This window comes from Bifidobacterium aquikefiri (genome assembly GCF_002259795.1).
In the GTDB taxonomy this organism is placed as follows: domain Bacteria; phylum Actinomycetota; class Actinomycetes; order Actinomycetales; family Bifidobacteriaceae; genus Bombiscardovia; species Bombiscardovia aquikefiri.
On sequence record NZ_MWXA01000008.1, the window covers coordinates 173,015 to 230,685 of the forward strand.

Below are 57,671 nucleotides of genomic sequence, written 5' to 3' on the forward strand. Positions count from 1 at the left end.
TCGCCGAATGTTCCTCGAATCCGACATGGAGCTTCCCATCTCGGGTGAATACATGGGTCGTCTGGCATTCGACATGGCAGAGAAATATGGCAAGGATACCTTCATATTCTTGAATTTCCTCAGCCCCAAGGTTCAGACCTTCATGTTCACCTTCAAGACATGGGTGAATGGCATATTCGCCAAGCTTCCCGGCTTCGGTCCGACCTTTGCCGACACCGTGTCGCAGGCGTTTTTCAGCATATTCCCCAACCAGTTGCCCAAGCGGATGATGCAATACCGTAACCGCTTCGAGCATCATCTGCTGCTGACGGTGAGTGCCGGGCAGAAGGAGCAGAGCGAGCAGATGCTCAAGGACTTCTTCGCCAAGCCCGAGCACGGTGGTGACTTCTTCATATGTAGCCCCGAGGAGGCAAAGAGCGCCAACCTCAATCGTTTTGGTGCAGCAAGCGCCGCAACTCGCTTCGCAGAACTGAAACGCCGTCACATTGCCGGCCTTATCCCCATCGATGTTGCGCTGCGGCGGGATGACTGGGACTGGCTTGAAGTGTTGCCAAAGGAGATTGAAGGCCAGCTCGTGGCAAAGGCGTATTACGGTCACTTCTTCTGCCACGTCATGCATCAGGATTACGTCGCCAAGCAAGGAGTCGACGCCAAGAAGCTTCACGATCAGATTCAACAGCTGCTCGAGGAACGAGGTGCGAAGCTTCCCGCCGAACATAACTACGGCCGCCTCTACCATCTGCCACCCGAAATGGAACAGCATTTCAAGGAGCTCGATCCAACCAACACCTTCAACGCAGGCTTAGGCGGCACCTCCACCAGCAAGGACTGGGCATAACTGAAGTGAACAGGTTGTGCTTTGCAAGTCGTTTTTTCAGAGTTTTAGGTCATAAAGCGACTCGCAAAGCGCAACGTACGCTCATCCTCCTGAATCTTCAATTCGAATGCGCCAAGGAACCCACCGACGCGAATATTCACTCACCGAGATAGGCGCGGTGCAACGTGGCGATGTCCAGCTTGCTCATCTTCATGAATGTCTCCATCACGCGTTTGGTGGCATCACTGTGTGGATCGTCAATCCAAAGAGGCAGCTCAGTGGGTGCAATCTGCCAGGAAAGGCCATATTTGTCTTTGAGCCATCCGCACACCTGCGCTGACTTGTCTCCGCCTTCGCTGAGTCGATCCCAATAGTAATCAATATCCTCTTGGCTGTCGCAGTTGACCACGATTGAGATCGCTTCGCTGAACTTGAACTCTGGGCCGCCATTCAAGGCGATAAAGTTCATCCCGTTGAGACTGAACTCGACCGTCATGACGGAATAAGGCGGCTTGCCATGAATCTCCTGACCAGCGGTTGTGTAGTACTGAGTTCTTGTGACTTCAGAATCCTTGAAAATCGAAGTGTAATATTGCACCGCTTCTTCGGCTTGACCATCAAACCACAGACATGTTTGCATCTTTGCAATCTTGCCAGTCATAGGTACCCCTTATGAATCGCTTGCGCTATGCAAGCACCACATGGATTTATCAATTACATACTCGCTGTGAACTCGACATCGTTCACTCCCCCATAGCAGATACTCAGCGATCACCATCGCGTATCAACCATGATATCGGAACGTGGTTCACTTTTACATCCTGCGGCAGAATATGCCCTATACAATCCGTCTGTCTGCCGCCCAACGGGCAAGCTCGTTGCGATTGGAAAGCTGCAATTTTCGCAGCACCTTGGACACATGAGTTTCCACGGTTTTCACGGAAATGAACAATTCCGCAGCCGTTTCCTTATAGGTATATCCTCGCGCGATGAGCCGCATGACTTCCTGCTCCCTGGCAGAGAGCGAGTCGAGCTCGTTATCGTCGTCAATCTTCTTCGAGCTGCCTTGCATGGTCTGAAATGTCGAGAGCACGAAACCAGCGAGTTTTGGCGAAAACACTGCATATCCCTCATGGACCTGTCGGATGGCCGAAACCAGCTCTTTCCCTGATACTGTTTTTGTCACATAGCCTTGGGCACCGGCGCGAATCACCGATCCAACATCCTGAGGCGAATCTGAAACCGATAGTGCGAGAAACACGGAATCGTGAGAAAGCGGTTGGGAGTTCGTAAGAATTTCCGCCCCACCACCGCCCGCTCCACCGGGCACATGGACGTCAAGCAACACCACATCTGGCTTGCTTTCAGCAATCATTGCCACGGCACCTTCCACATCCGCTGCCTGTGCAACGATATCGAAGAAGGGCCGCAACGTCGATATGACACCAATTCTGAACATCTCGTGATCGTCCACCACCGCTACTCGGATGCGTCGTGCTTCCTTGCCGCCAATTGTGGAGACAACGTGTTCCACGAGGTCTTCGGCAGGACCTGCGTCGATTTCGTCCTCGTTCAATCCTTGGCCTCCCCATCTGATTTGAGCGGCATGTTCATCCGCACCTCGCTACCCCAATGAGGCTTCGATACTATGGTCGCGCTGCCGCCCTTGCGCTGCAACCTGCCGACGATCGACTCACGTATGCCCAGCCTATCGAGAGGAATCGCATCCACATCGAATCCGTCGCCATGATCGCGGACAAACACCTCGATCGCATCGTCATGAACCTCGCAATAGACGGAAATCGGTTCGCCACCATGCGTCGCAGCATTGAGCAGGGCCTGACGCGTCGCATCGAGCAAGGCTTCGCTACGCTCGCAAGGGTGGGCATCTGCAACGGTCACCACCTCGATGGCCTTGCCCTGCTCCACTTCGATCTTGGCCGCTATGTCACGAATGCCCGAACTAACCGAACGTTCGGCAGGAATCCTGGTCTGATACAGCCAATCTCTCAGCGAGCGCTCCTGCGAGCGCGCCAAGGTCGCGACAGCGCTCGGCTCGTCCGCATGCAGCTGAATCAAGGCGAGCGTCTGCAGCACGCCATCGTGCAGATGGGCAGTCATGTCGGCACGTTCTTCCTCACGTTCCTTCAACGCATGTTCGGCACCAAGCTTGTCCATCATCGAATTCGCCCACGGAACCAAGGCAACCGCGACTCCGGTAAGCAGCAGCAGAGCGATGAACACGACTTGAGCAGCCTGCATGAGCGCATAGGTACTGCATGCATATACCACCAATGCCAGGAATAGTAATGCTATTGCGATAAACAATCTGGTCATCATGCCGCTGCCGCGCGCGGCAGCGGCATGATGAGCGCCGGATACGCCGACATCGTCGCGATCGATCTGCAGCCAGGATAACGCCATGGCGCTGGCCGTGAGCAAGACCGGAACGATCACGTTCACAGGCAGCCCCCGTGCCGCGAGCAGCCATCCGAAGCTAAGCATCACGATCGCTCCTGCACCAATGATGAGCGGCATTGACGTTCGAGCCGTCACATGCGGTGATTTCTCATCTGGCCTCACACCAGGCTGAGCTTCTTGCAAGGCATCGGCAACATTGCCTTTGGCAAGCGGCGAGACGTGCAAGGCTGCGCCATCGGCTTGCGAGACGGTGGGATCGCCAGCGCGCACGCTTATGGTGAGGAGCACATAGGCGACGATCCCAGCGCCAAAGCAGGGAATCATGGCGAGGGCGATCAGTCGTACCACCCATGTGCGCATGCCGAGATGCAGTGCCACACCTCGGCAGACGCCGCTGATGAGTCTTCCCCTTCGTGGTCTGAGCAGCGGATATCGAGCCGGAAGGAGCGCAGGATTGCCGGAAGGTCCGGCGGCGCGATGCGAACCGGCGGCGCCACGGTGCTCAACCGTGTCAGCCGGCGACTGCCAGTCCGTATTCTCTGTCCCCGTTGCGAAGTGCATGATGCCATTATTGCCTATCTGAGCGCTGCTTCGCATTCGTTCAGCAGGCTTACGGCGAAGAATCAGGGATAAATCAGGGTGTTCCCCCACACCTGGAACGCGGGAAGACTGATGTAATGGTTACATGAACAACACGCACAGGGATGATTCACCAATGAACGAATCACAGATGAACGAACCACCCATGAACGAATCGAAGCCGCATGAGTCGGCATCATCTGAATCGACACCGCCAGGTCCGCAGTCTCGGTTTTTCGCCTGGATTCGACACTGTGGCGTCGAACGCAGCGACGAGCGCTGGATCAGCGGGGTTGCCGGCGGCTTGGCGGCACGACTGGGCTGGGACGTTGTGCTGGTGCGCGTGCTGCTGGTAACGTCGGTGCTCTGCTTCGGATTGGGAGCAGCGTTCTATGGCCTGCTCTGGTTCGTGCTACCCGACCGTCGCAGCAATGTGCTGCTTCTCGAAGAACTGATCGAGGGGCGATGGGATTGGAGCTGCGTCGGAGTCTTCCTGTGCATCATCGTCGCCTTGGTCTTCCCCGGCGCGGGACTGGTCGTTCTCGCCCTATCGGCCCTCGCAGGGTTCATGCTGATGCTGTGGAGCAAGAACACAATAGCGAGTAACTCGATGTCGGGAGATGCAGCGCAGGGGCAATCAGCGCCGGGAACATGGCAGTGGCAAGACAGCCCAACGCAACCCACCGGCCCTGATTGGGCTAGATCTCAGCAGCCAAATCAACAGCCAAGCCCGCAGTCAAACCCGCAGTCAAACCCACGGCCGCATGCGCCCTCCCCGCAATACACCTATGCCGCGCAACCGTATCGATACCAGCCGAGAACGATTGCTGTTCGACGCCGCTCGGCCGGACCCGTTGTGGTGAGCGCCGTGATTGGAGCAATCTTCATGGCTGCGGCGGTCTTGCTCGCCATTGCCTCATTCAACGGCTTCTCGACGTCACAGACCTTGAGAGTCGCCACATGGTGGTCGTGTGGAAGCATCATCGCCATGGGTGTGACGCTGGTGATTCTGGGATGCCTCGGTCGACGTTCAGGGGGATTCATACCTTTCGCGCTGCTTGGCCTGGTGCTGACCTTCACTCTGGTCACGCTCAGCGTGGGCACCGGTTACGCGGTGCTCACCTCCACCCGTGACACGAGCGGATTCACACGCATTGCGGTTGCTACTCACACCTCCATGGGTTCAACTCCTGCAGAAATGCGAACGTATGAGCGGGGCATTCTCTTCGATGGCAGCGATCGCAGGCAAGCCAGTATGAGCACCGCAGTCATCGACCTGAGCAATTACGCGCTCAATAACCCGAAGCGCACGGCCAAGCCTGACCATGACACCGAGCAGAAGCAATCCGCCTGTCCGAGCGGAACCGTGCGTCTGGGCATCCTCGAAACCAAGACGACAATCATCATGCCAACATCGTGCGCATACAGCGTGAACGGATCGCAGGCTCGCACCCAGACACGCAGCAGTGTCGGCGGCACCTTCGTGATGCTGGGCAACAACGACATGCTTTCGTTGCATAGCTGGACCAACATAGACGATCAGGGTTCCGACTCTTCGAACGACGCTGCTTCCCATGATATCTTGCACATATCAACGCCAGCGATGATCGACGCAGAACTCACCGTGACCTATGCCCGCTGATCGAGCCCTGCACCGCACGCGCAACAGCCAGCTCAACACCGCAATACCACGAAGCGAACTCTCATAAGGACCACTCATGATGAACAATGCAGCAGACGATCGCAACCATCTTCAAGCGAACGATCCCGAATCCACGCAGTCGCTCGATCTGCACGATGAGCAGAATGAGCAGAATGACGCGAATACCGTCACGCAGCGGCTCAGCCTGCCTCAGGGCGATGAGATAGAGCATAACGAGGACGAGAGCAACACAACAGACAGCGCGCAGACCGAGAGCCTGACAACTCGAATCGCCATGATTGCCGATGAAGACACAGTTTCCAACGAACACGCCGTTCACCACGAAGACGCAGCTGCCGGCGATACAACACGCGCCGGCCATCACGCCCCCGATTCGGCACGACCCACACATCCGACCGACATCCCGCTCTATACCCGATCGAGCGCCTCAACACCCACAGGCACAGCAATGAACACTCACAGGAACGGCGATGGAAATCGGCCAGAACGGGATGCGCAGGGGAATATCATCGTTCGCAAGCAGGGTGCCAGCATGGCAACCATAGTTTTCGGCAGCATGCTCATAGTCTGCGGACTGCTTGGGTCGCTCATGTTGTGGTATGGCGATTCTCGAAATTCCCTGTCATTCATGAGTGTGGATTGGAGGCTGGCACTCGCTCTCGCATGCTTCGCCGTTGGTGCCGTGTTGCTGCTTTCTGCAATATTCTGGGCCGTAAGCACGGGAATTCGCCGTCTGCGGCGCTGAATCACAGTCTTGCTGCGCGCAATGTCTCAACACGCTCAACCCTTGTGCCCAACAACGCATGAAATTGCCCAAAAAATAATGATAACGATGGAGATTCATTATTTTGTTGCCTACTCTCCGCAATGACTGCTTAAAATCGTTGAAACGACGGTACTCAATTCGGCAAAAACATCGGATTATCCAAAACCAGGCAACAAAATAATTATGTCGCTCGATGTGATCGTTACCAACACAAGAAGCTGTGGCATATTCCGCACAATGGAGTATGCCACAGCTTGAATTTAGTGAATCTTGACGACTGAGCTTACCTCTGCCACAATCCGCGCCTACGGATGGTGAAGATGATGGTGCTCAGACCTGCTGCCACAAGCGTAAGCCACATGAGGCGGCCGATGCTTGAACCGGTCGCAGCCAAGGGAACGACTGCGACATTGCTCTCGGTCTTTTCTTGCTTTGTCGTAGATGCAAGGGTAACCGACACCCAGCCCACAATCCTGCCGTCAGCATCGTAGACGGCAATCTTGTGCTCGCCGGAATAATCCGCAGGGAGCTTCACGTCAATGAACAGGGTTCCATCGGAAGCCTGCTGCACGATGTGAGACTTTCTACCATTCGTATCCGTGAGCAGCACCGGATCGGAATAGATGTAGGCAAACACCAACTCACCTACGTGCACACTCGATTCCTTCCCCAGAGAGATGCGATAGATCGAACCCGCCGCAGCGACCGGACTGCCAGAAGCAGTGCCCCGGTTGCTGTCGTTGAGCGCCTCAGTCGGAAGCAGCGCAGCAGGATCGAGAGCAGCTGGTTGGTCGTCTCCCGACTCGTCGTCCTTGGAATCGACGTCCGGTGGATTGTCTGCCGGTTCTTCCACAGGATCTTCATCGTCACCACCTGGTGGCAAGACAGAGTTGGACCAGTGCGCGAAGAAGGTCGTGTCAGCAGAAATCACCGTGTCCGCATTGATCTTTGTGCCAGCAGATGCGGCCGTATACCAACCATCGAAAGTGAACGCGGCAAGAGTTGGCTCGGGAAGTGAACCGACTTTCGAGCCGTCAGCAACCGTACGCGTGGCATCCGCCAGACCCAAGCTGCCACCGTTCGGATTGAAAGTGACCGTAAACTGCTTGGACGTAACAGTGATTTCGGACTGTGCAGTCTTCGCTCCATCCTGTGTGGTTACAGTAATCACAGCCTTGCCGGCCTTGTTCGCGGTGACTTTGCCGGTTGCATCGACAGCGGCGACTCCGCCATCAGAGGACGCGAATATTACATCCTTTACCGTCGCATTGCTTGGAGAAACGGTAGCCGTAAGCTGAGCAGTCTCACCTGCTACAAGTTCAGCAGACGCAGGCGTCAACGCAACGGAAGTTACCGAAACGTCAACCTTCGTCCAATGCGCATAGAAGGTAGTGTTGTCAGAAACCACGGTCGTTGCGCTGATCTGTTCGCCGTCTGATTGCGCGGTGAACCAGCCGTCGAAGACATAACCGTCACGCTGTGGCACAGGCAGGGATCCGATGGCATCGGTGCCGAGTATGTCACGGCTCGCCTGTTCAGCTTCCAGCTCACCACCGTTCGCATCGAAGCTGACCTTATATGAGGCAGCTTCCTCCATCACATAATATGAGAAGTGATCGGTGTAGAAGACATAATACAGCTTGCCATCAATCTCATCCACATAGCCACTGACCTTCTCACGCTTGTTGATCTTGGCATCGTAATGATAGACCTTCACCTTGGCAGGATCGAAACCGTCGGGAATCGGCATGTACACGGCAACCTGTCCATTCGGCTGAACGTTCTTATCCTCCTCCTCATTGACCAGATTGATGTCAAAGAGCTCGAACTTGCCGTTGGTCAAGGCATTCACCTTGTCATACACGGCCTTGTTCTGCTCGGCGGTTTCCTCCGCATCCAGTTTGGCAACGCTCAGCACCGCGCCCTTGGGAAGCACATTGTTGCTTTCGGCTGCAACTGTGATGCCCGTTGCTTCCTCGACGACCTTGTTGGGTATGTCAGCAATGGAAGTGGTCTTGCTTTTCACAATTACCGTGAACTTGGCGCTCTTACCGTTTGCCGTTGTCACGGTGACAGTCGTCGAACCCGGTTTGTATCCATATACATAGATGCCATTAGAATACGCATACACTGACGCAACGTCAGTATTGTCACTCTCTGCATCTATGTAATTCACAGTTGGGTTCTCAGGCGTGATACTCAAGAAATCATCAAGGTCCAAATACTGAGAGTTCTTTGCATCTACCACTACTTCTGACTTGGCAAGAGAGATATCCGTAGCAACTATCTCATCAGCACCCTTGCCTGTAATGGTCAGATTGACATCGACTCCAGCGCGATAGAGCAGCTGATAGGCGTTCTCGCCCAATTGTTTTGCCACAGGCCCATAGTTTGCAGAATATTCTCCGATGTAGAGATCGCCAGGCCGTTCAACATCTCCCGAAGAACCATAAATATGGTACTTATCCTTGAAAATCTTGAACGTTATCGACCTATCGCCGATGCTTGCAGAGAATTCCTTGCCGGCTGTTCCTTGATAGGGAATCAAGTCATGCTCCGTTGCCAAAACGTCAACCGACTTGCGAGGCAATGTATCTGGATCTACATAGGCGGTGTCGATATCGAGGCTCACAGGATATTTCGCATACTCGCCGGTCTGAGTGTCGTAGGCGTATGCGATATCTTGTGTGGTTCCGCCCTCATAGGTGCCGGTAAGCACGCCATCGCTGTAATAATGGTCGAACCACTTGTATAGATACGGCGCATCAATCAGAACACCGGTGTTGGCGGACGTGATGGAGGCCCTATAGTTTTCGTACATCGAAGAATAACTCGTATCTGCATATTCACTACGCTCGAAATATCCGAATGATGTCATCACACCATCACTATTGGTGGCTGTCTTTTCCTCCATGTAGTCCCAATTATCACGTTGAGACAATGCGATGGAAAATTCGGGCTTCTCGACATATTTGCGCGACTCTAACGAATAATCAATGGTATATACCTTGGTGATCACACGGTTCTTAACCTGATAGACAGTAAACGTCTTGGTAATTGGTGCAGCACCATCACCGTCATCAGCAACCGAATGCTCGAAATCGTACGTACGATATGCGTACACACCGTCATAATCGTAGCCATAGCTAAGGTAGTAAGCCGTGTTGAGATAGCTAGCGCCTGAACTGGCATGATTGCCCGAGAACGAAATCATCTCGTCTGATGAGGTGATTGTTTGCTCGGCGAAATCAGTCAAGCCAAGCTCTAGGTGCAACGTCTCTTCAGGCTTGTTGGGCAAGCCGGTAACGCGGTAATACTGGTAGTTGGCTTCATACGAAGAAGAGTTCGAATGCTCATAGACATGAGATGAAATCTCATCCAGTGTTTCGTCAACGGAGCAGTGCTGAGAATTCTCATAATAATCCGTATAGCAATACAAGGCTATGAAACGATTTTTGGTGCTGACTTCCTCATAGATATCGTCTTCATTATATTCCCAAGTCTTGTAATCACCATTGGCATCGAAAGTGATGTATTTGGTTACCGTCCGATGCTCGTTATACGCAAGATCAACGGCCTTGACCTTCCCATCAATGTCCGCGAAGGCTACGTCTTGAGTGAATTCCTTATCCTTTACCGTCTCGGGGACGGTGTCATCGATCACAATGTTGAGCCTTACCAGATGTTCATCTCCGTCTTCATCTTCCCAAGTCTGATACTCGACAAAAGACAGCTTATGAGTGAGTTCCGAGGTGATCGAGTGATAGAAAGTACCTGAATCCTGGTAGCTATCAGCAGTCTGTAATGACCACGCGAACTCGTATCTCCCGTATGTATACCCAGAAACGACTTGGAAATTGGGATTCTTTGTTCCTTGTGTATAGACTTCCGTCCCGGCAGGCCACCGGTTGTTTCGGTTGACCGAAATATCAAGCACATCTTCGGGAACTTCGCTAACCACGTTGGTGAGATTCAAGCGGTAGATCTTGACCTGCTCTGTCTTGGAGTTGTACAGGTAATACTGATATCGAAGGTGTTCCTGTTCAAGATAGACGGTTTGATTCTCCAAGGAACGCGTCCCGTTGGTATATGAATCCTCGAACAGCAGCCAGTCAGAATTCAAGCTCGCGACATCGAAGTTGCGATGTTCGTAATCCGGCGTATAGGCAACGAGCCCATCCTTGGTCTGTGTCTGTTTGCCAGATTCGCTCTCGGAAAACTCGACATCCAATGTTTCGGACGGTGTCTGCGAAGTCCCCTGGTAATTCAAGGTGAGCTGATATTCAATGAGCTCATCGCCGTCTCTGAGATACGCGGTACGCTTCTCCGAACGATCAGTGCTCAGATCGTACAGCCAGAAGTAATTCTCTTCGAAATCAATCACTTCACCAGATGCATCAGTATTGCTCTTGATGAGACTCAAGCGCACACTATAATCGCTAATTTGGCCCTGAACAGTCGTATTCTGGTTCTCAGAGGTCCGATACACCGACCGTCTGAGATTGAAAGCAGCACGGCCATCCTTGCTTTCGATGGTCTTGTATGTATATGACCAATATTCGTCTTCTACGTCTTCATCCCACCCGACAAACAGGTCGGCGAAGGTGAAATCGATCGTGTCTTCAACAACTTCGGTGACTTCTTCCTCACCGATGATCCAGCCGCTTCCCGAGGCATCCTCGGATTCATTGCTGTCAGCGCTAGTGCCGTTGTTGGTGTCGCCGCTTCCGGTCTCGTCGTCCGCAGACTCATCATTCGTGGCCTCATTCGCATCAGCATCCTGATTGGTCTGAGATGGCTTCGACGCGTCCTCATTGCTGGGATTGAGGACAGTTCCTCCATTAAGCTCCACAGCACTGTCTGGTAATTCACTTGTGGGTTCAGCCGCATCCGTCGTATTTCCAGGCAGAGCAGATGGTGGCCCGGAATCAGCCTGATTCTGAGCTGTGCCGCCGGTAGGCTGCGCTGCTGGCTCAGTTTGGGTTGAGCTCGTCTGGGCTGAATCGTTCTCCTCAACGGCGAATGCTGCGGGAGATACGAGCGCACCAAAGGTCAGACCGAGAAATGTCACACCGGTCACGAGAAGGCGGAATATGCCCCCCCCCCCCGACGTTTCTTGTTTATGGACACCATGCTTCATATATTGCTCCTTAAGATTTACTGAAAACTGGCAAGGCAAATCATTGACGACTTTATCATTGAAACAATACATAGTGTTAATTTTTATACAAAGACATAACACCAAATCTGGAAGCCCATCACCAGCAATATAGATCTACTAGCTTCCCCTGCGCATGCTCTACATACCAACGAATGGGAGCTCATGAACTGAGAGGGAGCAATCATTGAACATGGAACGTGACACGACCCATACCGTCAAACGCGGCAAGTTCAATGTATTCATCAATACAGCTTGGTGGGAGCCATTCCAATGATCTGAGCCTTTCAATCAGATTCGCACGCCTTCCTTCGACTCTATTGATGCTGCTGCACACATTGACACTTTCTGTGCGTGCGCCGCAAGTTCCCTGACCGCAATCGTAAACGGGTACGCAGCTTCGTCGCTGCCACGAAGTGGGGATGTGCCCTGGTTCGTGAGAATCCAGCATAAGGCGTTGCATCCTTGCAGCCAACAATCGGTGCAGCCAACAACGAGTGCGTCACCAACCCCGATCCGAGGCAGCCATGCCATCGCCAATGATGCTCTCAGACATTGGGTGAGGGCTTACGAATGTCGAGATTTCGAGTTTTGTGGCAATTTCTAGGTACAGTGGCTCGAAATCTCGCTCCTCAACGCTGTTTTTTTGAGTTCGCAAACGGATGAAATGGCTCACCCGCGAGTAGCGGCCTTTATGAACATACGACGGTGCGGAGTATTTTCGATGGAGAACACGTCTCCAAAAGCTGCGAAACCCTTCTTCTCATAAAATCCGATGACTGGCACCTGGGCGTTGATGACAATGTCGATGCCCGGCCAGCTTGCTGCACAGACTGCAAGTACCGTATCAATAAGTTGAGCACCATAGCCCTGCCCGCGAACAGAAAGCGCCGTTGCGACTCTTCCAAAGGTAATGTGACCATCTTCAGGAAATACTCGCGCATAGGCCAATGCTTTCTGATGCGTGCCATCCATGAGAAAAATGTGATGGGCATGAAGATCATGCTCGTCAAGGTCATGATATTCATGACCTTGTTCAACGACAAAGGTATCTATGCGCAGCTTCTCGAACGAATAGAGTTCCATAGCGCTCAACTCAGCAAACGTTCTATCGTGCCATTCCATGCAATCTCCCCCAGTAAGAATTCCAATACCCATAATGTAGCCTCAAGAATATATGAAGCATCGCCCCTATCCCTTATGTTTTACATAAGGGGCAAGATGACGACGAACAACCGTTCGATTCAGCAGACGACGCAAGAGAATACCAAGGCAGATCAGCAAAGCCGCAAGACTGATGATAACGGCACTGGCAACCCAGTCATGAACCCACGCTGAATCATCCCCAGTGGAAGCCAATGTCGTGCGCTTCGCAATGATCAGTAATCGCTGTGTATTCACGCCATAGGGGGTGCAAGTCATCAATGTCAGCAGATCCTGCTGCTTTCTGACTGTTACCCACGGCTTGACCTGGTCGGGATTGACAACAACGACTCTGCTGACCTGATATGCCAACTTCCTGTCAAGGACCTGAACATAGATCGTATCGCCTTTGCCCAATTCATCGAGTCTCGTGAACAGCAGCGCATTGGGCAAGCCACGATGCCCCGTAAGCACTGTATTCGTAGACGTTCCGCCAACTGGCAGCGAAGTCCCGTAGAGATGCCCGGCACCTTGGGCAAGCACCGCGTTTGACGTACCATGATAGATCGGAAGTTTCAACGATATCTTTGGTATGCTCACCGTGCCCATAACACCTTCAGCAACGTTGAGCAGGGATTGATACTGCCTATCCGTTTCAGAGCGACTGTCACCATTCTTGGCGAATGGATCATAGACCTCGCCCATCACGGACTGACCGCTGGTAGCCAGTTTCGCATTGTATTTATGGGCTGCCGCAAGCTCCTTCCGTCTCTGAGCTGCAGACAAGGATGCTGCTTCCTTGTCAGTCGCGCGGGCGATCTGTGCCTGGCTGTACTGAGCACTCAATTGAACCCCAACGGGCACAAGGATTGCCAATACAGCACTTACGATCAGTACGGATGCGATTATGTATAATCGTGCGGTTTTTTGCTGCTGAACACTCTTGTTCCGTGCATCGTTGAAAACCGCAGCCCAGGATGGTGCATCATGCTGTTCAGTCAATCAGACGCTCCCCCAGGTTCAGATAATGTGAGACATCGCATGGGCAATGTCGGCAGTGCCCCGAACATTCCGTCATGGCCCAAATAATCCATATGGTACAGCGAAGACCGCAAGGACTTCACAACATCATAGTCTTTGCGGTCTTCATGATTGTCAATCTTGGCATCGCTCCAAACAAGCCAGTTGCCGACACAATCAAGCAACAGGCAATCAAGCAATCAGCGGTGCTCAGATTTTCTGAGATGATCTCTTAGCGCGAAACAATACAATGCCTGCAGCGCTTCCAAGAATCACAGCAATCACTGCGAACATGATCAGACCTGCGCCACCTGTCAGAGGCAGCTGAGTCAACGATGTCACGTTATCGACAGTGAATACATTGTTGCTGAAACTCACAAGTCCTGCAACACTTTGGTCGCCAAGTGAAAGATAGTTCTGGTTCGAGTTGTCTTCCGTACCGGTAATGGTAACCGTGAAACTTGGCAGTGCCATGTGCACATAGCCATCCAGTGGCTTCGTTTCTGTAACCTGGTAATCGCCGGGTGCCAGGCCACCGATGTTGAGCTTTCCATTCACATCGGTGCTGAGCACCTGAGTGGCTGACTGTCCATTGGGATCCTGAATGTAGTTGCCGTCGACCTCCGTGAACTTGATGGGCGTATCAGAACCGCTCTTTGAAACCGTGAATTGCACGCCCTCCAGCTTGGACTTGGTGATTCTATCTTCCTTCACCAGGGAGAATCCGAAAGTATACACATGCATTGCAATCGGAACGGTGGTGGTGATGTCCGTTGCATCGCTTGGTGAAGACGAATAAGCGAGCGATGCCGAGTTGTTCAAGTCGTCGCGGAGCACGTTCACCGTTCCATTGACCTCAGAATCATAGGTAACATTTACTGATGCACCGTTAGCCTGCTCAAGGATTGACCGCGAAAGATCGATGACCAGCGTCGTCGTTCCGTCGGCATTCACCGTTGCCGTAACCGTATAGTCATCGTTCAGTGTGAGAGTCTTCGCCGAGTCCCCGGAGCCAATCACTACCTTGACGGAATCTGGAACATACGTCAGATCCTTGGACATCGTCTCGGTGAATGCATAGGTGAAGGCAGTATAACCTGTGGTGTTGGGAACGGCACTGGTCAGTTTCCATTCGACATTCTCACCACCACTGACATAGGGATTCTGCGCGTCCACATTGACCATGGTCTTGGTCATGGCAAGTGCCTGATTCTTGATGTTGATGACGCCCAATGTCTGACTACTCAGATCCTTGCCGCCGATTTTAGTTTCGACGAACATCGGAATTGATGCGGTATACCCGGCACGCTGTGTGGCGGAAGAGGTATCGACAACCACGTATACGCCTTCTGCAAGGTTTGAAAACTCTGCAGTTCCATTGCTTCCTGTTGCAGTTTGCTTGTTGCTTGTCGCAGCAGGCACCGCGGTATTCACAAAATAGTCGCTGGCGACAAGAGCCGTCAGGAAGTTTCTCATTTGGCCGCCGTATGGGTACGTTGCACTGTCCTGGAATTGCTTCGCCACCCATGCAATGGTATTGTCCTCAGGCACCGATGCGACGATATCGGATTTCTTCACTGCGGCAAGGATTGCGGAATTCAATGCAGAATCCTGCAATTCAGTGACGTTCACACCGCTGTAATTGCCATTGGCATCCGTTGAAATTCCAGTCATGTCATACGCGCCGAGTCGCACGGCAGCGAAGGTATGCCCGTTGACATCGTCGCCCTTGCCGTCTGCAGAGTTTATGGTAATTGATGCGTCGTCAGCACCCGTATCTGCAGCATTCGCCGTAGATGCCCCAACAACGCTTACGGCAAGCATTGAAGCTGCTACCGCAACAATTGCCATGCCCCTTTGAAGAATGTGTTTCATGAGTGTGTTCCCTTTCTTAAAAAATAGTTGAGATATAAAAAGTTGTTGTTGATGCATATGCTCAGAATCCCGCTAGGTTCCCGGTCTGGAGCGTTGAGCCTGAATCAGCATGCCCACTGCAAGCAATGCAGCGAACCCCGAGATGATGAACAGCGGCCACCAGCTTGCGATTCCAGCACCACCGGTATTTGGAAGCACAACCAGTGCCGGAACCAATTCATTGGTCACGGTTACATGCGAAGTCTGACCAGCAGCAATGGTGATGCTTGGTATCGAATCCAACTTCCATGCCGCACCCGTCACATTCGCAGGCATTGCCTCGGAGAACGAAATTACGGTCCCCGCAGGAATTGTGGACGGGCCCGCTACTGTTTGCCCTGCCTTCACGGTGAGCGTCCCCTGAATCGAACCGTTGTACGAATATGTGATCGTGTAGTTCGGCGAAACCGTGGATGGCAAAAGGCCGTTGCTGTCGATAAGCTTTTTCGTGAGATCGAAACCTCCGACCTTGGGAACCGTGGTATTGGCGAAGGTCGGCGATGTGACCGTCTGCGTCATATTCTCGTCCGTATACCACTGAGTCACTGCGCTTAAGGTACTGGATCCTGACACCACCACCGTGACATAGAACACCTGTGAATTCGGGTTGTAGTCTGAACCGGGACTTTCCTCGCTGACTTTATATACATAGGTGCCCGCTGTCGTATATGTCTCGACATTTCCAAAATCAATGCTTCCCTTTGTATTCGTAACGCTCTGTTGCGCGAAGTCTGCAGCCCCGTCTGGAGCGGAAACGCGAGTGATGTCGAAGACGAATTGCCCCGAAGAGGTCGGTACCGCACCATCCACCGTCGTATCAAGACTGATGTTTGCCGTTGTCGAAGGGCAGGCGGTCGGCAGCACCCCATCGAAAAGATTGGTATGAATCTCGTAGCCCTGGTTGAGATTGGTGAAGTTCTTTGCAATCAACTGGCCTTCAAATGCCATGTTGGAAGAAGGCAAGGTCACACTGGCATTGGGCGCATAGATTGAACCGCGTAGAGGATTTCCCGACTGTGCAGCTTTGATACTGACGCTTCCGGAGATATCCGAGAGGTCAAAGAGCAGGTAACGAGATCCCGAACCATATTGTGCATTGTTCGCATCATACATATAGGAAGGCAGACTCACCGTTCCATCAACGATGTCGCTCTGCTGGACCTTGATGATGAGCGGACTCTTCTGCGAATAGCCTGGAATTGAAATCTTGGTCGGAAGTACCGAAGTTCCGAATTTCGACTTAATCGCGTTCAACGTGATCTGGTTTGGGCCAGAAGTGTTCAAAGTGATGGCCATTTCATTGGCGTTGCCCGATAACGTTGGCATATTCCATATACCGGTCTGGTTAAGCAGCGCTGTACCCTTGTCTGCTGGGAACATCGATGTGAAGCTTTCACCTGATGCAGTGGTGAAGTTTTCTTTGACTCCCGAAGCGTCGCCATTCCAAGTATTGACATCAGATTTGATATAGCCCTGACCGTTTTTGCCGTATTGCGTTCCAGTGTTGTTGTACTGTGCAAATAACCCCGATACGGAATTGACCAGCTTGCCGTATCCTGAAGCTCCGCTCGCACCCGTCCATCCTTGACTTTTCACATAAGGTGTACGCGTTGAGGCAAGGTTGTAGTTGTTGAAGAGTGCACGCGTCGGCTGTCCGTCGATCACAGGCGCGGCATATGTGGAACTGGGAGTGGAACCAGGCATAATTGGATAGTCGTACGTACCGGATTGGAATGTAGCTGTTCCACCTACTGCGATCGAGCCTTCCATCTCACTGTTTTCCAGATCAACATCACCGAATGTGAAAATGGTGAAGCCTGTGGATGAGCCGTTGGGCGTTGATGCAGCCATAGGATTGGCAACACATGTCTGCGCCGAGGAAGTCAGCGTCGCAGCGTGAGCAATGCGCGGAATTCCAAGCATTACAGCGCTTGCACACAGAAATAGGGACAACAGTATTCGCGCATACCTGCGGTTCACGCATGTGCTCATAATTGTCCCCAATCAATGTCAATGGCATGGCAGTGCCAATTGGCATAACTTTTTCACTGAAATTGCGTTCCCACACGCACGCCCATCCAGGGCTAATCTGTGATTTGCAAATGAAACCATGCTGCTGAAATTTCAGCGGCCCAACATCCCCAAAAAATTACATTCACATCATTCAGTTCATTACCTACGCTTTGTACTGAAAAGCTAATTTAGTTAACTATTAATGAAAAATAAGCCATTTTGGATGATATCACCAACTAATTCACCCTTTTTATCACCCGAAATCAGCACTGCTTCCAAATGAACTTAAAGATAAGCAACACACCGTTTTGAGATGTATGTCACATTACAGCATAGGTAGCTACAGGGCTTTTGAATCATTTTCTCCCGATTGAGAGAACCTGAATTCCTTAATCTTTTCTAGGGCATCCGACCGGTTCGACACTCCTAGTTTCTTATAAATCGAACGGACTTGCGTCTTGATGGTATTTGTCGAAACGAACAAAGTATCTGCCATCTTTTTTATCGTGAACCCTTGAATCAAATAATCCGCAACAACCTTTTCACGCTTGGTGAAACTCACTACCTGAATGCTCGGCTGAGTTTCAACCGTGCCAGTTCCCCTGTTCGGCAGAAATCCGGAAACTCGTTCAATAAACTCCGGTTCCTGCTTGGAAAGACGTGTACGAATTTCAGAAAGGATCTTATTTGGAATTCCAATCGAAGGAGAGATGAAACCAACGTCGACAGAGAGATGAAGGCTTCGTGAAAGAGCGATGCACGCCTGACTATGCATGCCCAGCATTTCGAACGCGATTGAACGGCGCTCATATATCAGAATCAGGGTGGCCACGGATGGATTCTGTGGGTGTTCCAGAAACTCCTTCGCAGCGGTAAGCACCTTGTCTGCATTTCCAAGAGCGATGTATGCAGAGTATTTCAGTGGTTCAAAGCTCAGAGTTCTCCCCTTGCGATCCTTTACGTTGAGAACCGTGCTGAGGGCAGCAGCGGGAGCATTCAACTGAAGGAGTGCAAATGAACCGAGATATATTGCCATTTCGTAGAACACCGGATAACACGAAAATGAGCATGTTCCGCCTATGGCACTGTCCATGACGCTGGTAAGTTCCTGAAAGCGATATTGGCGGAGGAGCCTGATAGCCCGAACAAGTCGGCGAGCGGAAAGCACGATTTTCGAATCGTGAAAGAGGTCTTCGGGGATTTCTGACTGCTGCGGAAACGATATTGACATCTTCGTTGCCTGAATGCGCTGCATATGTGTCGAGACTCGCTGCAGAGCAATGCTCAACGGCCAGGATTGTGGTGAAAAACCCGCCACGTTGCTTGTTTCGAGAGCAGGAATGATTGCGGCAGATGCCTCATTCAGCTCCCCCGCGAAGGCCTTGGAACATGCGTACAGACTCTGTGCCCAGAAATAGATCTCTGCACTGTAGCGATGAATGATGCCAGAGCGCGAATCCTCCGATTGCTCTATCTCTGTGCGGAGCTCACGCGTATATTGCACGGCGGTTGATGCATAATCAGTCGAATGCCTGGTATCACCCATTAAGAGATATGCCTGAGCGATATTGCAGTTTATGACGGCAATATCCGATCTATGCATATGAATTGAATCCGTCAGCAAGGTTCTGACAAGCATTCTCTCTACAAACTCAACTGCTTCTTCTGGCTTGCCAGCATGAATCAACGACTGAAGAACCGCTACACGAAATCGCAATGATGTGAGCAAATCCTCATGCGTTCTCAATCCAAGAATCAGATTCACATCCGACATGCGCAGCGGTGACGCTTCAGGAATGTCGGCATAAAACATTCGCTCTATGCTTCCATCGATATCCTTATTCACGTGGATTTCGCCTCATTGATTGAATGGAGAAACTTTAACGGCCTTTGCCGAATGCGCTGAGACGAACGCCATTCCAATCGTGCGAGACAGTGAGAGGCATTGCCGCATTCATGCCTGCGGTCTTCGCAGCGTTCTCGACTGTGCTTGCGCTTGGGGCGCCTGGTCTGCCAGGTTTAGGACAAAGAATCCACAAGGGGCCATCATCACCCAACACTGTGTATGCATCGACGATGGTGTCTGCCAAATCATCCTCGGCATCACCATCCCGCCACCAAATTACAACGCCATCTACGGCCGAATCATAGTCCTCATCAACAAGGTCTTCGCCTGTAACGTTTTCAATTTGTGAGCGGATGCCGTCGTCGACATCATCATCCCACATCCACTGCTGAACAATGTTTCCAGGGTGGAATCCGAATTCTTCTGCTTTCTTGGTTGTCGCTTGAGCCACGCCCTAAGCATAACAAGATAGGCGAACAGAATGTAAACCATGAGCGTCGCAATTGAGAAAATAGTCAACATATGAACAGTGCATGCTTCAGAATGTGGGCATGCCACATCTCTCAACACTGGCAATTTTTCAGGGCCGGCAATGTTCTTGGCAACCCTGTTGACCTCTTTTACTCTCCCTGTTCACTTTTGTGAAGCCGTGCACTGCGGCAGCGTGTCACCCTTGCCTTGACCGATGGTCACGAGGGACGAATACGCATTCGAAATCGTCGATACCTTCACCACATGCAACCCGGATGGAATATGGCCGACCACTTCATCACAGTTTGATGCAGGAGCAAGGAACCAGGTTGCACCATCGCGCAGCGCACCCAGCATCTTGAGCCGAATGCCGCCTATTGCGCCAACCTTGCCGGTCGCATCCATGGTTCCGGTACCAGCTATGGTTTTTCCGCCGGATTCATTCTGTGGCGTGAATAGGTCAATGGCACCCAGGGTATACATCATCCCTGCAGAAGGCCCCCCGATATTATCCACATGCATCTTGATTGAATAGCCTGACGTGTCGATGCCCTTCGCCTTCAGAAAGGCGAGCGCCTGCGATTCGGCGGCACTCTGGGAGCCGCTCATCTCCGCCTTGTTTTCCTTCTGATATTGGTCAAGTGTCTGCCCCGTCGGCACAACGGCCTCACGGGGAATCACATCCGCATGTCTGCTGAACCACGAAGCAATCACCTGCAGATTAGTCACTGGATATCCGGGAATTCCCTGGGCGTTCACTGTCACCAGCAGCAGCGAACCCTTGTCTTTGTATGTCTTGCCACCAGAAACGCTGATCACCGATGTCGTGCCGGATTTTGCAAGCACATTCTGTGTTGGTCCTGGAGTCTCGATCACATATAGTGAAGGCATCAACAGGATGATCACAGCAAGGATGAATCCTACGGTTCCCAAAAGATATGAGGGCGATCGCCGTGCAAAGAAGTCCCCACTACGCCTACGAACCGCTTTCAATGCGCCTTTGGCTGACATTGAAGCTTTCCACTGCTTAACGCTCATAATGCTAATACTATTGACAACACAGACAGGAACAAAGCGATGTGCGCATCTGGCATTCCCCCTGTTGAACACAGCAATGAGGGCGCTCCAGCAATGTCAAGTTCTCTGAAAGTTCTCTGGGAACACCACCCACCACACACGTGTAATCTAGTCAGCACAGAGTCAATACAGGGAATCACCAACCACTTTGATACGGACGGGCGTTATGGACGAGAATGCAATTCACCAATGGCTTATACAATGCTTTGGGCCGGTGCAGGGAGAGGCCGCATGGGCTCAATTCTCTCAGCTGCCCAATGAAGTTCGCGACCAGATCCTCTCTCAAGGCGCAGAGGGCTTGCCCAAGCCGGAAGAGGTGCAATCCCTGATCAAGGCTTTCTCAGCGGGCGGATTGAACACCACAGGAGACGTGGAACGCACGATTGAGAAGGGCCCGGTCAACACTGACCTTGCCAAGTCGATTGCGTCAAGCACCATTGCTTCAGACGGTGCAGAGAGCACGGTCACCGCCGAGGAGGCACAGACGGCTCGTGAGGCAATCAGCGCTTCAGGGCTATGGCTCGACGCCATCAGTGATTTCAATCCCGCATCTGGCGAAATGCAGGTTCTGACTCGTGATGGCTGGCTTGAGAACACGATTGCCGCATGGGCGCAGTTCTCGGCACCGGTGGTTCAATCAATGAACGATGCATTGTCAGCAGTCTTCACCGAACGATTTGGAGATTCCTTCGAGAGTCAGGTCTCGGGAATGTTTGCAGGACCTGTGCCAATTCCAATTCCCGATAATCTCAAGGATCCCGGTACCCTGATGAAACTGTTGGGCAACACGTCATTCTCCATGCAATTGGGGCAGGCGGCCGGCAAACTGGCCAAGGAAATACGCGGCAGCTTCGATCAGGGCATTGCGTTGCAGTCAAATCCCGCGGGCGCGCTGATTCCTCAGAATATCTATGAATATGCGCAGTCTCTTGAGCTCGATGTACACGAAGTCATGAGCTTCCTGGCATTGCGCGAACAGACGTATGCCCGTCTCTATGCTTCTGTGCCGTGGCTGATGCCTCGCTTCGAGGCATTGATCGGCAAGTATGCCCGCGGCATCACTATCGATCTTGATGCCATGGAAGATCAACTCCGCGATGCTACCGACATGAACCCTGAATCGATTGCTGGCGCTGTGAATCTGACCAACGTTGGAGCCTCCGATACTCCAGAACAGCGGGAGGCGCTCCATAGTCTTGCCGATCTCCTCGCACTGGTCGAAGGATGGGTTGACTGTGTCGTATGGCGTGCCGGCATGGCACATATTCCACACATTGAACAGCTTCGTGAGATGATTCGCCGTGAACGCGCTGTCGGCGGCCCTGCGGAACAGACGTTTGAATCTCTGATTGGCTTGGAACTGCGTCCAAAACGTCTGCGTGAGGCTTCGCAGATCTGGGAGCAGCTCACTGCAGAAGGCGGGCAGGAGCTTCGAGATTCGAAATGGAGCCATCCAGACCTACTCCCCAGTTTGCCATCCGATTCCACCTCAGCCGACGGAACGGAAGACTCGGATCAATATCCATCCGAGTCCACAGGTTCATCCGAAACATCTTCGAACGGCCCCAGCAAGATTGATTGGGACGCAGAACTGAGCAAACTGCTCAACGATGATCACAACGACAATCCCGACAAGGACTAAGCCGCACTCTTCCAGCACACGTTGTGCTTTGCGAGTCGGTTTCTCCACAGGTTGTGCTTTGCGAGTCGGTTTCTCTAGAATTCTCGCCAAAAACCGACTTCTAAAGCACAACCTGCCACTGCTCTTCGTTATGCCCGGCCACGGAGCAGGAAGCGGCTTGGCTTTCGCTCGGTGTAGCCGTTGCCGCGAGCGGTTTTTGCAAACGAGAGTGTGAGCACATCCTCGGCTCTCGTGATGCCGACATACATGAGCCGTCTCTCCTCTTCAAGACTGCCATTCTGCCCCGATCCGAAGGGAATGAGCCCTTCCGAGCAGCCAATGATGAATACATGGGAGAATTCAAGACCCTTTGCGGCATGAATGGTTGAAACCGTAACTGTTCGAAGTGCATTTTTTGCCGCCCGAGAGCGTTCCTCATCAGTTTGCGAGGCATCCTGATCCTGCACGCGGCTCAAGGCCTCAGCTTGGGCCGAGTCAATCCTGGAACTCTGCCATCCTGAATCGGTGCGAACCTGATAGCGGATCTTTCTCTCGCCAAGCGCGGCGCACACCGCTCGTTGCTGGGCATTCACTCGAGTCAGAATTGCGATGGAGCCCATATCCCGGTCCGCTTTCAGCATGCGTGAAATGCGTTGGGCAATGGCCCCGACTTCACTCGTATCATCGGGGAACACAACCGTGTTGACACGCTTGCCTTGCTCACGTGGTGACTGAAGTGTGAGATACGTCTCGCTATCTGGACTTCTCGAGAGCACCATGTTGGCGTAATTCACGATCTGTGGCGTCGAGCGATAATCCGTATTCAGCTCAACATCAGCTGCAAGTGGTCCAAACTCCTCGGCAAAATGACGCAGATAGTAGCTACTTGCCCCTGCGAATGAATAAATCGTTTGCGCTGCGTCGCCAACTACACAGATTGATCTGCCTTTGCCCATCCACAGCTGCAAGAGTCTGTGCTGGAGCGGGGAAACGTCCTGGTATTCGTCAACGGTCACGTGTTTGGTACGCTTTCGAATACTCTCGGCCACTTCAGGATGACGCTCTATAATGTTGCAGTCAATCAGCAGAATATCATTGAAATCGATCTGATTGCGGCTCGATTTCTCCTGTTCGAAGGCGGACATCACCGCTGCCATCGACTGCGGATCAAGGTCTGCAGGTGGTACTCGATGCAAGGCAGAGCACACGCGCACATAATCATCTGGAGCAATCAGCGAGACCTTCATCCACCCAATCTCTGCGAGAATGTCCCGCATGTGCATTGCCTCGATATCGTCGGTGCCCGACACGCGTTTCAAGGCAACGGCAAGCAAAGCTCTTGGATCCTCAATAATCTGCGGGAATGGCGCATCACTGAGCTCATACCAGGCAGTTCTGACCTGAGACAACGCCGCAGAATGGAAAGTCGCTGCCTGTATTGCCTCGCTCGCCCCCAAGCGCATCAGCCGAGTTTTCATCTCTTCAGCGGCCTTCACAGAAAAGGTAACTGCCATGGTTTCACCGGGATTCCATGCCCCTATCGAACATGCATATGCCATGCGATGTGTTATGGTTCGGGTTTTTCCGGCACCGGCACCCGCAGTGATGCGCACTGGACCCTCAATCGTCGACGCCGCTGCATACTGATCGTCATCAAGCGACTTCAAGATTTCGTTATCACGAGGATTTTCTGCGTGCAAAGTTGTCACTCTTTCATTGTCTGAGGCATGGCAGACTTCAACTGGTGGTGTGCGTGTATTACTGTGGAAACGTGACCACTGAAAGCAACCTTACATTGGCAGCATTGGCATCAGCCACCATGCCGAACATCGCCGTGTCCGGAATAAGCGATGGTGAGCAACTCGCAGCTCAAGATATTGCTGCCGGAATACGCACGGCAGTCATTCGCGATACCTCGGGACACCTCTATGATGTTGTCGCTGCAGCCAGGCAGCAGGGCAAGAAATTGCTCAAATCGCAGGTTCACGCCGCTTTGGCCCTATCAAGAGCCCGAGAAACCGCCGGTCTGGGTTTTTCAATAGAACGCATCGTATCTTACGAAGCAGGAGACGATAAGGAAGCTTCGACTGGCACTACGGGTGTCGTGATGGCAGCTCATTGCGATGGTCATCCCCGCAAGCTCAGCGCGCTCACCATTGACGAGTGCATGGCCGTAGGCACGGCAATCGGCGCCATTCATCGTATGCGCCCCAACTTTTTGAAGGATGAATCCTACCCCTGTTACTCTACCGAGCAGATTCACCGACAACTGACCGGCTGGATCCGCACATTATCCAAAGCTGGTCACATTCCTCGCGAGATAACGTCCAGTTGGGCTCAGATCGTTGAAACAGAAGGCCTGTGGTCATTCAGTACATGCACGGTGCACGGTGGTTTCCATGATGGTGACATCATTTTCAATGGTTCCAATCTCACCGGAATACATCGCTGGCAGAACATGCAGATGAACGATCCGGCAAGAGACTTGGCTTGGATTTTTGCAAAACTTGATGAAGAGCACAGGAATGCGCTGCTCTCGTCGTACGGGCGCATGATGGGTTCCAGACTCGATTCCCTGATCATGTTGCGCGCCAACCTCTGGCTTCAGATGGAAAAGGTCAGCGATCTGATTCAGGCCCTCGACAGTGCCAACAATGATGCCATCGTCACGTTCCGCGCCGAGGTGGAGCGTCTCGCCCATCAGATTGCCATGAAGCATGTCGACATGCAAAAGGTGCCGGCTCACCGCGATCCAAACGCAGGGGCACCATCGACCATCACCGTTGGCTCTTTGCTTGCTTCTGGAGATGACTCCGACGCTTCACGTCATGCGGCACGCCACGCATACAAGGGCGATGAGTCTTTGAGACCCGCAAACATCAATGACATGAATGGCATCAGTGGATCCACTGGAACCACTGGGCAGGGGCATCATCCAACGCTGAATCATGCGGTAGTGTCACCAGAAGATTCGCTTCGTGACAAGTCTGCCGCACCTAAGGCACCTGAATCGACGCGGCATTCTGGCAATGCTGGCACATCGCAATCCATCGACTCTGCCAACCGTCTGGATGATCATAACGATCTCAACATGGATGATCATCCGACAGAAGTGGTTCAGGCAGCTGAAGTTGCCAACCGACATCAGCAGGATCAGGAGACAATCGTCATTCCCGTTCAGAAACTTCACGATGCTGTTGGCGAACACAATCAGACGAAAGACAACAGCTGACCATAGAATGCCTGAGAGATGACTTGACGGTTCCATCTTGGAATTCGAGAGGTCAACAACGGCATCGCACAGTATCAATGATTCGGAGGAATTCATGGAAATCGAAATTGGCATCAGAAACGTCGCACGAGCACTCAACTTCAGCGTTGATGCCACGGCAGACGACATTTCAAAGGTTATTGACGACGCAGTTGCCGGCAGCAAGCCCATCAATCTGACCGATAATCGCGGACGCCGCATCGTCATCCCGACTGATGCCCTTGGATATGTGGTTGTCGGTTCGGATATCGCTCACCCAGTCGGTTTCGGAGCCTTATAAGCTCGCATGTGCCGCAATATTGAGTCTCGTATGCCAGTTTACGGATTCATTGTGAACTTCACGAAGTAGTAAACCTTATTTTGGGCTTGATGGCGTTGCGTTTTCGCTTAATATTAGGCTTGTTACTGCGCGAAGTTCACAATGAGCGCATTTTTCTCAGAGCAGGCCAAGAATTCCCTGTTTGACGATTGCCGCGGCAACATTGCCCGGCGCAGTGTTCTCACCGAGCAGATTCGGCTTACCCTTGCCATGCCAATCCGATCCGCCGGTCATGATCAGATGGTGATCCCTTGCGATGCGCGACAACCTGTGTTGCTGAACTCGGAAATTATCGCGATGCCAGATTTCAAGCCCATCAAGACCTTCTGCAATCAACGTCTCTATCTGCGCATCCGATAGCAGTTCAGGATTGCGAGCAGTCGCTCCAGCATGAGCCACCACCACGACTCCCCCGGCGGCATGCACACATCGAATCACTTCGTGAGTCGATGGCGAAGGCGTTGGAATATAATACGGACTTGAGGACGAGCATATTCCATCGAATGCCTGTGATCTATTGTCATACACTCCGGCGTGAACGAGCGCATCAGCAATATGCGGACGTCCCACCGTTGTTTTCTCGCCCTCCCCGACCTGAGCGAGCACCGAATCCCAGGTTATCGGGTAATCCATGGCTATTGCCTCAACCATCCGCCGTGTTCTCTTCAGACGTGCCTCACGGGTGGCCACGAACATATCAATCATCACTTCGTTGTTGGGATCATAGAGATACGCAAGCATGTGCACCGATGTATGCATGTCATATGCAGTGATTTCACTGCCCCTGATCACGGGAAATTCATATTGTTCTGCCGCATGAGCCACCTCATGCCAACCCGCGTATGTGTCGTGATCGGTTATTGCAACTCCCTGAAGTCCCAGTCCCTTTGCCTGTTTCACCAGTTCCGTAGGGGTATATGTGCCATCCGAAAATCGAGTATGACAATGGAGATCCCACCGCGCGTCTGCCGAAAATGCCTCGTTACTTTCAGTCATACGTACCATCGTAGGCTTAGAATCGTAACTATTGTTGTTGGGACAACCCTGCGTTGTCTCAAAGTCATATGCAAAGGATTGTGAATGACCACAAATTCAAATGATTACGGCCAAGAAACTGGCAGTAACCGCCCATCACTTGCGACCAATGGTTCCTTCCACAGCTCCGAATCCCCTGACAACACCGGTACAGGCGACAATAGCCCCTACGATCGGCTGACTGGATGGCGGCACGGTGCCACATGGACCTATCTGGTGATGTTGGTAGCTTCAATCAGTGCGCTCCTGGTCTCATTCATTCTTTCGGGTGAAGCGCTGGAACTGGCACGACATCCCAACGCCAAACTCGAGTGCGATGTCAATGCATTGGTCTCATGCTCAACCGTTGCTCAATCATGGCAGGCGGAAATAGTGCACTTTGGCGGCTTGAGCTTCCCGAATGCCTTCTTCGGCATTGCCGCTGAATCGATTTTCATCACCATCGCCGTTCTTGGCCTGGCTCGTGCACGCACGCCCCGTTGGTTCACCATCGCCACCTGGTGGGGTGGTTTGGCTGCCTTCCTCTATGCCTACTGGCTGTTTACCCAATCCATGTTCGTCATCAATGCCCTATGCCCATGGTGCCTCTGCCTCATGTTTGCCACAACGATACAGTTCATGGCCCTGAGCCACGCAACCGTCAGCGTGCATCGAATTCCGAGCTCAGATCGATTCGGCACACTCGCCAGCAGCCTTGCAAGCTATTATCGACTGCACTTCGACCTGATGATCGATGTCCTGTGGATCGTTGCTGTCGCAGCATTGATTCTTATTGATAAAGGTGCCGCTATTTTCTAAAGTTCTATTCTTGCGACGATTCTGGCAGTTCCGGTGAGCAGAACCCTATCCGGCTCAACATCGACTCGCAACGTTCCGCCAGGAACACCAATGGTCCAGTGACCAATGCCAGTGAAACCACGAAGGACCGCCGCGCTGGCGCAGAGACCCGTTCCACAGGACAGTGTTTCACCAACACCGCGTTCGTTCACGCGCATATTTGCCGTTCCCGCATCAGCAGTTGAATCAGTGGACATCACTTCCAGGAATTCAACATTTTGACCCGACTCCAATGCAGGCTGGACGATTGGTGCCCTGGTGAGATCCAGTTGCGAGACCTCGCCCAGATCTGATTGGGCAGCCTGCCGTTTCAACGTCGTATTGTCGCTGTGATTCTGCGCCACGACAACGATATGGGGATTGCCCAAATCAGCGTACGTCCCCATGGCCCTGCCCTCAAAGGTGGGCAAAGTCACCGTATATTCGTCCGCTGGTCCGACTGACCATGGACCCATGTCGACCTGAAAGAGCTGGGTTCCAAGGACTGGATCATCCCGAATTGCACGGATCTTTTTTACACCGGCACGTGTGCCAAGGATAAAAGCGTGGTTGGATCGCTCCGCTGAAGCCTCACCTGCCGTTGAACTACCCTCTTGCGGATTGAAACCGGAATCAAGAGCTACTTTCTGTGCGAATAATGCCGAGACTCGCGTTCCATTTCCACACATTTGGGCCAGGGAACCATCAGCATTGCGGTAATCCATGAACCATTGCGCACCGGCATCTTCGAGGGATTCGACGGTTGCCTCACCCAAATCCGAAACGTCTCGCGGATGGGTGAGTCTGATCAGACCATCGCCGCCGATGCCGAAATGCCGGTCGGTGATATGCCGAACCTCTTCGGCAGTAGGCTCATACTGCCCATCAGGATCGGCATATATGACAAAATCATTGCCAGTGCCGTGGCCTTTGTACACTATGTCGGGAATGCTCATATGAGTAGCCTATGGCGATGCGGCGACTGTTTTGTCATCGGCCTGTGTAGGCTAAAGAAAAAAAGGGGGACCATATGAGCGGTACTGCAATCATTGACGTTGGAGGAGGATTCAGATCCATTTTCGGGGCGGGAATCCTTGACTACTGCGATGAGCAGGGTATCTCCTTTGACCATTGCTATGGCGTTTCTGCAGGAAGCGCCAACCTTGCTTCCTTCCTTGCCCTGCAACCTGGACGCACGCACCGTTTCTACACGCAGTATGCGTTCCGACGCGAATACGCGAGCGCCACCAATTTCTTGAAGGACAGAAACTTCGTCAACCTCGATTACGTATACAGCACATTGTCGAACCACGACGGCGAGGATCCGATGGACTTCGAGGCGTTGAAAAACAATGCAAGCAAGTTGACCGTTGTTGCCTGCAATGCCGAAACCGGCGAGGCCGTGTATTTTGACAAGTCGGAGATAGCGCAGGATCACTACGATATCTTCAAGACATCATCGGCTGTTCCTGTGGCGTGCGAGCCGTATGTCTACAAGAATGTTCCATATTTTGACGGCGGCATTGCAGATCCGGTTCCCGTGCAACGGGCTATTGACGACGGCAACGATCGCATTGTTCTGGTGCTCACACGGCTCAAGGATGTGCTGCGCGAACAGCATAAGGACATCATGCCCGCGAGAATTCTTCGAAGAACGTTCCCAAACTCTGCCGATCGACTGCTGAACCGCTATCAGACCTATAACGACGAGGTTGCCTTGGCGAAAAACTATGCCGAAGAAGGCTCCGTGCTGATTCTCGCTCCCGATGATCTCTGTGGTCTCGATACCCTGAGCAAGAGCTATGAAGGACTCGAGCGTATGTATCGCAAGGGTTACGCGGCTGCTACGCACATCCAGTCATTCCTGACCCACTGATTGTGCGAACAGTGCTTCGCGCTCGCCCGTAAACCCCTTGTAGACCCGCAGAACGGTGCCCTTCTGAATCGTGAGCCTGGCTGAGTCAGAATTCCAGCTGGAATGCAAAGGACGGCTTGCCCTGCGCGTCATATCCCCCGCAGAGCAAGCCGTCCAATCCGTTTGTTACTTCTGTGTGTTGCTACTTCTGTGTGGTCAGCGTTGCCTGCGTGACCTGGTTGAAGAGTTCGTTGTATCCGCCTGGAGTGGAGGCCGGAAGCACCACAGTCTTCGAGTTTGGCGATTCTGAAAGCGAGCGAACGACATCGAGATATTGATTGAACAGCACCACATTGTTCACATCGTTGATTTCCATTCCAACACCCTGAAGGCTCTTGATCTGATCGACAATGCCGTTTGCGATCTCTCGACGATAGTTGGCCTGACCTTCACCCTGCAACCTGGTACGCTCTGCCTCTGCGGCAGCCTGCGTTTCAATCTGAATCTGCTGAGCCTGTGCTCGTTCACGGGTTGCTTCCTTCTCGCGCTGCGCGGCATTGATCGAGTCCATGGCATTCTTGACCTGCTGGGAAGGATCGATTGCAGTGACCAAGGTCTTGATGACGGAGAAGCCGAACTTGGACATTTCCTGTCCGACGGTCTTCTGCACATCCGATGCGACATCATCCTTGCGAGCAAAGGCATCATCGAGTTTCAGCCCAGGTATTGCACTTCGCAGTGCATCCTCGATGTACGACCTGAGCTGGCCTGCAGGGTCGCGCAGCTCATAGTATGCCGTAGCAACATTTTCAGGGTTGACTCGGAACTGCGTCGAGACCACCACGGTGACGAAGACGTTATCGAGTGTCTTGGTCTCAAGCTTTACACTGAGCTGGTTGACACGCATGTTGGTCTTCATAGAAATACGGTCGACAATCGGAATCTTGGCGTGCAGACCCGCATATGTGACCTTCTTGAACTTGCCCAACCGCTCGACGATGAATGCCTGCTGTTGCGGCACCACATAGAGCGCACCAAACAGGAACATGATGATAAGCACGAGTATGACAATTACAGAAATGAGGCTTCCAGTCATCTTTTCTCCAGATTTATATATGATTCATATGACGTCAATATCAGTATGAATATTGACTTTCTCCCATATACGAGCATATCAGCAACCACTGCGAGAACCCAGAGGCGGGCCGGAACGTTGCTCAATCCTGTGGCGAGGCACATGCGAAATCGGGTGGCGCAGTTCTTCTGCGATCACTCCGGCGACATTCCTGAGCAACTGGTGCTAATGGCTGAATTCACCGAGATGCATTGCACTCATCGCGCCATATCGCTAGAAATGGTTGGTAGCGGTTTTCTCACATGAAAGGAGTCGCACATGGCGACATTAGGCAATACTGGCACAGAAATCTATCCTCTGGTTCTAGGAACCAACACCTTCGGATGGACCAGTTCCGAGAAGGACACACGCACCGTCCTCGATGATTTCGTGAATGCAGGCGGCAATCTCCTTGACACTGCAGATGTCTATTCGGCATGGGCTCCTGGTCATTCCGGCGGTGAATCCGAGATCATTCTTGGCCGCTGGCTCGCAACAAGCGGCAAGCACGACAAGGTGCTCATCGCAACCAAGGTTTCTCAGCATCCGCAATATTCCGGGCTCTCTGCAAGCAATATCGAAGCTGCCGCCAATGAATCACTGCTCCGTCTCGGCATAGACACCATCGATCTCTATTACGCCCATTTCGATGACGAGAAGACTCCTTTGGAAGAAACCGTTGCCGCCTTCGACAAGCTCGTCAAGGAGGGCAAGGTTCGCAACATCGGCATTTCGAACTACTCGGCAGAACGCATTGAGGAATGGTTCCGCATTGCTCGCGATAATAATCTCACCTTGCCGGTCGCTCTCGAACCTCATTACAACCTCGTGACGAGGCAGAACTACGAGAAGCATCTGCTGCCCGTCGCAAAGAAGGAGAACCTGGCAGTGTTCCCATACTTCGCTCTCGCAGCCGGATTCCTTACCGGTAAGTATCGCAGTGAAGACGATCTGAAAGGCAAACAGCGCGGCGGCATGGTCAAGGGATACTTCTCCAAGGAAGGTCTTGACGTGGTTTCAGCAATGGACCAGATTGCAAAGGCACACGATGCAGCCATTGCAAGCATCGCACTGGCATGGCTGCGTCATCAGCCTCAGATTGCCGGTCCCATTGCTTCGGCGCGCATTCCTAAGCAACTTACGGCATTGCTCGCATCGACGAAGATCAACCTTTCCGCCGACGAGCTTGCAACGCTCGACAAGGTCTCTGCCACCGTTCCTGAACAGTAGTTCCAATATGTTGCCACTCACAGAGTTGAACGGTCAGCTTTGAGAACGTTTCTCCCATTGCTCTCTGGTGATTAGTCGGAGTTCCTCATCCCGATAAATGTCGCCAGGGAGCATATTCATGTGGATATGCCTGATGATGCCAACATGCTCGAATCCGATCTTGTCTTGTGCACGGCCAGATTTGACGTTTTCAATGTCATGTCTGCACCAGATCGCATTGAGTTTCAGATCATTGAATCCATGCTCAATCACGGCGAGCGATGCTTCAGGAACGAGTCCTCTCCCCCAGAACGGCTTGCCGATCCAGAACCCCAGCTCCATGGTGTTGCTAATGCCGTCATGCTTGTGGAGTTCGAGCGTTTCAATGTAACGCATGACTTGCTCTGGAACAGATTGCAAACTTATCGAGCCAATGGGCTTGTCGATAAGATCCTTATCTTCGGGATTTTTAAGGACTATTGCATAGCTCTGTGCGTTGCAAAGCACTGTTCGAATGACTGCTGCACTTTCCTCGGCATTCGCATGTGCAGCCCATCCGGCAGAGGGGCCGACATCAGGATCCTGTGCGTATTGGTATAACGATGCGGTTTCAGCATCGTCGTTCGCTCGCCAAGCTCTCAGAATCAATGCTTCAGTAGTCAACTCTCTCATGAACTCAGTGTAACGCCTCGCAAAAAAGGAAAACCCGTGGGTGTCCACACGATGCTTGTCGTTGTGGACACCCACGGGAATGGCTGTTATGAAAGCTTCTTCAGATACACATATTCGAAGAATACGGCATGCGACTACTTGAAGAGCAACTTATGCCTCTTGACGAGGACCAAGCTTCCACCAATCAACAGAGTCATCGCTGTTATTGCCGATATGAGAGCAACATTTGCACCAGTTGTTGCCAGCGGCTTCGATGAGGTCTCGCCGTTGGCGTTGTTGACATTCGTTGGATTCGTCGACCCTGTGTTGCTGGGATTGGTCGGAGTCGCAGGGGAACCACCGTTTGAACCGCTGTTATCGGACACCTTCTGCACGGTTGGCACTGCGGCACCGGAGGTAACCTTAACGACATTGCCCTTGCTGTCTATCTGCACAGTGGCGCTCATTGCAGCAGCAAGATCAAGGTTGTAATATCCCTGAGATTCCGCCTGCAGCGGCTCATCGGAAACCGGCAGGGCTGTCATCGCCAGCACCTGGCGGCGCTGAGCACTGCTCAATGTTGGGTACGCGGTCATCAGCAGGTTTTCTGCACCGGTTGGAACGTTTGCCACGCTTGTGGAAGCTGCCTTCTGCAGCGCGGTGGTAGCAGCTCCAACCTTGCTGAAACCGTATGTCATGCGATTTTCGTAGACCTTGATTGCTGATGCACGGTCAGTCACCGCCTCCTTGGATACCACATCGACGAAGTCGTTGCTGTATCCGTTCGTGCTGTTTGCCTTGGTGTTGGTGATGCAGTCGGCAAGCGTTGAACCTTTGCCGTTCGCCTTGCACTGAGCAGTAAGATAACTGACCAGCTCGGCGCGTGCCGGAAGCAGTTGATCCTTCACAAACTCCGGATCAGACCAGCGCGCTGCATTGGCGGCGTCACCATCCATGCGGCCACCAATGATGTCGAGCGGATAGTGAACTCCAAGCACGATTCTGTTGTTGCCGGCCTCAGACCCACGAGCCAGGATTTCAGGAGCAAGCTCTGGAAGCAGGGTCGCGAGACCAACGGCGCCAGATGTGGCATACGTGGTGTGTCCTGAAGGGAATGAGCCAGATGTCAGCATGCCATCATATGACGGATCATGCTTCGTTCCGTCCGCGCTCGTCCACACCGGTGCCTTGACAATCGGCACGGATTTTTCAAGGCCGGCCGCCGTGTATCCGCCATTCGTGCGATCAACGTAGGGGCGAGGATGATTGAAAGTGATCTTGGCGGTTGATGTTGAAACGTAGTCACCAAGGGTTGAGACTCCGTAGCCGCTGGCATTCGTCTGCGTAAACAGCTTGTTGAAGAGCGGCAGCTGATTCTTGGCAATGCCCTCAGCAAGATACTGGCCGAGCACCGGTCCCAGCGAGTCAGGAAGCGTCTCGCCAAGTTTGTAATCGGAATCAACCAATGCACGCTGAACCTGCTTCGAAGGCGTCGTATCTGTCGAACCTTCGGCGGCCTTGTTGTTGATTTCTTGGGTCAGATCATCGTTTTCCTTCAAGATCTGAGCATTCTTGACAACGCCGACACCGAATGTGGATGGATCAGCGGAGTTGAAAGGCTCAGAAGCCTTCCATAGTGAGCTGAATCCGCTGAGCATGCTAAGTAGATCAGGCTGATTCGTATCCGATTCATAGTCGGCAGTATCAACGTTGAGATTCAGCACGCGAGTGGTCTGCGTAGCATTGAAATTGTTGTCGCTGATAAGGCTGACGCTGGCGATGTTACCAGTCTGCTTGGTAATGGCCAGACCCTCGTAGTTATCCATCAAGGGGTTCTTCTGCACTTCACCCGACTTGAGCGGCGCATTGAGCGTCGAGCAGTTGACAAGGTCGCCGAGCGTTGTTGCTGACACGAAGTCCGAAGCCGGAGCCTCAGAAAGGTTGGCGACATTGCTGACATCGGGAGCAGTGGTGAGTGCGCTCACCTTCGAAAGAATGATGTCGTTGCCAGTCTTGCTGTCATAGGAGCGCTGCAGAACAAGAGCGCTGTCATCAGAAAGCAACGCGATATCCGAGATGCCCTTGGCACCGTCCGAAACCTTGAAGGCCACCTGCTTGGTGAGTTTCCATTGACCGGCTGCACCGGTGACATCATCACGGTACACCAGGAAGCGTCGGATCAGCGACGTGCCTTGAGCCCCATCACCGGATAGACTGCCTTCCATGGACGCAACGACCTCGTGCCCTGCTGGTGAGATGCTCACACCTTCAAGCGTGAGGTTGCTCGTTGCTTCGCCCTGTGGTGCAACGTCGAAGCTGGCTGGAACTGCAAGCTCCTGCTTTTGCACTCCATCGCGGCCATAGATTCGGATTGATGGTTCCGTCTCTGAGCTGACCATGAAGTCCCCATCGGGGAGGACTGCAAGGCCTTCGTTGTCGGAATTCGTGCCATCATATGGAGTTCCATCGGTCTGCTTCAAGATGATCGGACTACCAGTGATCTTGGGACTCGCAAGATTGCTGCCCACGAACCAGATCCGGGCCGTTGTGCTGCCGTTGTTATCAAGCGTTGAAACGTATGAACCGCTGGTCTTGTCCCACGCCAGCGATGAAAGTCCACCGACCGTAACCCCATCGGCTTGAGCACCATCGAGGGCATCCGAATAACCCGAAAGACCAATATGCGCTGAGCAGGCATCCTGTGCAGTTGCCTGAACATCTGTTGCTTCCGCTGCTGAAGCAGTATTAGCCATAACTGCTGCCAGATTGGTGGCAGTCACGCACGTTGCGACGGCAACTGTAGCCAACAGCCATCGTGACGCACGCATGTGTCGTTGCTTTTGTACCATTTTCTCCCCTTATACCTTGCCCAAGCCAATCTTTTTGCATACTGCAATCTCACTAACATTCATCTATGGTTTGGGCTCCGCGGTACACCCTAGAGTTCAAATCTTGAGCGATGGGCAACCAAGGAACAATGACACGCTAACTTCAGGTGAATTTCAGGTATCAACCCCAGAAAATCGCCTGATTCATACGGGATTTCACCGTCATCCCAAGCAACCACCAAACACCATTACCCCGAGCGAGGTCAGCCTGCCCTGAGCGAACGCAGTGAGTCGAAGGGAGGGATCTCCGTCTTTGTACAGATCTCTCGACTACGGCTACGCCTCCGCTCGAGATGACAGAAAAAGAACACTATACAGGTGACAGAAGAAGAACACTCTGCACAGACGACAGAAGAAGGACACGATACAGACGATAGAAGAAGAGCTCGCAGTCTCGGTCAACAACACCTTTCGACATACGCAATTGGGGGGCTGGAATGAGCTATAGGCTCATCCCAACCCCCCAATTTCCGATTTACGGTCTGCTGTTATGCGCGTTCTACCGAGACGCTCAACTCATCTGCAGCCTCGTCCGCACGAATCTCCAGGCTGGTCGAGAGCGTTTCTCTGGCAATCAGATCGCGGAACTGCTCAACCTTGGCAACGTCATTGGCTGGAACCGTCATCGTAAGCTCAATGCGATCAGAAATGTCGAAATCAGCTTCCTTACGGGCATCCTGAACAACACGAATGGCATCGCGCGCGTATCCCTCGGCAAGCAGATCAGCGTTCAACTGGGTGTCGAGAATATCGAAGCCACCAGTCTGCAAAGCAGTCGAAACAGAGTTCGCCTCTTCCTTGGCATCCTTCTCTTCGACCTGGTTCAGCACTTCGTATTCGCCATCGACCAAAGGCAATTCACCCGAAGGCGTTTCAACAACGACCGAACCGTCCGGCTGCTGATGCCAAGCACCTGACTTTGATGCACGAATCGCAAACTGTACCTGCTTGCCGAGTCGCGGACCTGCAGCGCGAGCATTCACGCGCAGTTCATGAAGAATCTTCAATCCCTTCGAAGATGCCTCCTCAAGCGTGGAGAAGACAACATTCTTCACGTTGAGCTCACTCTTCAAAAGCTCTTCGTACGGCTTCAAGGCCAGTACATTCTCAACCACGACCGTTAGCTTGCTCAAAGGCTGACGGACTCTGATCTGCTGTGCCTTGCGAAGGCTCAAGGTACTCGAAACGACCTCGCGTACCTTCTCCATGGCACCAACGAGCTTGTCATCGGCAACGAGCACCTTGCCCAGATCGGTATCTTCGCCGGTCTTCTCGTCAACGACGAACGGCCAGTCTGCCAGATGCACGGATTCACCTCCGGTCAGACCACGCCAGACTTCCTCGGCTTCCATAGGAGCCAAAGGAGCCAAAACCCGCGAGAAGACTTCCAGCACCGTATACAGCGTGTTGAATGCATTCGGATCTTCTGCCCAGAAACGGTCACGAGTGTTGCGAATGTACCAATTCGTCAACACATCGATGAACTCGCCAACCGAAGCGCACGCATCGGCAATGGCGAAGTCGTTCAACGAATGCTCGGTGTCGAGCACCATCCTGCGAGCGCGGGCCAGCAGATAGCGGTCCATGCGCGGCAAATCCTTGACCTCTTCCGGAGTAAGTCGGCGTGCGTTGAATCCCTTGCCTTTATTCGCAGCGTTGGCATAGAGCGTGAAGAAGTAATATGAGCTCCATACCGGCAGCATCACCTGACGGACCGTGTCGCGAATACCATCGGCGGTCACGACCAAATTCCCGCCGCGCAGCACCGTTGAAATCATGAGGAACCAGCGCATCGCGTCGGATCCGAACTTGTTGAACACGCCATTCACATCAGGGTAGTTGCGTAAGTGCTTGCTCATCTTCTGACCGTCCGAGCCGAGCACGATGCCGTGGCAGATCACATTCTTGAACGCAGGCTTGTCGAACAGGGCTGTCGCCATCACATGCAGCAGGTAGAACCAGCCACGGGTCTGACCGATATATTCCACGATGTAATCGCATGGGAAGTGCTGCTCGAAGTATTCCTTGTTTTCGAATGGGTAGTGGAACTGTGCAAATGGCATCGAACCTGAGTCGAACCAGCAGTCAAGCACATCGGAGATGCGGTGCATCTGCGACTTGCCGGTCGGATCGTCGGGGTTCGGGCGTGTAAGGTCGTCAATCCATGGGCGGTGAAGGTTCACGTTGCCCTTGTCGTCGGTTGGATAGCGACCGAAGTCCGCTTTCAGCTGCTCAAGCGAACCGTATACATCCACACGCGGATACTTCGGATCGTCAGAAACCCAGACTGGAATTGGCGAACCCCAGAAACGGTTGCGGCTGATCGACCAGTCGCGCGCGTTCGCAAGCCATTTGCCAAACTGACCATCCTGCACATTCTCAGGAATCCAGTTGATCTGCTGATTGTTCTTGAGCAGACGATCCTTGAACTTCGTGACCGACACGAACCAGCTCGAAACTGGTTTGTAGATCAGTGGCTTGCCGCAGCGCCAGCAATGTGGGTAGCTGTGCACATAGCTTTTCTCTTGGAAGAGGATCGCGCGATGTGCATCAGGGATGCTGGCCAACGGGCCGTCACCGGCACGCAAGTTACGGATGATGGGCATGTTTGCATCGAAGACCTGCAAGCCTTCATAATCGGGGCAGAGTGAAGTGAACACCGCTCCGGCATCGAGCACGTCAACCGACTTGATGCCCTTGGCATTCAAGGTGTTCATATCATCTTCGCCATAGGGAGCCTGATGCACGAGTCCGGTTCCCTCAACGGTATCGACATAGTCTGCGGTGAAGATCTGATAGGCGTTCGGGCCGGGAGCTGCTCCCTCGCCCAGAGCCTTGTCATCAGAGAAGTACGGGAACACGGGCCAGTAGCGCCAGCCTTCCATCTCCGAGCCCTTCAGCGTACGCACAACCTGGTAATCCTCGCCGAGTTCCTTCTCATAGTCTTCAACACGCGCGGAAGCGATATAGAACTTCTTGCCGGCATTCGGACCGTTCACGGCAAGCAATTCGCTGTATTCGATGTCTGCGCCTACGACGATCGCAAAGTTGGTAGGCACCGTCCATGGCGTGGTCGTCCAGAAGACCGCATAGGCGTCGTCCTCGTCCTTGAGCTTGACGGCAACGGAAACCGTCAGATCCTGACGATCCTGATACACGTCGGCATCCATGCGCAGCTCATGGTTCGATAGCGGTGTCTGATCATTCCAGCAATACGGCAGCACGCGATATCCCTGATATGCAAGACCCTTGTCATAGAGCTGCTTGAACGCCCAGATCACCGATTCCATGTAGGTGGTGTTGAGCGTCTTGTAGCCGTGATCGAAGTCAACCCAGCGGGCCTGACGGTGAACGTAGCCCTTCCATTCCTCCGTATATTTCAGCACGGATTTACGGCAGGCATCGTTGAAGTTCGCGATGCCCATCTCTTCGATCTGGTCAACGCTCTCGATGCCAAGCTCTCGCTGTGCCTCCAGCTCAGCAGGCAGACCATGCGTATCCCATCCGAAGACTCGATTGACCTTGCGCCCTTTCATGGTCTGATAGCGCGGAATCACATCCTTGGCATAGCCGGTCAGCAAATGACCATAATGTGGCAAACCGTTGGCAAATGGAGGACCATCGAAGAACACGAATTCGTTGTTGAAATGTTCGCCCGAGCTTCTGTGATCGATGGACTTCTCGAAGGTGTCGTCCTTATCCCAATACTTCAGAACGTGCTGTTCCAAGTCAGGAAAGCTCGGATTCGGCGCCACACGCGCGTCCTCTCCCGACGCACTTGCCTTGGGATATTGATTGGCTGAATCATGTGTAGTTGATTCTGTGGTATCACTCACCGCAATCTCCTCGTGTCTAGGTTTTTCACCTTACGAGGACGATTCGCAACGATTCCTCGCTGCCACCGCGGTACCACCCCGCTTGCTGTGCAGCTCATCGAATCTCAACTGCACAACCGCTTGAATCAGGCTATTCGGGCCATCCCGCCGGTTCTAATAATGCCAGTTGCTTGCTTCCACGAAACGGTTGCCCAGTACTGCAACCGTTACCTGGAATTCACACCTTGCGCGTTCTTCCGGTGACTCCCCGCTGATAACGGATCAATGCCATACAGGCGACAATAATAACACTTGTGCTGGAGTCGCGCTGCACTTTGCTACAAGCTTTGAAAACTCTTGCGTCTTCTCAGTAACATTTGTCATCTCGAGCACCACTTGTCATCTCGAGCGAAGGCGCAGCCGGAGTCGAGAGATCTCACCCCTTCATTGGATGCCACTGCGGAGATCCCTCCCTTCGACTCACTGCGTTCGCTCAGGGCAGGCTGCCTTCGCTCGGGATGACAGCGAACACAGGGGATGACAGCGACAGAAAACACACGGGACGACGGCGAAAGTAAACAGCCAAGCAGCAGCACGCAGCAAAATTCAGGCTTGGAAGACGTCAGGATGCTTGGGATCGCCGGGAATGTCCGTGAGTAGACCTTCAAGACCGAGGAATTCCTGCCAGAACTCCATCGGCTGCCCGTAAGGCGTTGCCTCAGCACCGTTGGCTTGAATGCCCGACTTCGTCGCCTCCACGTCGAGCTGCGTGAGTCCATCGAAGTAGCTTGTGAGTCTGCCAAGGTTCTCGGTGTTGTAATAGAGCGAGAACATGATATCGACAAGCCTGCGCGCACGGTCTTCAGGCAGCGAATCCCAATGACGGAATTCCAGGAAGTTCTTCATGCGAACGTCGTTGAAATGCATGGAAAGAATATGGTTGATCTCGTATTGGTTGAGATCTCGGTCTGGATAGATTTCAGCCGCATTCTCATGCCACGCAATCACGTGGCCGTCGGGGACTGAATCCCTCTTCTCCGGAGTGTGTGTCAGATCGGCGAAAAGGAGTGGGGTGCTCAACACGTCAATGGCGTATGTTTCCCACGAAAAGTTCGGACTGAACAAGCCTGGCATGATGCCGGTGCGCTGGGGATCCATGAAATCCCACATTCGTTGACGAAGCAATGGATAGGGATTGTCGTCACCTTCGAAATACGGCGTATTGCGCAAAAACCATGCAATGATTGGTCCGATTGCCGTTCCCACTCGCATCTTCTGAATCGAATCGCGTTCATCGGTGTAGTCGATGCTCACCTGCGTCGAGGCGGAGCAACGCATCATCATCGGTCCGTAGGAACCGATGCGGCCAAGATACTTGTTCATCGATTCATAGCGATACTTGGGGTTGAGAGGAATGTCATTGAACTTGGTCACCGGTTGATAGCCGTAATTAATAAGTCTGAATCCAAGTTCGTTCGCAATGCGATCCACCTGAGCGCGGAAGGACTCATAGGTTGCGTTGAAATCGTCGGGGGTATGGAAAATGCCGATAGAACATTCGACCTGCCCGCCAGGTTCAAGCGAGACATTCACCTTGTCTCTGTTCAAGCCCACAAGGTGGCCATTCTCCCAATATTCTTCATCGGCGTTATAGAACGGAGCAAGACGCTTCAGCAGGGTCTCGATGCCATTCGATTCCCAATATGTCACGGCCGAATCGTCGCTGTTATGAACCGGCAGGTGTTCGATTTCGACACCATACCCGTATTCATTCGGCTGCAGCTTGCCACTCTCAAAGAATCGCATCAGACTCGCCAAATGCTTGGGATTCGGCTTGGTGAGCAAGTGCGCGAAATTGACTCGAGTTGTGTTCATGACTCAAGCCTAAGCGAAGAGCTGGGAAAAGCGCGTACATACGCGCCAAACAAGCTATACGAGTAATGAATAACACGTGTCCATGGAGGATTAGCTCGCAAAAATCCCAACTTCGACATTCATTGTGAACTTGTCAAAGTATAAGCTCGCCCAAACCACAATATTCTGCCCGATATACGCCTAATAATGCGGCGAAAACGCGCCATATACTTTGCTGAGTTCACAATGAATCCATCTGCTACTCGACACCACTCAAGACTACTCAAGATTGGACTGTGTTCCTGCACTTTCGCCGGCGCTGGCCTGCCGAGCCTGAGCCTCATCAAGCTTGTTGCGAACCTGATTGAGCAGATCCTGAGCCCGCTTGGCCAGTGCCTCGCCGATTTCCCACTGACGCATCGACGCATCCAGATCCAAGCCACCCGCCTCAAGCGCCTGAACGGCCTGAATAAGCTGATCGCGAGCCTGCTCGTATGGCATCTTTGCAATGGCTTCGCGTTCCTTATCGCTCAGATGCGTTTCAACATCGTTTGTCTTCGTTGCATCTGCATTGTCATTTTGTTTTTCGTCTAGATCCTTCTTGGCCATTGTTCCTCCATGTACTGGTTGATTGATATTCCGAAACGAAATTCATAGCGCTTGAGCCTGCAAGCTTCCACGACGAAGCGTCAAGGTGAGATTCTCCCCCGCCGACACCGCATCCGGGTCATCGATGACATGACCATCACTCGCCTGAACCACGGCATAGCCTCGATTCAATGTTGATTGTGGACTCATGGCCGTCAGGGATGCGTGGAGCTTTTCGACTGTGAGACTTGCATCGTCAACGATTCTTCGCAGCGCAATATCGAGCCGCTGCTGTGAATCATCAACGAAACGCTGGGGTTTCTCAAGCATCGTCTGAGGATTGGTCAGACTCGGACGATTGGCATAACCATCAACCAGTCTGGACTCGTTCTCCACCATGGAACGAATACGTTCGCGGATTCTGCGCTGGCCTTCTTCGACTATCTGCATCTGCTCGACAACATCTGGCACAACACGTTTCGCAGCATCGGTAGGAGTTGATGCACGCATGTCAGAAGCCAGATCAATCAGCGTCCAATCATCCTCATGCCCTATGGCAGAAACTATTGGCGTTTGGCAGGCCGCGGTTGCGCGGACAACCCCTTCGTCCGAGAACCCAAGCAAATCCTCGAAGCTGCCACCTCCTCGAGCAACGATGATCACATCAACGGCCGGGTCCATATCGAGTTTCTGAATTGCCTGAATCACATCGGGCGGGCATTGCGGCCCTTGCACGTGAGCATGAACGATGGTGAACTCAATCGTGGGCCACCGCAAACGGGCGTTAGTGATGACATCGCCCTCGGCTCGCGCCTGAGGAGCACAGACCAAGCCCAGTCTGCTCGGGAACTCGGGCAGGGCGACCTTCCTATCGGCGTCGAACAGTCCTTCGCCCTTGAGTTTCTTGCGAAGCTCCTCGATCTGTGCCTTCAGATCTCCGGTTCCCACGCGACGGATATCGTCGGCCATGAAGCTCAGTCGAGTCTGTTTTACCCACAGATCAGGTCTTCCGTGAATCACCACGCGGTCGCCCTGACGAAAATCGCGAGCCATCACTGCAAAGTTACGGAAACCCATAACGGAAATCGAAATATCCTCGATGCTATCCCTAACCGTCAGATATGCCGATCCGCTTCTTCGCGTATTGATCTCCACAATCTGCCCTTCGATCCATGCGCTTGGCCAGCGGCTTACAGCATCGTGGAACTTCTGACTCAGCACACTCACCGGCCATGGATTCTCGGCGGTGGTTTCACGCGCCAAACGTGGCAGCTCCTGGGCGATCGGAACAGCAGCGGCATCGTTATGAATCGGCAAATAAGGGCTTTGAATCATGCTATACACTCTGTGACGACTGCGGGACATACGGTTGTTTATCTACGATTAAGGCTTGAGCCGGTTACGACTGGGCAACGATCAATCGACCAATTGCCAAAACCGCGAAACATCAACGAAATAGGTGTGACACGGAAACCAGAAGTTATTCAAAAAATCGAGTTTTACGAGTTTCGGAAGAGCCTGATTCGAGTCAAAAACCGAGAGTTGTGCGGCCAAATTGGTCGAGCCAACGCAAGATGGCACCTTCGCGCAAAGCCCAAGGGCATATTTCTACTTCATCAACGTTCAAGGCCTTCATGATTTCGTCGGCAACCACTCCACCCCCGATAATCTGGAAAGTTCGTTCCTTGGTGATGCCCGGAAGCGCAACTCGTTGATCGGGAGAAATTGCTGCCAGCCTAGGAATCCAATCTTCGAGCTCCTTGCGGGTCATGACCATCGAATTCTCTCGACCATGTTCCTTCCGCACTGTTCCTACAAGGCGAGCCAAGGATCGGAGCGTCTTGGAAGTACCGACTGCGTGATTTGGTTCCTTGGTGATTGGAAAACTCTCAACCATCGGCTTGATGATTTCTCGCACCTGCTCATGAACATCTTCGAGCTGACGCTCATCAGCCATGCCATCGGGAAGGAATTCGTGGGTCACTCGTCCTGCGCCGGCAGGAACGCTTAAGGCGAGACTTGGTTCCTCGTCGCGACCCATTGCCACTTCAAGTGATCCTCCGCCGATATCGATCATGAGCAGACGTCCGGCATCCCAGCCATACCAACGCCTCGCTGCCAAAAATGTAAGGCGTGCCTCGTCCGCTCCCGAAAGTACCGTGATCGGCTGACCAATATGGTGCTCGAGCTTGTGAAGAATCTTCGCACCATTCGGAGCCTCCCGTATGGCGGAAGTAGCCATGGGAAGCAGTTGGGTAATGTCATGTTCCCCGGCCATTTCCATGGCCTTGTCTATTGCCTTGAGAATGATCTCAACCGCTGACTTCTTGATCGAACCATCTTCCTTGATGTATTGCATCAAGCGAATCGTAGATTTGCAGCTGGCTTCAGGAATTGGGCGAGCCCCGTGCGCTGCATCGACAATAAGCATATGTATGGTGTTGGAGCCAATGTCGAGCACGCCAAGGCGTGTGGTCGTTGCGCGCAGCGTTGTCATATTCTGACCTTTGCAATGGATTCGAACGAAACCCGGCACGATAAAGCACTCGCAAATGCACTCGCAACGGATTTCGCATGTTCGAAGCTAGCTTCGAGCCAGCAATGAATGGACACCGAACTATTCGACGGAAGGATTGAGCTCGGCCTTGTCGATTGCACCGCCCTGAACACCCCAGTGCTTCAGGATCTTTCCGTAGGTGCCATCGTCGATGAATTTCTGCATCGTTTTCTGCACTGCCTCACCGAGCTTAGTATCACCCTTCTTCAGCACAATGCCCTGCGGGACAACACCTTCATCCTCGCCAACTGTCTGAAGCTGGTCCCCAGTCTGAGCAACGGCATATCCCGCCACAGGCGAATCAGCATAGAATGCATCGATTTTACCAGTGAGCACTGCGGTCGTTGCATCGGTCTGCATCTTGAATGATTGAACGTTCATGGCCTTCTTCCCATCAGCCGCACATTTCTTGCTGTTGGTATCGGCTTCCTGCTCCTCGATGGTTCCGGTCTGGACTCCCATGCTCACACCGCACATGTTCTTGGTATCGATCTTCTGCGGGTTGCCCTTCTTGACCACATATGACATGCCAGCCTTGTAATACGAGACCATATCGACCGTCTGCTCACGATCCTTGGTGATCGTGAAGCTTGAGATTCCCAAATCGTACTTGCTCCCGATCGCGGGAATGATCGAGTCGAACGAGGCGCTGGTCGGATTCGGCTTCAAGCCCCACACACGCGCAATCGCATTGGTCAAGTCGACATCATATCCGGTCGGTGTCTTGCCATCAGCCTCAAGGAACTCAGCAGGAGCATACGAGGTTTCCATGCCGACGGTCAGCTGGTTGTCCTCAGTAACGCTCGATGGCACCAATGATGCGATCGCCGGATCCTTCTTGATTCCGTTGACATTATATGGCTGAATCGTTGCATTGGCCGAACCGCTCTTCGCATCTGCAGAACCTGACTCAGATTCATCGGTCGTACCGCAGGCCACTGCTGTCAGCATCAAGCCAGCACACATCAGCACAGCGGATAGCTGCCTCACATTGTTCATCTTCACCTTGAAGTCCCCCAACTAAAAATTAACGACCTCAAGAATACAACATCGCACATATAAGGCAGATATGAGGAATCCAATGAATGATCTGGACATGTGAATATTGACCGACACCGACACCGACACAGGCATCAGCACAGGCATCGGCACAGGCACAGGCATCAGCACAGGCATCGCCATACTTCTTGCATGCTGGCACCGTCATGGCACATCAGATGCTTATAATTGCTTGAAAGTTATGCAACTGAGCAATAAGAATTGTAGTGAATCCAGTCAATTCACAGGAAATACTATGATTGTCATCATTGCGTGAGGTCAGGCGTACCGGTGGTCAAGGGAGAGAAGCGAAAATGGAAGAGTCTTCGCTATTGGGCAATGCTGATGGAGACACAACCTATGCATCGCAACCATGCGATAATCCGACCATGCCGCCAAGCTTCGCTGCCCAAAGGCACGCAAAACCTTTCAATCTGAATGTCTCGTTTGCTGATATTCGGCATGGTGCACATAAGGCTCAAATTCCGAGATGGCGATATCTCTTCATGTTTGCGTTGATTCTTGAGGATCTTGCCGTATTTCTATTTTCCTTGGTGATCTGCTTCGTCCTCAAACCTGAATCGTATATCACACTCTCCGCAACCATGCCTACCTGGCTATTCATGATATTGCAGTGTGGCATCTGGCTGGCCGCCTTGGGCGGATGTGGCGCCTATCAACGGCATATCATGACCGATGGCTATCGAATCTATACCATGATTCTGAATTCAGCGTTCATCACCATCGTTGGCAGTGGATATCTGGTATACATGTTTGAGCTATCGCTGCCAAGAACAGCGGTAATCGAAGCCCCTGCTCTCGCCGCATGTCTTGAAATTCTTATGCGTTGGGGCTTCAAACAGTATATTCTTCGGATCCGCAACAAGGGACAATGCCTGTATAACACCGTCATCATCGGTTCACCTCAAGGGATCATTGACAACCTCAGGATGCTCAAATCCAGCAGTGTGCTGGGTTACCGTCCGATAGCAGTATGCCCGGTCGTCAATGAGGGCAATGGCTCGCACAATTTCACAGCCGCTGTGGAAGGTCCGGTATACTTCTCTGAATTCCCTGTGCGGTTTATTCCGTTTTCCAGCGACATCGCCAATGATCTACACGCAGTGAACACTCAGATTCTGCTGGTCACCGACACCGTCGCACGCGACTCCGAACAGATGAGGGCACTCTCTCTTCTGATGGAGTCGAGGGGAATCGAGTTGGCATTCACCGTTTCAGTAGCCGATGTTGGCGGGCACAGATTGCATCTTCGCGACTCATCACAGTTGCAGGTTCTCTCAGCGTCGCTCCCCCAATACTCTTACCCGGCAGCGATTTTGAAACGCCTCTATGACATCGTAGTCTCCGCAGCTGCGCTCATAGTGATAGGACCATTACTCATATTTCCAGCCGCTCTTGCAATCAAAAATGAAGACAACGGACCGGTTTTCTATTCACAGGAACGGATTGGCAAAGATGGAAAACCATTCAAGATCTTCAAGTTGCGATCCATGCATGTGAATGCTGATAAGATGGCTCAAGAACTTGCAGAACAGACTGGGAAAAATCATGAATTCATTTTTAAATTGAAGGATGATCCGCGTATAACACAGGTTGGGAAAACCATCAGAAAATATTCCATTGACGAACTTCCTCAATTTTTCAATGTTCTGAAAGGTGACATGTCTATCGTTGGTCCTGGCCCTCACCTCCAGAAGGAAGTCCAGAAATTCAACACACTCTATTCAACACGACTGCTGGTAAAACCAGGTATCACAGGTCCTTGGCAAATATCTGGAAGATCGAACCTTACTCAAGAATTGTCTGAACAATTAGATGTTTCGTATATCGAAAACTGGTCAATCACAGGCGACATTGTCATCACGCTCAAAACGGCGGTGGCAATATTCAAAGCTGTCGGAGCCTATTAACTCTAGTATTAATCCTGTATTACCGAATTATTATCAAGATATTATTATCTGAGTATAAATTTTGACTTGTTGATTAATATAATGTACCTTGTCCACTGTATGCTGAATCAGTTATTGGTCTGTACCTAACGTATTCAGAAAATATGCATAAGGAGAAATCAATGAAGAAAAAATCAATCGGATTGCGCCAGTCACTCATCGTGCTCGCAGTAGCCCTCACTGCACTGTTCGCCGTCGTAATGCCGCAGAACGCATTTGCCGCAGATTATGGCAGTGTCAACACCAACGAAATCACACAGGATCCCACCACGCATACCGTCACCATCCCAGTCACCGTTTCAGACGACCTGTATGAAGAAGGCTATACTTCTGTCACTGTCACCGTGGATACCGACCAGGTGCCGAATGTCGTGCAGGTTGCCAATAAGGTGTATGGACCATTCGCCCTTTCCGAAAGTTCACCACACGTCGCCAACCTCAAGTACACACCTGTCGCAGGAGTCAAGGCAATCAGCTACTCAATCAATGCCTATAACCCTGAGACCAACACAACCGGCCCAGTAGTAGCCAGTGGCACATATGAGCTTCCCTATGTGATCCCCGCCAAGGCGACCGCTACATCCGCAAAGGAACTGGGCAAGACCGGTACTGACATTGCTCCATACGTAGCAGCAGTTGTACTTCTCGCCGCCGCTGGCGCAGTATCACTCGTTGCAATGAATCGTGCAAAAAGCACACGATAGTCACTCCTGGGATTTGATTCCATTAAGAGATGGCATGTCAGACTCCTAAATAAATCAACACCAAGGGCTCCGAAAATTCGGAGCCCTTTTGCATGCCCCGCGAAACAATCGTCATAGTAGTCACCACCATCATCCCGACCCCACTCTCCCAACGTCATCTCGAGCGAAGCGTAGCGGAGTCGAGAGATCTCACCCCGTCGGATAGCAACAGCGAAGATCCCTCGACTTCGCTCGGGATGACAGGAGGGCAGGAGGGCAGGAGGGCAGGATAGCAACTGATGGGCAGGCCAGGATGAGAGGAGCGGAGCTCTCGGAACGACAAGAAGGCAGAACAGATGTTCACGGTATCTGACTTCGCAGGTATACATACCAAAATGTGAAGGCCACCGTCGTTGCCGAATCCACCGTTATTTCAGACATCACCATGGCCACTGACCGCACAGTTACTCCCACCATCACCGTTACAGTTACCGACGCTCTACACACCAGCGCCTCTTTACTCGTCAGCGGTGAGTGTCAGAGGAGTCTGTATCAGTTCAACTTCAGCAGTCACCGTGGATGAAGACTGTATGTAAGCGATCATTTCAAAGCTCTCGCCCGGGTCCAAGGTCACTTTCTTCAAGCCAACATGCAGCCCTTCATGCGCCGTAGTCGAATCAATCTCCGAGCTGTCTGACATCACTGTACGGACGATGCTGCCATAAACCGGCGCATACACAAGAATGGCCGTATCTATCTGCCCAGCACTCAAGCCTCTTGGTAAGTCCCCGAGAACATAAGCAGGCGTGGTAGCCACTTCTTCGGGTTTCATCAGATTTTTGAGCGCAATGCGTACCTTGTATTCTTTCGAACCGTCTTCATCCTGCGTCACATTCAGAATGGAAACGTCGCGTTTCAAATACCAATCCATCTTCGACTGCGTCTGATCCGAGAAAAACACTCCTATCTGTGGCCGTTCAGCTTCAGTTTCCAGATCTCCCGCAATCTGAGTATCCCGCAGCAACTCTTCCTCGGAATCATACGCACTCCACAGCAGAACATGCCCTCCTGAAGTGGCATCGGAGAAAGCTCGCATCAGATCAAGCACACTTCCTGAATATTGCATGATCTTTTCGAAGCTACGCCCTGCCACCTCTGCAAAGAACTCGTCCTGATCGCTTACAGCCTTATTCACATATGCATCGTGCAGCAAAGTCTGCTGCGTATTCGTGGCCGTCAGCTTGGTTCCGTCGCTCAGAGAGACTTCTCCAACAATACCGATGAGCGATTGCAACGCAACAGGATCTATTGCTACAACGCCGTCAATCTTCTGCTGGAATCGTTGCTCCCACATTGCCTTGGCTATTTCACCGGCTCTTGGAAAATCGGGCGTGAAATTCATATCCTGGCCCATCCGTCCCATTTTGTCGGTAAAAAGAAGCTCTTCGTTCAACGTGATCGGAACCACAGGTTCATCCAGCCACGGCAACTCCCCCACCGATACAAAAGGCTGAATCGTCAGCGTGCCATGTTCGACTTGGATCACGCCCCAGGACCCGGGCATGCCTCCCCTTGCGCGGAGTTCGGCATTCGTTTGAGACAACACAAGATAGTTCCTGGCACCTTGGTTGTCAAGATCGAGCATTGGGGGTGCCAACTGCGAGACCTGAGACAGCACAGCCAATCCGTGCTCCACCGTTGAGAACAGGGTCGCGAACTGTGAAAGAGCTGATTGCAATTCATTGACCCTCGCAGTCGGAATCATTGAGACAATGGAATTCGCCTGAACCAACCCATCATGGGCCTGCACAAGATATGGCGATGCTTCCTGCAAACCGGGCAGACTGACCGTGCCTTCGGAAAATGAAATATCATCCACCGAAAATTGCTCGCACACCTGCTCCAAAGGCTTGAAAGATGTCAAGGAAACAGTCGAAAGCGCTTGAACCGTCAGCCGCACCGCGGTGATGTCATCCCGAAAATACGGCGTGCGGGCGGCAACCTTCCACAGGACTCCCGAAGTCTCACGATGCGCATTGTCAATATGGCTGGCAAGTGAGTTCAAATCTGCCTGCACTTCTTCACCTTCACCACTCATCACATGCTCATAGAGGGTTCCAGACAGTGCGGCGGCATCTTTCAATTCGCCTCTGACACGCATAACACTCATCGCAAACAACACGCCACAAACAAGGACAACAAGAACAAGTCCCAACCCGGAAAGGCCAAGTATCCATTTTAACGTGGAATGGCCTCGCTTTTTCCGCCTTCGCCGACGATCACGACGACGCCCCGAATACCTTTCTGTGGACTCATCGGTGCTACCGGAAAACGAACCATTGCGTGGGAAATGCTGGGTGGTTGGCACATTCATCAGCGTTCGCCTTATCTGTACGTGGTAAGGAACCAGTCATATACTTTATCGAGGTAACGATCGGAGTATTCATATGCTACGAAATAGTAACAGTATGTATACTTTTATCAGGGGGACACGTCCATTGGGGGAACAATGTCATTTGATGACTATGCGTTTTCGCATGAGCATGACGAGCGCGATGAGCGTGGAATCGTTCATCACCATCACGGGGATTCCAACCCTCACCATCATAGAAATCATCGACATCGCTCTCACACTGCGCGCAATGTCAGCCTGACTGTTGTTGCAATTGCGATAATTGCCATTGCGGTCGCTGCCTTACTCGGAGTAAAGCTCTACAAACAGGCTCAAGAGGTCAAATCCGAGGAATCACAAGCTCTGGCACTGCTTTCAAACGTTCAGAATGTAAGCCAGCTCAATAATGCGGCTGCAGTGAGTGCAATCTTGCCCAAGCTCCAGGCCCATACTGCGAAGGCCGCGAACATTGCCAACGGCGGTCTTTGGAAGCTTGCCACCCATGTGCCGGTATATGGTGACGACATCACGACCGTTCGAGGAATGACTCAGACGATGAACTCCCTGGCCACCCAGGCGCTCCCCCAGCTATCAAAGACCATGCAGACCATGCTCGGTTCGAAGTTGAGCTCCGGTAATAGGCAGATCAATGTGCAACCGATCATCGATGCCCAGAGCGGTTTCAGTGAAGCCAATAAAGACATCCAGTCGGAGCTCGACCAGCTGAAATGGCTGCCGGAACCGCATTTGGCCGAGGTCAAGGAACCCTATGACCTGGCTATACAACAATTCACTGCCGTATCCAAGCAGATCGATCAGATCAACAATTTGATTCAGGTGATGCCGAAGTTCCTCGGATCCGGCGGAACACGCACCTACGTGATTATGGCACAGACAACCTCTGAGGCACGTTCAAGCGGTGGTCTGGTAGGATCCTTGGGTAGTTTCACTGCGAACAACGGATCGATCAGCGTGGGCTCATTCCATCCGAATGCGGAGTTCATTAATCTCGGTGGCTCGCATGCCAACGCCCAGGAAGAGGAAGTGTTCAAATCTCCCTTGGATTTCTCGTTCGACATTCGAGATCTGGCAGCTTTCCCTGATTTCTCGCGCACTGCGGAAACCGTGAAATCAGTGTGGCAGGTTTCCAAATACAAAACCAGCGTCGATGGGGTCATGGGAATCGACCCGGTTTTCGTGCAAGAGATGATCGGAATCAGTGGCAACGTCACGCTGCCGAGCGGCCAGGTGCTCACCGGCAGCAATACAGCACAGTTCATGCTGAATGGCATCTACAAGGATGTTCCCGTATCTGAACAGGATGCATATTTCAGCTATGTCGCTTCTGCGGCCATGAACAACGTGTTCAGCAACATGACAGCCACAAAAATGATCAAAATCGCACAGTCCTTCAGTTCTCTGGCAAATCAGCGACACCTGTATCTGTATTCCTTCCATTCGGATGAGGCGAAATACTTCCAGGGTGCCGGTCTTGCAAAGAATGCGCCCAGCAGTGAAACCGATCCTGAAACAGGCATCTATCTCAATGAGAACAATCCTTCGAAACTGGATCGGTATGTGCATAGAAAAACGGTGATAACGCGCACCTCGTACAACCAGAATGGCTCACAGACCTACCACGTTGCATTCACTGCCACGAACACCATTTCATCCGCGGATCTGGCCAGCGGCAACACCTATATTCTTGGTGGCACGGGAAACATTGGCGCTCCAGGTACTCCGGTCGAGCGAATCCTCTTCTATGCTCCACAAGGCGGCTCGATACGAAACTTCTCAGTGTCTGGCAATGCCGAACAACCCACTCAGGTAAGCATGGATGGCAAGAAGCCATGGACGAGCGTGGCTACCATAGCCCCTGGCAAGTCAGTCACCTACAGCTACGATGTGACCACCTCGATCAACGCAACGTCTGATCTGACCTTGGACCAGACCCCTATGGGCTGGCTCGACCCTGAAGTCACATACAAAACAGACACGAAATAGCCCACTCAGTCATCTCGAGCATAGCCCACCCTTCATCCCCCGTCATCACGCTCAGGCATCCCTCCCCCATCACCCCGAGCAGGCATCCCTCCTCCCCTGTCATCACGCTCAGACTGCTCCCCCTGTCATCTCGAGCGGAGCGCAGCGAAGTCGAGAGATCTCACCCCAACGTATCCCACAGGAGATCCCTCGACTTCGCTCGGGATGACAGGGAATGCTCGGGACGAAAGGGTCCGCACGGAACGAAAGGAAACGCACGGAATGACCGAAGGATGGCCAGGATGATGCAACAGGAAATCCGCTTTGCACATTCATAACAATACCCGTTGTCTAGATTGAAGTGCAACACCTTATACCATTGGAGATTGTCTAGGTTTCCGCGGGAGGAAGGTGTCGCACCCATGTCACGAGTGTATTCGCATATCGGTGAGGAGGAAAGGCAGGTCATCCAGATCCAGGTGGGCAACGGCGCCACGGTCCGGGCGATCGCCGCCATGCTGGGCCGTAGCACGTCGAGCATCAGCCGCGAGATCAGGCGCAACACGTGGTTCCCGTCCAACCAGAACGAATCCTACCGGCCGTACCGGCCGCAACGGCTGAAGACGGGGCCCTGGACCGGCCGCTACTACGTGGCGGGTCCCGCCCAGCGCAAGGCCGACGCGCGCAGGACGCGCGCGCGAAAGCCCCGTCGCATGGCGTGCGACCGGCTTCTCGCGTACGTCACGGACCGGCTGCGCCGGGGGTGGACGCCCCTGCTCGTCGCGGGCAGGCTTCGCGGCGAGTACCCGGACGACCCGCTGATGCGCGTATGCCCGGAGAGCATCTACCGGTGGATCTACTCCACGCAGGCGCTGCGGGGGCAATGGGCGCAGTACCTGCCGCGCGCCCACCGCAGACGCCGGAAACGCGGCGGCAGGCGCGTGCACGGCTCGCCCATCAGCCTACGCGTGGGCATCGGGCATCGCCCGGCATGCGCCAGCGACCGCGGGGAGTTCGGCCACTGGGAGGCGGACAGCGTCATCAGCGTCGGCTGCCACCTGCACACCGAGGTCGAACGCAGGACCCGATACCTCAAGGCCCGCATCATCCCCGACAAGGGCGCGGCCGGCACCATCGTCGCCCAACTGGGCATATTCTCGCCGCTGCCGGCCCCGGCGCGCCGGAGCGTCACATACGACAACGGCACCGAGTTCGCCGGCCACTCCACGCTCGTGGAGGCCCTGGGCATGCTGACCTACTTCGCCGACCCGTACAGCTCCTGGCAGCGCGGAAGCAACGAGAACAGGAACGGCATGCTACGCCGCTACCTGCCCAAAGGCGGCAGAATCACCCCGGACATGGCCGACGAGCTGCAGGCGATCGTCAACGAGATCAACAACCGGCCCATGCGCCTGCTCGGCTACCAGACACCCGCCGAAGCCTACCAGCAGGAACTGCTAAACTTACCCCACCAGCCACAGTGTTGCACTTCAATCTAGACAACGGGAATATAGTTATGGGACTTGCAATATGATAGATGCCATTGAGTTTTAGGAGCACGGAGAATTTATGCACATTATGTTCGTCTGCACCGGTAACATATGCCGCTCTCCCATCGGGGAACTGCTGATGCGGCATTATCTTGCCGGAACGAGCGTTGTGGTTGATAGTGCCGGCACCCATGGGCTCACGAATCACGCCATTGACCCCTTCAGCCGCGAACTCATGGATGAGGTCGGCATCGAATCTCGTGAATTCCGCTCTCGCCGGCTCACCGCTGACATGGCTCGTTCGGCCGACTTGATTCTCTGCTTTGAGAAGGAGCAGCTCGCCGACATCAAGACACTCGCACCGACGATGGGCCGCAGGGTATTTCTGCTTCCAGATTTTGCCAATCTGGCGACTTCCTGTGCAGAGCGTGGCCTGATCCAGGGGTTGACGGTGCCGAAGCGCATGGAATCGATCATCACGCAAGCTCCGAGACTCATAGGAGTCATTCCCACTTCGGATGACATTGAAGATCCGCACAGAAAGTCTTTTGACGTTTTCGAACGTGCATGCAAGCAGACGAACGCGGCCATTGTGACGATTCTTGATTCCCTGCGCAAGCATTATCGTCGCAGATCTTCTTCGGCCATTGCTCAATACTAATCAAGAGACCGTGGAATAAGCCGCTCTGAAAGACAGCCATAGCCGCATCGTTATCCTAGAACACAAGTTGTGCAAGCACTACGACGATGCACGCGACCGCGATCACGGCGGCTGCTCCACATGCCAGCCACAATGTACCGCTGTTTTTGCTGTTTTTCCGAGATCTGTGCGAGTGACGATATCTGAAATCCGATTGCCGTTCGCTGGGACTTTCCTCAGTTCCGCTAAGAATGTTCGCGAACGTGACATCGTTCAGATAGCTTCGATGGTCTTGTACGGACTCTTGAGAGGCGCCTACAAATCGATGTGCCTCTTCCACCTCACCGATCGAGGACGCATATGAGGGCGGATATGAGGGCGGGGTATCAGGGAAAAGCGGCTTGATGTCTTCTACCAGATGATCATGTTGCTGCAATCGCGATGTCTGCTTCGGTCGGGAGTCTGGAATCATCGCCCTGCGGTCTGAATCATGCATGCTCTCATCTGGTTGAGCATAAGTCTGGGGATGTTGAACGAGATGCGTTGATCCGTGATAAGAGGATTGCACAGTATCAGGCGCAAAGGTCAAAGGTTGAATAGCCCAACCTGTGTCAACCAGTTCTGCATCATCAGAGCCACCCTCAGACGGGACTGTCTCCTGCCCAGATTGTTGTTCGTGTCGATTGCGTATACGCGATTCAAATACGGGTCGCTCCAACCCCATACTGTTTTGGGCTGCAGATTCGCCAGATGAAGGCACGCTGGGAAATATCAGACTCGGTGCATCATCACTCTGATTCACGATTCCCCCACTTCTCTTGGCTCCCCATTGTCTTCAACTGCCTTTGTCAGATGTCACGCAGCATGCGCATGACGTTCCTGTTTCTTCCCTTCAGAATCATAATAGTAATAATTCCCTTTTCGACTCTTATGCTGCTCTGCAAAGTTGAAAATGGTTCCGATGATGGGAACATTAACATTCTTGAGCTGAGCCACCGATTCAGCGAGTTCTTTCTTATCGCACACGCCACGCCCACTGACCAGAACAATGCCTTTGCTGATTCGGCCGAACATGCCGGCATCAGCAGCGATATCAAGGGGCGTCGTATCAACGATCACATAATCGTATTGCTTGAGGGCCTGCTGGATCATCGCCTCCATAAGCGTCGAGTTCAGCAGCAACGAAGCGTTCGGTGGCTTGGGTCCGGCCGGCATGACGTGCAGATCGTTCTTCCAGTAGCGCTGAACCGCGTCTGCTACGTTGGCCTGGTTGGAAAGCACATGGGAAAGGCCAATGGAACCGTCGATCTCAAGCTTGTTGCTGATGCTGGGGTGGCGAAGATCCGCATCAATCAGGAGTACACGACTGCCATTCTCGGCAAAGGCTGCTGCAAGATTCGTTGATGTGGAGGTCTTGCCCTCGCTCGGCAGCGTGGAAGTGACGATAAGCAGTCGCGAATGTGTGCCTTCAACAGGAGCGATGAACGAAAGGTTGCCACGAATGCGGCGGTATTCCTCCGCCACCATCGAATTTGGATCGTCGCTTACAACAGGTTTTGCCTTGCTCACAGCGTCGCTCGTGGGGATGGATCCAAGCAAAGGCGCACCGGTGATGCGGCGAAGATCCTGGATGCTGTTGAGCCGCGTGTCAGTCATATCACGCAGCAGAGCTGCAAGTATGCCCACGATGCTACCCAGAAGAACGCCTATCAACAGATTCAGCTTGATGTTCGGCGAACTCGGGCTGGTCGGCAACGTCGCCTTCTGCACCACCGCCAGCTTGACCGGCGAGTTCTTGGATGAGTAGAGCGACGATTTCACGGTCTTGCTCAAGGATTCAGCAACTGCATTGGCTATCTGCTGGGATTGAGCAGGACTGTCGGTTTCCACGGAAATGTCGATAAGCATGGTGTTCGTCGGATTGCTGACAGTGATCAGCTTACCGAGTTCAGCAACGTTCATATTGAGATTGAGATCGCTGATCACCGGGTCAAGCACCGCCTGAGTCGTCGCCAAGGTCGGATACGACTTAATCTGCGTTGATATGTATGATCCAGCGGTATTGATGTCTGTGATGCTTTCCGAGTCAGCAGATGCGTTATCATACGTTGCGTATAATTCTGATGAAGCCGTATATTGTGGAGTCGCCAGTATCGTATAAGCGCCCACCAGAATCAGAACGACAGCGAAGGCAGAAACCGCTATAGCCCAGTGCTTACGGATTGCAGCAAGCAAGTCCATTATGGTCAGGCCAGAATCTTGATTCGATTCGACAGTTGAACCATCAGCCACCGATGATTCAGATTCATTTCTCTCAGACACCACGCGCTTCTCCTTCGCGTACAGTTAACGTTTGGATTCTATCGGAAGGTGTGGTCGAGTGTAATCAGTAATCAGGTTTGTTGAAAACCATCATTTTAGCAATTTTGAAGATAATAATGAATAGACTCTACAATCAATGAGTATGGCAGCTGTTGTTGGGATAGACTTCTTAACTAGGTTTCGAAGAAATGGAAAGACTATATGACACGTCAGGAATTACTTGTCCCAGCTTCTATCATTATCGCTGTGGCAGCTCACAAACAATACAGAATGCCGGATGACTCTATATACTTACCAATCCATGTTGGGGCAGCCATACATTCCGATGTATTGCAAGGAATGACTGGAGATAATACTGGGATAAATATTTCCAAACGAAATAATAGCTACTCAGAGTTGACTGCGTTATATTGGATATGGAAAAACACAAGTTCAGAATACAAGGGTCTAGTACATTATCGTCGTCATTTCGGAACACGAAGTGCAGTAAGATTTATTACCCAAGATCGTTTCAAAAGAATCATCCTTTCAAAGGAGCTTCAAGAGATTCTAAAAGAGAACGATGTCATTGTTGCCAAAAAACGCAACTACTACATAGAGACGGTCAGCTCTCATTATTCGCACACTTTTACACCTAAGCATCTTGAAGTGGCCAGGAAGATTCTAGTTGAG

Annotated in this window: 42 protein-coding genes (2 of these 42 running past the window's edge); 16 read left to right on the forward strand and 26 right to left on the reverse strand. The window is 52.6% G+C overall.

What is annotated here, in order from left to right:
• A protein-coding gene (gene dld / locus BAQU_RS08865; protein ID WP_094694810.1) for a D-lactate dehydrogenase crosses the window boundary here: on the forward strand, positions 1–838 show its 3' portion. The gene continues 881 nt to the left of window position 1, outside the view; only the last 838 of its 1,719 coding nucleotides appear in the window; the start codon falls outside the window, past its left edge; the stop codon is at positions 836–838.
• 136 nt (positions 839–974) lie between these two features.
• Here dld and BAQU_RS08870 read toward each other — a convergent pair whose 3' ends face one another.
• The 3 genes from BAQU_RS08870 to BAQU_RS08880 all read right to left on the reverse strand — a co-directional run bounded on the left by BAQU_RS08870 (position 975) and on the right by BAQU_RS08880 (position 3,889).
• On the reverse strand, positions 975–1,478 hold the full coding sequence (locus BAQU_RS08870) for a VOC family protein (RefSeq protein ID WP_094694812.1): 504 nt from the start codon (positions 1,476–1,478) through the stop codon (positions 975–977).
• A gap of 177 nt (positions 1,479–1,655) precedes the next feature.
• Complete coding sequence (locus tag BAQU_RS08875) at positions 1,656–2,330, reverse strand: LuxR C-terminal-related transcriptional regulator (protein WP_094694922.1); 675 nt, start codon at positions 2,328–2,330, stop codon at positions 1,656–1,658.
• 59 nt (positions 2,331–2,389) lie between these two features.
• Positions 2,390–3,889 (reverse strand): ATP-binding protein, encoded by a 1,500-nt coding sequence (locus tag BAQU_RS08880; protein WP_244568501.1) that lies wholly within the window; start codon positions 3,887–3,889, stop codon positions 2,390–2,392.
• A gap of 64 nt (positions 3,890–3,953) precedes the next feature.
• Between BAQU_RS08880 and BAQU_RS08885 the strand changes: the two genes are divergently transcribed.
• Positions 3,954–5,459, forward strand: a complete 1,506-nt coding sequence (locus tag BAQU_RS08885) for a PspC domain-containing protein (RefSeq protein WP_158215682.1) — start codon at positions 3,954–3,956, stop codon at positions 5,457–5,459.
• A gap of 76 nt (positions 5,460–5,535) precedes the next feature.
• Positions 5,536–6,225 carry a hypothetical protein gene (locus BAQU_RS08890; protein WP_094694816.1) on the forward strand — a complete coding sequence of 230 codons (690 nt, stop codon included), beginning with the start codon at positions 5,536–5,538 and terminating at the stop codon, positions 6,223–6,225.
• A gap of 304 nt (positions 6,226–6,529) precedes the next feature.
• On the opposite strand, the gene BAQU_RS08895 is transcribed toward BAQU_RS08890, so the two are convergent.
• The 3 genes from BAQU_RS08895 to BAQU_RS08910 form a co-directional block, all read right to left on the reverse strand.
• Positions 6,530–11,386 (reverse strand): InlB B-repeat-containing protein, encoded by a 4,857-nt coding sequence (locus BAQU_RS08895; protein ID WP_158215683.1) that lies wholly within the window; start codon positions 11,384–11,386, stop codon positions 6,530–6,532.
• Between the two features lie 690 nt (positions 11,387–12,076).
• Entirely contained in the window at positions 12,077–12,529 is a 453-nt protein-coding gene (locus BAQU_RS08905; protein ID WP_094694926.1) for a GNAT family N-acetyltransferase, read from the reverse strand.
• Between the two features lie 66 nt (positions 12,530–12,595).
• Positions 12,596–13,549 (reverse strand): class C sortase, encoded by a 954-nt coding sequence (locus BAQU_RS08910; RefSeq protein ID WP_143241998.1) that lies wholly within the window; start codon positions 13,547–13,549, stop codon positions 12,596–12,598.
• A gap of 92 nt (positions 13,550–13,641) precedes the next feature.
• On the opposite strand from BAQU_RS08910, the gene BAQU_RS10465 reads away from it, so the two are divergent.
• A complete protein-coding gene (locus BAQU_RS10465; RefSeq protein ID WP_158215684.1) occupies positions 13,642–13,803 on the forward strand; it encodes a hypothetical protein in 162 nt (53 codons plus the stop codon).
• On the opposite strand, the gene BAQU_RS08915 is transcribed toward BAQU_RS10465, so the two are convergent.
• The 5 genes from BAQU_RS08915 to BAQU_RS08935 all read right to left on the reverse strand — a co-directional run bounded on the left by BAQU_RS08915 (position 13,778) and on the right by BAQU_RS08935 (position 20,849).
• Positions 13,778–15,442, reverse strand: a complete 1,665-nt coding sequence (locus BAQU_RS08915; protein ID WP_158215685.1) for a SpaH/EbpB family LPXTG-anchored major pilin — start codon at positions 15,440–15,442, stop codon at positions 13,778–13,780. The genes BAQU_RS10465 and BAQU_RS08915 overlap by 26 nt on opposite strands.
• A 72-nt stretch (positions 15,443–15,514) precedes the next feature.
• Positions 15,515–17,404 (reverse strand): collagen-binding domain-containing protein, encoded by a 1,890-nt coding sequence (locus BAQU_RS08920; RefSeq protein ID WP_158215686.1) that lies wholly within the window; start codon positions 17,402–17,404, stop codon positions 15,515–15,517.
• Between the two features lie 430 nt (positions 17,405–17,834).
• Positions 17,835–19,340, reverse strand: coding sequence for a helix-turn-helix transcriptional regulator (locus tag BAQU_RS10535; RefSeq protein ID WP_211277152.1), 1,506 nt, complete (start codon positions 19,338–19,340; stop codon positions 17,835–17,837).
• Positions 19,341–19,374: 34 nt separating this feature from the next.
• Positions 19,375–19,791 (reverse strand): DUF3052 domain-containing protein, encoded by a 417-nt coding sequence (locus BAQU_RS08930; protein WP_094694826.1) that lies wholly within the window; start codon positions 19,789–19,791, stop codon positions 19,375–19,377.
• 182 nt (positions 19,792–19,973) lie between these two features.
• On the reverse strand, positions 19,974–20,849 hold the full coding sequence (locus tag BAQU_RS08935; protein ID WP_415447718.1) for a YlbL family protein: 876 nt from the start codon (positions 20,847–20,849) through the stop codon (positions 19,974–19,976).
• A gap of 205 nt (positions 20,850–21,054) precedes the next feature.
• Here BAQU_RS08935 and BAQU_RS08940 point away from each other — a divergent pair, with 205 nt between their 5' ends.
• On the forward strand, positions 21,055–22,530 hold the full coding sequence (locus BAQU_RS08940; RefSeq protein WP_094694830.1) for a zinc-dependent metalloprotease: 1,476 nt from the start codon (positions 21,055–21,057) through the stop codon (positions 22,528–22,530).
• Positions 22,531–22,658: 128 nt separating this feature from the next.
• On the opposite strand, the gene BAQU_RS08945 is transcribed toward BAQU_RS08940, so the two are convergent.
• The gene (locus BAQU_RS08945) at positions 22,659–24,218 is read right to left on the reverse strand and encodes an ATP-dependent helicase (protein WP_244568502.1); all 1,560 of its coding nucleotides are present in this window, start codon (positions 24,216–24,218) and stop codon (positions 22,659–22,661) included.
• 62 nt (positions 24,219–24,280) lie between these two features.
• Here BAQU_RS08945 and BAQU_RS08950 point away from each other — a divergent pair, with 62 nt between their 5' ends.
• Together BAQU_RS08950 and BAQU_RS08955 are read left to right on the forward strand one after the other, a co-directional pair.
• The gene (locus tag BAQU_RS08950; protein ID WP_094694832.1) at positions 24,281–25,741 is read left to right on the forward strand and encodes a phosphotransferase; all 1,461 of its coding nucleotides are present in this window, start codon (positions 24,281–24,283) and stop codon (positions 25,739–25,741) included.
• 94 nt (positions 25,742–25,835) lie between these two features.
• Entirely contained in the window at positions 25,836–26,060 is a 225-nt protein-coding gene (locus tag BAQU_RS08955; protein ID WP_094694934.1) for a DUF3107 domain-containing protein, read from the forward strand.
• 156 nt (positions 26,061–26,216) lie between these two features.
• Here the strand turns inward: BAQU_RS08955 and BAQU_RS08960 are convergent, their stop codons facing one another.
• Complete coding sequence (locus tag BAQU_RS08960) at positions 26,217–27,095, reverse strand: PHP domain-containing protein (protein WP_094694834.1); 879 nt, start codon at positions 27,093–27,095, stop codon at positions 26,217–26,219.
• Positions 27,096–27,179: 84 nt separating this feature from the next.
• On the opposite strand from BAQU_RS08960, the gene BAQU_RS08965 reads away from it, so the two are divergent.
• On the forward strand, positions 27,180–27,932 hold the full coding sequence (locus tag BAQU_RS08965; protein WP_094694836.1) for a vitamin K epoxide reductase family protein: 753 nt from the start codon (positions 27,180–27,182) through the stop codon (positions 27,930–27,932).
• Here the strand turns inward: BAQU_RS08965 and dapF are convergent.
• A complete protein-coding gene (gene dapF / locus BAQU_RS08970) occupies positions 27,929–28,906 on the reverse strand; it encodes a diaminopimelate epimerase (protein ID WP_094694838.1) in 978 nt (325 codons plus the stop codon). The genes BAQU_RS08965 and dapF overlap by 4 nt on opposite strands.
• A 74-nt stretch (positions 28,907–28,980) precedes the next feature.
• On the opposite strand from dapF, the gene BAQU_RS08975 reads away from it, so the two are divergent.
• Complete coding sequence (locus BAQU_RS08975) at positions 28,981–29,826, forward strand: patatin-like phospholipase family protein (protein ID WP_094694839.1); 846 nt, start codon at positions 28,981–28,983, stop codon at positions 29,824–29,826.
• Between the two features lie 181 nt (positions 29,827–30,007).
• On the opposite strand, the gene BAQU_RS08980 is transcribed toward BAQU_RS08975, so the two are convergent.
• Complete coding sequence (locus BAQU_RS08980) at positions 30,008–30,901, reverse strand: SPFH domain-containing protein (RefSeq protein ID WP_094694841.1); 894 nt, start codon at positions 30,899–30,901, stop codon at positions 30,008–30,010.
• 297 nt (positions 30,902–31,198) lie between these two features.
• Here BAQU_RS08980 and BAQU_RS08990 point away from each other — a divergent pair, with 297 nt between their 5' ends.
• Positions 31,199–32,149, forward strand: coding sequence for an aldo/keto reductase (locus tag BAQU_RS08990; protein ID WP_094694845.1), 951 nt, complete (start codon positions 31,199–31,201; stop codon positions 32,147–32,149).
• A gap of 33 nt (positions 32,150–32,182) precedes the next feature.
• Here the strand turns inward: BAQU_RS08990 and BAQU_RS08995 are convergent, their stop codons facing one another.
• From BAQU_RS08995 to BAQU_RS09030, 8 genes are all read right to left on the reverse strand, one after another.
• A complete protein-coding gene (locus tag BAQU_RS08995) occupies positions 32,183–32,800 on the reverse strand; it encodes a GNAT family N-acetyltransferase (protein ID WP_143241999.1) in 618 nt (205 codons plus the stop codon).
• A gap of 134 nt (positions 32,801–32,934) precedes the next feature.
• On the reverse strand, positions 32,935–35,628 hold the full coding sequence (locus BAQU_RS09000; protein ID WP_094694849.1) for an esterase-like activity of phytase family protein: 2,694 nt from the start codon (positions 35,626–35,628) through the stop codon (positions 32,935–32,937).
• Positions 35,629–36,155: 527 nt separating this feature from the next.
• Complete coding sequence (gene ileS, locus BAQU_RS09005) at positions 36,156–39,503, reverse strand: isoleucine--tRNA ligase (RefSeq protein ID WP_094694851.1); 3,348 nt, start codon at positions 39,501–39,503, stop codon at positions 36,156–36,158.
• A 585-nt stretch (positions 39,504–40,088) separates the two neighbouring features.
• Complete coding sequence (locus BAQU_RS09010; protein ID WP_094694853.1) at positions 40,089–41,357, reverse strand: glutamate-cysteine ligase family protein; 1,269 nt, start codon at positions 41,355–41,357, stop codon at positions 40,089–40,091.
• Positions 41,358–41,615: 258 nt separating this feature from the next.
• Positions 41,616–41,945: an exodeoxyribonuclease VII small subunit gene (locus BAQU_RS09015; protein WP_094694854.1), complete on the reverse strand. Its 330-nt coding sequence runs from the start codon at positions 41,943–41,945 to the stop codon at positions 41,616–41,618.
• Between the two features lie 42 nt (positions 41,946–41,987).
• Positions 41,988–43,259, reverse strand: a complete 1,272-nt coding sequence (gene xseA / locus BAQU_RS09020; protein ID WP_094694856.1) for an exodeoxyribonuclease VII large subunit — start codon at positions 43,257–43,259, stop codon at positions 41,988–41,990.
• A gap of 193 nt (positions 43,260–43,452) precedes the next feature.
• Complete coding sequence (locus tag BAQU_RS09025; RefSeq protein ID WP_094694858.1) at positions 43,453–44,421, reverse strand: Ppx/GppA phosphatase family protein; 969 nt, start codon at positions 44,419–44,421, stop codon at positions 43,453–43,455.
• 120 nt (positions 44,422–44,541) lie between these two features.
• Entirely contained in the window at positions 44,542–45,480 is a 939-nt protein-coding gene (locus tag BAQU_RS09030; RefSeq protein ID WP_094694859.1) for an ABC transporter substrate-binding protein, read from the reverse strand.
• Between the two features lie 353 nt (positions 45,481–45,833).
• Between BAQU_RS09030 and BAQU_RS09040 the strand changes: the two genes are divergently transcribed.
• Positions 45,834–47,450, forward strand: coding sequence for a sugar transferase (locus BAQU_RS09040; protein ID WP_094694862.1), 1,617 nt, complete (start codon positions 45,834–45,836; stop codon positions 47,448–47,450).
• 161 nt (positions 47,451–47,611) lie between these two features.
• Positions 47,612–48,193: a hypothetical protein gene (locus tag BAQU_RS09045; protein ID WP_094694864.1), complete on the forward strand. Its 582-nt coding sequence runs from the start codon at positions 47,612–47,614 to the stop codon at positions 48,191–48,193.
• Between the two features lie 496 nt (positions 48,194–48,689).
• Here the strand turns inward: BAQU_RS09045 and BAQU_RS09050 are convergent, their stop codons facing one another.
• Positions 48,690–50,342: a DUF4012 domain-containing protein gene (locus BAQU_RS09050; RefSeq protein ID WP_158215687.1), complete on the reverse strand. Its 1,653-nt coding sequence runs from the start codon at positions 50,340–50,342 to the stop codon at positions 48,690–48,692.
• A 339-nt stretch (positions 50,343–50,681) separates the two neighbouring features.
• On the opposite strand from BAQU_RS09050, the gene BAQU_RS09055 reads away from it, so the two are divergent.
• The 3 genes from BAQU_RS09055 to BAQU_RS09065 all read left to right on the forward strand — a co-directional run bounded on the left by BAQU_RS09055 (position 50,682) and on the right by BAQU_RS09065 (position 54,698).
• On the forward strand, positions 50,682–52,568 hold the full coding sequence (locus tag BAQU_RS09055; protein WP_094694868.1) for a DUF4012 domain-containing protein: 1,887 nt from the start codon (positions 50,682–50,684) through the stop codon (positions 52,566–52,568).
• Positions 52,569–52,969: 401 nt separating this feature from the next.
• On the forward strand, positions 52,970–54,046 hold the full coding sequence (locus BAQU_RS09060) for an IS30 family transposase (RefSeq protein WP_094694870.1): 1,077 nt from the start codon (positions 52,970–52,972) through the stop codon (positions 54,044–54,046).
• Positions 54,047–54,116: 70 nt separating this feature from the next.
• Positions 54,117–54,698: an arsenate reductase/protein-tyrosine-phosphatase family protein gene (locus BAQU_RS09065; RefSeq protein WP_094694872.1), complete on the forward strand. Its 582-nt coding sequence runs from the start codon at positions 54,117–54,119 to the stop codon at positions 54,696–54,698.
• Positions 54,699–54,753: 55 nt separating this feature from the next.
• Here BAQU_RS09065 and BAQU_RS09070 read toward each other — a convergent pair whose 3' ends face one another.
• Both BAQU_RS09070 and BAQU_RS09075 read right to left on the reverse strand, forming a co-directional pair.
• Positions 54,754–55,479: a hypothetical protein gene (locus tag BAQU_RS09070; RefSeq protein WP_094694874.1), complete on the reverse strand. Its 726-nt coding sequence runs from the start codon at positions 55,477–55,479 to the stop codon at positions 54,754–54,756.
• Positions 55,480–55,532: 53 nt separating this feature from the next.
• Complete coding sequence (locus BAQU_RS09075) at positions 55,533–57,002, reverse strand: tyrosine-protein kinase domain-containing protein (protein ID WP_338022714.1); 1,470 nt, start codon at positions 57,000–57,002, stop codon at positions 55,533–55,535.
• A gap of 198 nt (positions 57,003–57,200) precedes the next feature.
• Between BAQU_RS09075 and BAQU_RS09080 the strand changes: the two genes are divergently transcribed.
• Positions 57,201–57,671, forward strand: the 5' portion of a protein-coding gene (locus BAQU_RS09080; protein ID WP_094694876.1) for a DUF4422 domain-containing protein. 348 nt of this gene lie beyond the right edge of the window; 471 of the gene's 819 nt are visible here — the first part of the coding sequence; its start codon is at positions 57,201–57,203; the stop codon falls past the right edge of the window.

Excerpts from the sequence above, each read along its gene's own strand:
- BAQU_RS09060 (WP_094694870.1), top strand. The coding sequence starts at position 52,970 with ATGTCACGAGTGTATTCGCATATCGGTGAGGAGGAAAGGCAGGTCATC.
- BAQU_RS09065 (WP_094694872.1), top strand. The coding sequence starts at position 54,117 with ATGCACATTATGTTCGTCTGCACCGGTAACATATGCCGCTCTCCCATC.
- xseA (WP_094694856.1), bottom strand. The coding sequence starts at position 43,259 with ATGATTCAAAGCCCTTATTTGCCGATTCATAACGATGCCGCTGCTGTT.
- BAQU_RS08955 (WP_094694934.1), top strand. The coding sequence starts at position 25,836 with ATGGAAATCGAAATTGGCATCAGAAACGTCGCACGAGCACTCAACTTC.
- BAQU_RS08975 (WP_094694839.1), top strand. The coding sequence starts at position 28,981 with ATGAGCGGTACTGCAATCATTGACGTTGGAGGAGGATTCAGATCCATT.
- BAQU_RS09045 (WP_094694864.1), top strand. The coding sequence starts at position 47,612 with ATGAAGAAAAAATCAATCGGATTGCGCCAGTCACTCATCGTGCTCGCA.
- BAQU_RS08905 (WP_094694926.1), bottom strand. The coding sequence starts at position 12,529 with ATGGAATGGCACGATAGAACGTTTGCTGAGTTGAGCGCTATGGAACTC.
- BAQU_RS08980 (WP_094694841.1), bottom strand. The coding sequence starts at position 30,901 with ATGACTGGAAGCCTCATTTCTGTAATTGTCATACTCGTGCTTATCATC.
- BAQU_RS08915 (WP_158215685.1), bottom strand. The coding sequence starts at position 15,442 with ATGAAACACATTCTTCAAAGGGGCATGGCAATTGTTGCGGTAGCAGCT.
- BAQU_RS09050 (WP_158215687.1), bottom strand. The coding sequence starts at position 50,342 with ATGAGTGTTATGCGTGTCAGAGGCGAATTGAAAGATGCCGCCGCACTG.
- BAQU_RS08870 (WP_094694812.1), bottom strand. The coding sequence starts at position 1,478 with ATGACTGGCAAGATTGCAAAGATGCAAACATGTCTGTGGTTTGATGGT.
- BAQU_RS08895 (WP_158215683.1), bottom strand. The coding sequence starts at position 11,386 with ATGAAGCATGGTGTCCATAAACAAGAAACGTCGGGGGGGGGGGGCATA.
- dapF (WP_094694838.1), bottom strand. The coding sequence starts at position 28,906 with ATGAGCATTCCCGACATAGTGTACAAAGGCCACGGCACTGGCAATGAT.
- BAQU_RS09040 (WP_094694862.1), top strand. The coding sequence starts at position 45,834 with ATGGAAGAGTCTTCGCTATTGGGCAATGCTGATGGAGACACAACCTAT.
- BAQU_RS09025 (WP_094694858.1), bottom strand. The coding sequence starts at position 44,421 with ATGACAACGCTGCGCGCAACGACCACACGCCTTGGCGTGCTCGACATT.
- BAQU_RS09055 (WP_094694868.1), top strand. The coding sequence starts at position 50,682 with ATGTCATTTGATGACTATGCGTTTTCGCATGAGCATGACGAGCGCGAT.
- BAQU_RS08885 (WP_158215682.1), top strand. The coding sequence starts at position 3,954 with ATGAACGAATCACAGATGAACGAACCACCCATGAACGAATCGAAGCCG.
- BAQU_RS08990 (WP_094694845.1), top strand. The coding sequence starts at position 31,199 with ATGGCGACATTAGGCAATACTGGCACAGAAATCTATCCTCTGGTTCTA.
- BAQU_RS08965 (WP_094694836.1), top strand. The coding sequence starts at position 27,180 with ATGACCACAAATTCAAATGATTACGGCCAAGAAACTGGCAGTAACCGC.
- BAQU_RS09015 (WP_094694854.1), bottom strand. The coding sequence starts at position 41,945 with ATGGCCAAGAAGGATCTAGACGAAAAACAAAATGACAATGCAGATGCA.
- BAQU_RS10465 (WP_158215684.1), top strand. The coding sequence starts at position 13,642 with ATGGTACAGCGAAGACCGCAAGGACTTCACAACATCATAGTCTTTGCG.
- BAQU_RS09000 (WP_094694849.1), bottom strand. The coding sequence starts at position 35,628 with ATGGTACAAAAGCAACGACACATGCGTGCGTCACGATGGCTGTTGGCT.
- BAQU_RS08920 (WP_158215686.1), bottom strand. The coding sequence starts at position 17,404 with ATGCTTGGAATTCCGCGCATTGCTCACGCTGCGACGCTGACTTCCTCG.
- BAQU_RS08960 (WP_094694834.1), bottom strand. The coding sequence starts at position 27,095 with ATGACTGAAAGTAACGAGGCATTTTCGGCAGACGCGCGGTGGGATCTC.
- BAQU_RS08940 (WP_094694830.1), top strand. The coding sequence starts at position 21,055 with ATGGACGAGAATGCAATTCACCAATGGCTTATACAATGCTTTGGGCCG.
- BAQU_RS08995 (WP_143241999.1), bottom strand. The coding sequence starts at position 32,800 with ATGAGAGAGTTGACTACTGAAGCATTGATTCTGAGAGCTTGGCGAGCG.
- BAQU_RS09010 (WP_094694853.1), bottom strand. The coding sequence starts at position 41,357 with ATGAACACAACTCGAGTCAATTTCGCGCACTTGCTCACCAAGCCGAAT.
- BAQU_RS09030 (WP_094694859.1), bottom strand. The coding sequence starts at position 45,480 with ATGAACAATGTGAGGCAGCTATCCGCTGTGCTGATGTGTGCTGGCTTG.
- BAQU_RS08890 (WP_094694816.1), top strand. The coding sequence starts at position 5,536 with ATGATGAACAATGCAGCAGACGATCGCAACCATCTTCAAGCGAACGAT.
- BAQU_RS08935 (WP_415447718.1), bottom strand. The coding sequence starts at position 20,849 with ATGAGCGTTAAGCAGTGGAAAGCTTCAATGTCAGCCAAAGGCGCATTG.